Annotated in this window: 42 protein-coding genes and 1 tRNA gene; 5 read left to right on the top strand and 38 right to left on the bottom strand. The window is 68.1% G+C overall.

The features are described 5' to 3' along the window. Window positions 1–348 precede the first annotated feature (348 nt). Together disA and radA are read right to left on the bottom strand one after the other, a co-directional pair. Window positions 349–1,410 (bottom strand): DNA integrity scanning diadenylate cyclase DisA, encoded by a 1,062-nt coding sequence (gene disA / locus WEA29_00215; GenBank protein ID MEX2322189.1) that lies wholly within the window; start codon window positions 1,408–1,410, stop codon window positions 349–351. 120 nt (window positions 1,411–1,530) lie between these two features. Next, a complete protein-coding gene (gene radA, locus WEA29_00210; GenBank protein MEX2322188.1) occupies window positions 1,531–2,838 on the bottom strand; it encodes a DNA repair protein RadA in 1,308 nt (435 codons plus the stop codon). Window positions 2,839–2,984: 146 nt separating this feature from the next. Between radA and WEA29_00205 the strand changes: the two genes are divergently transcribed. After that, the gene (locus WEA29_00205; protein MEX2322187.1) at window positions 2,985–3,848 is read left to right on the top strand and encodes a hypothetical protein; all 864 of its coding nucleotides are present in this window, start codon (window positions 2,985–2,987) and stop codon (window positions 3,846–3,848) included. Between the two features lie 297 nt (window positions 3,849–4,145). Here WEA29_00205 and WEA29_00200 read toward each other — a convergent pair whose 3' ends face one another. The 5 genes from WEA29_00200 to WEA29_00180 all read right to left on the bottom strand — a co-directional run bounded on the left by WEA29_00200 (window position 4,146) and on the right by WEA29_00180 (window position 11,978). Continuing rightward, entirely contained in the window at window positions 4,146–5,417 is a 1,272-nt protein-coding gene (locus WEA29_00200) for an ABC transporter permease (protein ID MEX2322186.1), read from the bottom strand. Beyond that, window positions 5,414–6,592, bottom strand: a complete 1,179-nt coding sequence (locus WEA29_00195) for an ABC transporter permease (GenBank protein MEX2322185.1) — start codon at window positions 6,590–6,592, stop codon at window positions 5,414–5,416. The genes WEA29_00200 and WEA29_00195 overlap by 4 nt, the downstream gene beginning before the upstream one ends. Beyond that, window positions 6,589–8,097 carry an ABC transporter ATP-binding protein gene (locus WEA29_00190; protein ID MEX2322184.1) on the bottom strand — a complete coding sequence of 503 codons (1,509 nt, stop codon included), beginning with the start codon at window positions 8,095–8,097 and terminating at the stop codon, window positions 6,589–6,591. Before WEA29_00190 ends, WEA29_00195 begins: the two co-directional genes overlap by 4 nt. Before the next feature lie 133 nt (window positions 8,098–8,230). Next, the gene (locus WEA29_00185) at window positions 8,231–9,370 is read right to left on the bottom strand and encodes a BMP family ABC transporter substrate-binding protein (GenBank protein MEX2322183.1); all 1,140 of its coding nucleotides are present in this window, start codon (window positions 9,368–9,370) and stop codon (window positions 8,231–8,233) included. Between the two features lie 127 nt (window positions 9,371–9,497). Then, window positions 9,498–11,978: an ATP-dependent Clp protease ATP-binding subunit gene (locus WEA29_00180; GenBank protein MEX2322182.1), complete on the bottom strand. Its 2,481-nt coding sequence runs from the start codon at window positions 11,976–11,978 to the stop codon at window positions 9,498–9,500. Window positions 11,979–12,254: 276 nt separating this feature from the next. Between WEA29_00180 and WEA29_00175 the strand changes: the two genes are divergently transcribed. Beyond that, window positions 12,255–13,247, top strand: coding sequence for a polyprenyl synthetase family protein (locus WEA29_00175; protein MEX2322181.1), 993 nt, complete (start codon window positions 12,255–12,257; stop codon window positions 13,245–13,247). A 9-nt stretch (window positions 13,248–13,256) separates the two neighbouring features. Here WEA29_00175 and lysS read toward each other — a convergent pair whose 3' ends face one another. From lysS to WEA29_00100, 15 genes are all read right to left on the bottom strand, one after another. After that, window positions 13,257–14,768: a lysine--tRNA ligase gene (gene lysS / locus WEA29_00170; protein MEX2322180.1), complete on the bottom strand. Its 1,512-nt coding sequence runs from the start codon at window positions 14,766–14,768 to the stop codon at window positions 13,257–13,259. A 2-nt stretch (window positions 14,769–14,770) separates the two neighbouring features. Continuing rightward, complete coding sequence (locus tag WEA29_00165; GenBank protein ID MEX2322179.1) at window positions 14,771–15,544, bottom strand: type III pantothenate kinase; 774 nt, start codon at window positions 15,542–15,544, stop codon at window positions 14,771–14,773. After that, the gene (gene panC, locus WEA29_00160; GenBank protein ID MEX2322178.1) at window positions 15,545–16,423 is read right to left on the bottom strand and encodes a pantoate--beta-alanine ligase; all 879 of its coding nucleotides are present in this window, start codon (window positions 16,421–16,423) and stop codon (window positions 15,545–15,547) included. After that, the gene (locus WEA29_00155; GenBank protein ID MEX2322177.1) at window positions 16,420–17,229 is read right to left on the bottom strand and encodes a DUF2520 domain-containing protein; all 810 of its coding nucleotides are present in this window, start codon (window positions 17,227–17,229) and stop codon (window positions 16,420–16,422) included. Before WEA29_00155 ends, panC begins: the two co-directional genes overlap by 4 nt. A gap of 235 nt (window positions 17,230–17,464) precedes the next feature. Further along, window positions 17,465–17,932: a 2-amino-4-hydroxy-6-hydroxymethyldihydropteridine diphosphokinase gene (gene folK / locus WEA29_00150; protein ID MEX2322176.1), complete on the bottom strand. Its 468-nt coding sequence runs from the start codon at window positions 17,930–17,932 to the stop codon at window positions 17,465–17,467. A gap of 13 nt (window positions 17,933–17,945) precedes the next feature. Continuing rightward, window positions 17,946–18,422: a hypothetical protein gene (locus WEA29_00145; protein MEX2322175.1), complete on the bottom strand. Its 477-nt coding sequence runs from the start codon at window positions 18,420–18,422 to the stop codon at window positions 17,946–17,948. Then, window positions 18,422–19,213 carry a dihydropteroate synthase gene (gene folP / locus WEA29_00140; GenBank protein ID MEX2322174.1) on the bottom strand — a complete coding sequence of 264 codons (792 nt, stop codon included), beginning with the start codon at window positions 19,211–19,213 and terminating at the stop codon, window positions 18,422–18,424. Before folP ends, WEA29_00145 begins: the two co-directional genes overlap by 1 nt. A 71-nt stretch (window positions 19,214–19,284) precedes the next feature. Next, window positions 19,285–21,171 (bottom strand): ATP-dependent zinc metalloprotease FtsH, encoded by a 1,887-nt coding sequence (gene ftsH, locus WEA29_00135; protein ID MEX2322173.1) that lies wholly within the window; start codon window positions 21,169–21,171, stop codon window positions 19,285–19,287. A gap of 184 nt (window positions 21,172–21,355) precedes the next feature. Next, window positions 21,356–21,877, bottom strand: coding sequence for a hypoxanthine phosphoribosyltransferase (gene hpt / locus WEA29_00130; GenBank protein ID MEX2322172.1), 522 nt, complete (start codon window positions 21,875–21,877; stop codon window positions 21,356–21,358). Then, window positions 21,874–23,133 carry a tRNA lysidine(34) synthetase TilS gene (gene tilS, locus WEA29_00125; protein MEX2322171.1) on the bottom strand — a complete coding sequence of 420 codons (1,260 nt, stop codon included), beginning with the start codon at window positions 23,131–23,133 and terminating at the stop codon, window positions 21,874–21,876. Before tilS ends, hpt begins: the two co-directional genes overlap by 4 nt. Next, on the bottom strand, window positions 23,112–24,146 hold the full coding sequence (locus tag WEA29_00120) for a zinc-dependent metalloprotease (GenBank protein MEX2322170.1): 1,035 nt from the start codon (window positions 24,144–24,146) through the stop codon (window positions 23,112–23,114). Before WEA29_00120 ends, tilS begins: the two co-directional genes overlap by 22 nt. Further along, window positions 24,143–24,403 (bottom strand): hypothetical protein, encoded by a 261-nt coding sequence (locus tag WEA29_00115; protein MEX2322169.1) that lies wholly within the window; start codon window positions 24,401–24,403, stop codon window positions 24,143–24,145. The genes WEA29_00120 and WEA29_00115 overlap by 4 nt, the downstream gene beginning before the upstream one ends. Window positions 24,404–24,471: 68 nt before the next feature. Further along, on the bottom strand, window positions 24,472–24,666 hold the full coding sequence (locus WEA29_00110) for a hypothetical protein (protein MEX2322168.1): 195 nt from the start codon (window positions 24,664–24,666) through the stop codon (window positions 24,472–24,474). A gap of 2 nt (window positions 24,667–24,668) precedes the next feature. Next, on the bottom strand, window positions 24,669–24,944 hold the full coding sequence (locus WEA29_00105; protein MEX2322167.1) for a zf-HC2 domain-containing protein: 276 nt from the start codon (window positions 24,942–24,944) through the stop codon (window positions 24,669–24,671). After that, window positions 24,941–25,501, bottom strand: a complete 561-nt coding sequence (locus tag WEA29_00100) for a sigma-70 family RNA polymerase sigma factor (GenBank protein ID MEX2322166.1) — start codon at window positions 25,499–25,501, stop codon at window positions 24,941–24,943. Before WEA29_00100 ends, WEA29_00105 begins: the two co-directional genes overlap by 4 nt. A gap of 347 nt (window positions 25,502–25,848) precedes the next feature. On the opposite strand from WEA29_00100, the gene WEA29_00095 reads away from it, so the two are divergent. After that, on the top strand, window positions 25,849–26,178 hold the full coding sequence (locus tag WEA29_00095; protein MEX2322165.1) for a group I intron-associated PD-(D/E)XK endonuclease: 330 nt from the start codon (window positions 25,849–25,851) through the stop codon (window positions 26,176–26,178). A 38-nt stretch (window positions 26,179–26,216) separates the two neighbouring features. After that, window positions 26,217–26,291 (top strand) — tRNA-Thr (locus WEA29_00090). A 12-nt stretch (window positions 26,292–26,303) separates the two neighbouring features. On the opposite strand, the gene WEA29_00085 is transcribed toward WEA29_00090, so the two are convergent. The 16 genes from WEA29_00085 to trkA form a co-directional block, all read right to left on the bottom strand. Further along, a complete protein-coding gene (locus WEA29_00085) occupies window positions 26,304–27,131 on the bottom strand; it encodes a ceramidase domain-containing protein (GenBank protein MEX2322164.1) in 828 nt (275 codons plus the stop codon). 8 nt (window positions 27,132–27,139) lie between these two features. Then, the gene (locus WEA29_00080; GenBank protein MEX2322163.1) at window positions 27,140–27,592 is read right to left on the bottom strand and encodes a cytochrome c; all 453 of its coding nucleotides are present in this window, start codon (window positions 27,590–27,592) and stop codon (window positions 27,140–27,142) included. 44 nt (window positions 27,593–27,636) lie between these two features. Beyond that, complete coding sequence (locus tag WEA29_00075; GenBank protein ID MEX2322162.1) at window positions 27,637–27,936, bottom strand: hypothetical protein; 300 nt, start codon at window positions 27,934–27,936, stop codon at window positions 27,637–27,639. A 253-nt stretch (window positions 27,937–28,189) separates the two neighbouring features. Then, entirely contained in the window at window positions 28,190–29,374 is a 1,185-nt protein-coding gene (locus WEA29_00070) for an acyl-CoA dehydrogenase family protein (protein ID MEX2322161.1), read from the bottom strand. 86 nt (window positions 29,375–29,460) lie between these two features. Continuing rightward, window positions 29,461–30,381, bottom strand: a complete 921-nt coding sequence (locus tag WEA29_00065) for a TIGR01777 family oxidoreductase (GenBank protein MEX2322160.1) — start codon at window positions 30,379–30,381, stop codon at window positions 29,461–29,463. 387 nt (window positions 30,382–30,768) lie between these two features. Next, window positions 30,769–31,365, bottom strand: coding sequence for a lysophospholipid acyltransferase family protein (locus tag WEA29_00060; protein MEX2322159.1), 597 nt, complete (start codon window positions 31,363–31,365; stop codon window positions 30,769–30,771). A 25-nt stretch (window positions 31,366–31,390) separates the two neighbouring features. Then, a complete protein-coding gene (locus WEA29_00055; protein ID MEX2322158.1) occupies window positions 31,391–32,455 on the bottom strand; it encodes a hypothetical protein in 1,065 nt (354 codons plus the stop codon). Then, a complete protein-coding gene (gene tmk, locus WEA29_00050; protein ID MEX2322157.1) occupies window positions 32,449–33,054 on the bottom strand; it encodes a dTMP kinase in 606 nt (201 codons plus the stop codon). Before tmk ends, WEA29_00055 begins: the two co-directional genes overlap by 7 nt. Next, on the bottom strand, window positions 33,051–34,478 hold the full coding sequence (locus tag WEA29_00045) for an MFS transporter (GenBank protein MEX2322156.1): 1,428 nt from the start codon (window positions 34,476–34,478) through the stop codon (window positions 33,051–33,053). The genes tmk and WEA29_00045 overlap by 4 nt, the downstream gene beginning before the upstream one ends. Before the next feature lie 192 nt (window positions 34,479–34,670). Beyond that, on the bottom strand, window positions 34,671–37,244 hold the full coding sequence (gene topA, locus WEA29_00040) for a type I DNA topoisomerase (GenBank protein ID MEX2322155.1): 2,574 nt from the start codon (window positions 37,242–37,244) through the stop codon (window positions 34,671–34,673). A gap of 68 nt (window positions 37,245–37,312) precedes the next feature. Next, the gene (locus WEA29_00035) at window positions 37,313–38,383 is read right to left on the bottom strand and encodes a glycosyltransferase family 4 protein (protein ID MEX2322154.1); all 1,071 of its coding nucleotides are present in this window, start codon (window positions 38,381–38,383) and stop codon (window positions 37,313–37,315) included. 70 nt (window positions 38,384–38,453) lie between these two features. After that, window positions 38,454–39,653: a histidine phosphatase family protein gene (locus WEA29_00030; protein MEX2322153.1), complete on the bottom strand. Its 1,200-nt coding sequence runs from the start codon at window positions 39,651–39,653 to the stop codon at window positions 38,454–38,456. Window positions 39,654–39,678: 25 nt separating this feature from the next. After that, a complete protein-coding gene (locus WEA29_00025; GenBank protein MEX2322152.1) occupies window positions 39,679–39,897 on the bottom strand; it encodes a hypothetical protein in 219 nt (72 codons plus the stop codon). A gap of 38 nt (window positions 39,898–39,935) precedes the next feature. Further along, a complete protein-coding gene (locus tag WEA29_00020; GenBank protein MEX2322151.1) occupies window positions 39,936–41,996 on the bottom strand; it encodes a sodium/proton-translocating pyrophosphatase in 2,061 nt (686 codons plus the stop codon). A 2-nt stretch (window positions 41,997–41,998) separates the two neighbouring features. Continuing rightward, the gene (locus WEA29_00015; GenBank protein ID MEX2322150.1) at window positions 41,999–43,447 is read right to left on the bottom strand and encodes a TrkH family potassium uptake protein; all 1,449 of its coding nucleotides are present in this window, start codon (window positions 43,445–43,447) and stop codon (window positions 41,999–42,001) included. A gap of 16 nt (window positions 43,448–43,463) precedes the next feature. Beyond that, on the bottom strand, window positions 43,464–44,789 hold the full coding sequence (gene trkA, locus WEA29_00010; protein ID MEX2322149.1) for a Trk system potassium transporter TrkA: 1,326 nt from the start codon (window positions 44,787–44,789) through the stop codon (window positions 43,464–43,466). Between the two features lie 100 nt (window positions 44,790–44,889). Between trkA and WEA29_00005 the strand changes: the two genes are divergently transcribed. Continuing rightward, entirely contained in the window at window positions 44,890–46,113 is a 1,224-nt protein-coding gene (locus WEA29_00005) for an LCP family protein (protein MEX2322148.1), read from the top strand. Window positions 46,114–46,226 lie beyond the last annotated feature (113 nt).

The following is a 46,226-nucleotide window of genomic DNA, read 5'->3' as shown; positions in this document are numbered from 1 at the left end:
CCTTCTTCGCCGGAGCCTTCTTCGCCGGAGCCTTCTTCGCCGGAGCCTTCTTCGCCGGAGCCTTCTTCGCAGCGGGCTTCACGGGAGCGGGCTTCTTCGCAGATGCCTTCTTCGCGGATGCGGTCTTACCCGATGCGGGTTTCTTCGCGGTCATGCCTCGGCTCGGGGTGGGGAAGGGCGAAGTGTACAGCAGACGAGCAGACAGCCCACAGCCTGAGGAGCTACCAGCCAGAGGTCATCCCGCGCTATGGCCGGTCGGTCCTCCAAGTACCAAGTACCAAGTACCCGGCTCTGGCTGTTAGCTGTTAGCTGTTAGCTGTTAGCTGTTAGGCGGCGCCGAAGGCGCCATCAGTCCTCGTCGCTCTCCCACATGCGGGTTCTCTCGAGGAGACGATCGAAGTAGTGACGCAGCTGTCGAGCGCGAGCCCGGCCGACACCGTCGACCTGGTCCAGATCCCCAGTCTTGGCGTGCAGCAGGCCCTGCAGGTTTTCAAATCGGCCGATCAGCGAGTCCTCGACCGCGTCGGGGAGCCGCGGCACGCGGCTCAGCAGTCGGTACCCCCGCGGATGTGCCTGGGCATCCTGGGAGCCCAGGTTGATGGCGCTCGCCACCCGGCTCTCGTCGGAGAGTTGCTCAGTGGTGAGTGTGTTGAGCAGGTCGAGGGGCTGCTTGGTCTTGGACGGGTACTTGCGCACGTAGTCGCTGTACACCAGCGCGGCCATGTCGTCCACGCCGAGCAGCAGGTCTCCGATCTGGATCCCGATCAGCTGACCGTCACCGCCGAGCTCCACCGCGTATTGGTCGAGGTCGGCGCCTACGCGACGGACGAGCGCGGCCCGGTGCAACAGGCGAACCACGTCCCGGTAGGTAACGATGTCGTCCACTTCGAGCGTGGTCAGATGTTCCTCGTCGTCGTCGAGGCGGCGGCGTAGCCGCTCGAGGGTCAGCAGGTTCTGGTTCGCCTGGGCAAGCAGATTCGTCGGACTCCGCAGCTCGAACTGGGTGGTCCCCACGTACACGGTGACCGTCTGGCGCTCCTCACTCACCACCACGCACGGTCGGCCGGTCTGGACCGCCACCCGCTCGGCGGTCCGGTGCCGGGTTCCGGTCTCACTTGTGGCGATCTCCGAGTCGGGCACCAGCTGCACGTTGGCGCGATAGATCACCTCGGCGGCCGCGTCAGTGATCACCGCCCCGTCCATCTTGGCGAGCTCGGCGAGTCTCGCCGCGCCGAAGTCGGCACCGTCGAGGTGGAACCCGCCGTTACAGATGCTTTCGACGTCCCGACCGTACCCGAGCACGATGAGCGCACCCGTGCGCTGACGGAGAATGAGCTCCACCGCATTGCGCAGCGGCATGCCCGGGGCGAGCGCCCGGCGAATGTCGATGGTGGGATCGCGCTGAACCATTGGAAAGGGCGAGGGTAGTCGGGACACCCGTTATGGGACAGGCCGAGAGAGCCAACCGTCAACCGTCAACCGTCAACCGTCAACCGTCAACCGTCAACCGAGCGTCGTATCCCGCCCTCGCTACTCGCTACTCGCTACTCCCGCATCAGCGAGGACGTCGGCGAGCCGGGCCCGGCCCTTGCCGTTGGGACCATGGATGCGCTCGATGCCCAGTCGCTTCGCCTCGGCAGCGCGCACGTCTGCATGGGGTACCGCCCGTACCTCGCCGGTGAGGCCGACCTCCCCCCAGGCGGCGACAGGGCCCAGCGGACGGTCGAGCAAGGATGATGCGAGCGCCAACGCCATGGCCAGGTCTGCGCCCGGATCGCGGAGCCTGAGGCCCCCGACGACGCTCACGTACACGTCCGAACCGGCGAACGACAGCCGCCCGTGGCGCTCGAGCACCGCAATGATCTGATGGAGCCGAGCAGCCTCCAGTCCCTTGACCGAGCGGCGCGGCTGAGTCAGGGACGACCCCGCGACCAGCGCCTGTACCTCGACGAGCAGCGGCCGCCGCCCATCCATCGCCGGAAAGACAACGCTGCCGGCGGCGGCCCCCGCATCTCCGCTGAGCAGCACGCCCGCAGGGTCGGTGACCTCGATGAGGCCCGCGCTCGCCATCTCGAACAGTCCCACCTGGTTGGCCGGCCCGAACCGGTTCTTGAGGCTGCGCAGCACGCGCAGGCCGCGGTCGACGTCGCCCTCGAGATACAGGACCACGTCCACGGTGTGCTCCAACAGCTTCGGTCCGGCGATGCTCCCATCCTTGGTGACGTGGCCGACGATCACCACCGCCACGCCCGACTCCTTGGCGAAGTGAACCAGTCGCGCCGCAGCCTCCCTGACTTGAGCGACGCCTCCCGGTGCTCCGCTCACCTCCTTGGCGGCGATCGTCTGAATGGAATCGACGATGAGCAACTCGGGTCGTCGCTCGTCCCCTGCGGCGACGATGGCATCGACATCACGCTCGGAGGTGACGAGCACGGATCCGACGTCGATACCGAGTCGACCGGCCCGGAGCGCCAGCTGATCGAGCGACTCTTCGGAAGACGCCACCAGGACTCCCGCGCCGCCGGCGGCGAGACCTCCAGCGATCTGAAGCAGGAGCGTGGACTTCCCCACTCCCGGTTCCCCACCGAGCAGGATCGCCGCACCACGCACCAGCCCGCCCCCGAGGACGCGGTCCACCTCCGACAGGCCGGTGGAGCGTCGCTCGGCGGCCGAGGTGGCGACTTCTGAGACCGGGACCACCGTGCCGGCGGAGGCCGGTTTGCTCCGACCTCGCTTCGGATCGGGGACCCCGACCAGCTCACCGTCCGACCGACACTGGGGACAGAAGCCCATCCACTTGGGCGTCTCGAAGCCGCATTCGGTGCACCGGTAGCGCATGTAGGAAGGACCCTACCGGCCGACCATGACAGGTCCGGCGGGCTGCCCCGGCCCCTCCTGGCAGGGTTCGGACCGAGGAGACGATGCGTGGCTCCCGGCCCATGGCAGAATGGCCGAGCCCGCGCACTGTCAGATCGGGCAGAGGAATGGACGACCGACCCATCGACCCCTTCGACGATCTCTTCGAGCCCTTCGATCTCGAAGGAGAGCCCGATCAGGAGGACGCGCCACAGCCACGACAGCCGCGCACCGTGCCCGTAAGTGCCGACGACGCACCACTGTCGATCACGACGGCGGGACACTCGGCCATCCTGTGTCCTTCGTGCGGGACGGTGAATCACTCCGGCAACCGGCATTGCGACGAGTGCGGGGCACGCCTCACCCGCAGCCAGATGCCGGTGGCCCCGCAGCCGATGCTCCGCACCACCGCTGGAGCGCGGGCGCTGATCGTGCTCGCCGGCGTGGTCCTCGCCGTCGCCCTGCTCGCCCTCGTCTTCAACGTAGTCGGCGGGTCCCCGGAGGAGACCACCACCACCGTGACGACCGAAACCACGGTGGCCACCGAGCAGGTGCAGCTCACCCCGATCCGGGTCGAGTGCGACTCTGAGCTTCCCTCGTATCCGTGTGCAGCGCTCATAGACGGCAACGGCGAGACGTCATGGAATGCCGTCGACGGCGGGATCAACACCGAGGTCACCTTCTACTTCCAGCCAGCGGTGCAGATCACCCAGATGTGGATCGAGAATCTCCAAGACGAGTGCCGGTTCCTGCGCAACGCCCGGATCAGGGCCGTCGAGATCGAGATCAACGACCGGCCCCAGCTCCAGATCGCCAACCTCCTCGACACCCGTGAGATCCAGCGCATCGACCTCAACAGCCTCAACACCAGCCGGGTGGTGATGACCATCACCAGCGCCCATCCGGGGTCGAGCTGTGAAGGGCAGGAGCCGTTCACCGAGCTGGCTCTGCAGAGCGTCAGCTTCTTCGGACGGCCCGTTCCGACACCGTGAGGCAAAGCCGGTACTTAGTACTTGGTACTTAGTACTTGGACAGCGCGCGGAGAGGGTCCAGCCCGTTTTGACTCTCCTCCCCCGCAGGGGGAGGTGGCAGCGGCCGAAGGCCGATGACGGAGGGGGAGGCCAGACGCGTCGCGAGGCCCACGTAGCGTTCGCCCTCCCCCCTCCCCTCCGGTCGCTCCGCTCCCTGCGGGACTCCCCCCTTCCGGGGGGAGAGAGTTTCCAGTCGACACCTATCCGCTGATGTGCCAACTACCAAGTACCAAGTACCCGCGGGCCGAAGGCCCGCTCTTAAAGCTCCTGCCCCTTCTCATACCGTTTCCCGTCCGCTGCGGGCATGCGCAATCGCTGCCCGGCGAAGATGAGCACCAGGAGCACGGTGGCGAACGGCAGGGCATTGGGGAGGAAGGAGGGGGCGCTGTCGGTGAGCAGATACCAGACGAGGAAGGTGGCCGCGAGCACACCGGCGAGGACCGCGTCGAACGGCTTGGCCCGCCTGATCGACACCACGAGCATCACCGCCAGCCCCACCACGATGAGCAGCATCAGGGCGTGGGTGGACCGCCCGTCGAGATCGCGCAGGGCGGTCCCGAAGGGGTAACCGAACACGAACGCCGCCACCAGGATCCCCCCGGGCCGCCAGTTCCCGAAGATGAGGGCGGCGAGACCGATGAACCCGCGGCCCTGCACCTGACCCTCCCGGTAGAAGCCGGTGAGCTCCATGGCGATGAACGCCCCGCCCAGCCCGGACAGGGCACCGCTGATGATGACGCCCTTGTACTTCTGCCAGTAGATGTTGATGCCCAGCGATTCGCCGGCCGTCGGATGTTCACCGGCGATCCGCAGGCGCAGCCCGAATCTGGTCCGCCAGATCAACCAGGCGGAAGCCGGGACCACAGCGAGAGCGATCAGCGAGAAGATGTTGACGTTGGCGACGAAGCCCCGCAAGAACCCGGCCACGTCGGAGATGAAGAAGGCGTCCCATCGGTCGACAACACCGAGAATGTCCGGCGACTTCCAGCCGAAGATGTTGCCGCCCGCCAGGAACGGAAGGGTGATGTTGCCCAGGCCGGTGATCGACGGCGACTGTGTGATGGAACCGCCGGCGTACTCGGTGAACAACTCGGACGACAGATAGCGGACCACACCCGGGGCGAGGATGTTGATGGCAACCCCGGACACGATGTGATCCACTTTGAAGGTGACCGTGGCCACGGCGTGAACCAGGCCACCGAGGGCGCCGCCAGCGAGACCGTAGACCAGACCCATCCACGGTCCACCTTGGAGGACACCCCACGCACCGAACCACGTACCGAGGATCATCATGCCGTCGAGCCCGATGTTGACCACTCCGGCCCGTTCCGAGTAGAGGCCGCCGAGACCGGCGAGGAGGATCGGCATGCCCCAGCGCAGCATGGCTCCGGATGCGTTCTGCGACGTCAGCCGATCGAGGCCCCCCGGTTCGAGTGACTGCACGACGGTGAGTACCAACATGCCAACGGCGGCGGCGATGCCGTAGCGGGCCCAGGCAGGAAGCCGACCGAACTGGCGCGCCCAGGTCATATCCCGTCATCCCCGTGGGCCAGGGCGGCAGCGGCGCGGCGGACTTCGTCGCGCTCCCGGTAACGCCGCACCGACTCGTAGGCGACGACTGCGGCCAACAGGATGATCCCCTGCATGATGACCACGATCTCGCGGGTCGCCGATCCGGTGATCTGGAGGATCGGGGACGAGACGTCCATGAAGGCGAAGAGCATGGCGCCGATGGCGAGACCGACCGCATGGTTGCGCCCGAGGAGAGCAACGGCGATCCCGGCGAAGCCGAGGCCGGAAAAGAATTCGGCGTCGAACCGATGGTTGCGGCTCAGCACGTCGACCATACCGACGAGACCGGCCATCGCACCCGAATACACCATCGCCACGATGACCATCCGGTTGGCCGACACGCCGCCGGCGCGCGCCGCGTGAAAGTTGTAGCCGGTGGCCCGCAGGTCGAAGCCCAACCGGGTGCGGTTGACGAAGACGTGGAACACGATGCCGCCGATGATCGCCAGCAGGAGCACCGCCGACAGGTGACGGCCACCGGTGATCTCCCGGGTGAAGATCTCGAGCACCGCGTTGATGTCTGGCAGTCGGCCCGACTCGGGGATGAACTTGGTGCCTGAGTTCGGCGTCAGCGGGCCCTCGCGCCACTGGACGGCGAGCCAGGCCACGGCCCCGCCGATGGCGATGAAGTTGAGCATGATCGTCCCGATCACCTCGTTGACCCCGCGCGCCACCTTGAGCCATCCGGCGAGGCCGGACCACAGGGCGCCGACGATCATCGCCACCAGGACAATCACGGTGATGTGGAAGAAGGCCGGCAGGACGATGTGAGCGCCGACGACCGCGGCAAAGAAGGCGGCCAGCGTGTACTGCCCCTCCACCCCGATGTTGAACAGGTTCATCCTGAAGCCGATGGCCGCTGCGATGCCGGACAGGTACAGGGGTGTCGCCCGGTTGAGCATGTCGACGATGCTCTCCAGTCGGGTACCGGCGCGGATCATGTCGGCGTAGGCCGCGAGCGGACTACTGCCGGATACGAGGAGGACCACCGAGGAGAGCGCCAGGGCGAACACGATGGCGATCACCGGGGCTGACAGGGCGAGCACCGCACGACGGCCGGCACCGACCACGTGGCGCTGCTTGGGAATCCGCGGGGTCTCGTCGGGATCGGAGACCCGGGGCTTGTCGGTCATGCCACCGCGTCCCCGAGGGCGGCGCCGGTCATGTACGAACCGAGGTCGCGCGGCGTCACCGTCTCCGGGTCGAGCGTGGCGACGATCTGCCCGCGAAGCATGACGACGAGCGTGTCCGAGAGGCCGATCAACTCCTCGAGGTCGGCCGAGACGAGCACCGTGGCCATGCCTTCAGCACGCGCCCGCCGCAACTCCCGCCACACATCCGCCTGGGCGCCCACGTCGATACCCCGGGTCGGATGGGCGGCGATGAGTACCTTGGGGTCGGACACCATCTCCCGCCCGACGATCATCTTTTGCTGGTTGCCCCCGGATAGCGCATGCGCCGCCACCTCGATGCTCGGCGTCCGTACGTCGAAGGTCGCCACGATCTCGTCGGTGCGGCCCCGCGCCCCCTTGCGGTCGAACCAGATACCTCGGGAGAACGGCGGCAGCGTCTGATGACCCAAGGCGGCGTTCTCCCACAGCGGCGAGTGGAGCAGCAGACCCTCGCGGTGACGATCCTGTGGGATGTACGCCAACCCGTGCTCCCGGCGGCGGCGTACGTTCCACAGGGTCGCATCGGCACCGTTGAACTCGATGGTTCCCGACGCCAGGACCCGCGTGCCGACCAGGGCATCGATGAGTTCGGTCTGTCCGTTGCCCTCCACCCCGGCGATCCCGAAGATCTCTCCCCGGCGCACGTCGAAGGAGACGTCCCGCACCACCGCCCGCTCGTCTTCGTCGAGCACGGTTACCCCCCTCACCGACAGGGCGACAATGTCGGTCACGGTCGAGGTCGTCGTCGCCGGCGTCGGCAATTCGGAACCGACCATGAGTTCCGCCAGGTCCGAGGCGGTGACATCGGAGGGCTTGACCGTCGCCACCGTCTTGCCCTGGCGCAGCACGGTGATCGAGTCGGCGATTTCGAGCACCTCCTCGAGCTTGTGATCGATGAAGATGATCGTCGAGCCTGCTTCCTTCAGATCGCGCATGTTGCGAAACAGCTCTTCCACCTCGTGGGGCACCAACACCGAGGTCGGTTCGTCGAGAATGAGGATCCGGGCTCCCCGGAACAGCACTTTGATGATCTCGACGCGCTGCCGCTCCCCCACCTCCAGAGTCTCGACGAGCTCATCGGGGTCGACGCTCAGCCCGTAAGAGAGGCTGACATCGACGAAGTGCTGGCCTGCGGCCCGAAAGTCGATGCGCCCCAGCGACCTGGTCGGTTCGCTACCGAGGATGACGTTCTCGAGCACCGTGAGCTGATCGGCGAGCATGAAATGCTGGTGGACCATGCCGATGCCCTTGGCGATGGCGTCGCTCGGGGAACGGAAGTGCACCTCTTCGCCGTCGACCAGGATCCTGCCTGAGTCCGGCTGGAGCATCCCGTAGAGGATCTTCATCAGGGTCGACTTGCCAGCGCCGTTCTCGCCGCAGATGGCATGGATCTCGCCCTGTTCGACCTTCATTGAGACACGATCGTTGGCCACGACACCGGGAAAGGTCTTGGTGACCCCTTCCATCTCGATGGCGTACGACACCGGTGTGCCTCCCGTCGAATCGATCTTGGACGCGCAGAGCGGGACCGAGATTAGCCCGGTCCCGCCCTGCCTCGCCTTCTAACGGTTCGGGTGATCTCTCATCCGAACCGACGTCCTACGGTGCCGTCGGAACGACGATCTCACCCGACACGATGCGAGCCTTGAAGTCCTCCAACTGGTCGACGATGTCATCGACGAATCCACCGCTGGTGGCGTATCCAACGCCGTCGGCCGCGAGGTTGTACTCGGTCGGACCCCCGGTGAAGTTGCCCGTCAAGTGGTCGTAGATGGCGTAGAACACCGCCACGTCCACCCGCTTGAGCATCGAGGTCAGGACGTACTCCCGCTGGTCGGGATCGACAGTGTTGTACTGGTCGGAGTCGACTCCGATACCCCACACCTTCGAACCGTTGGCCTCGGTGTACTCCTTGGCGGCAGCGAACATGCCGGAGCCGGACAGACCGGCGGCGGCATACACGATGTCCGCACCTTCGCCGTACATGGCGAGGGCGATCTCACGGCCACGGTCCGGAGACTCGAAGCCGGCGAAGTCGGGGAACTCGCTGATGTACGAAGAGACGACCTCGATCGTCGGATCCACCGCGTGGACACCGGCGATGAAGCCGGCCTGGAACTTCTCGATGAGACCGATGCCGCTCACACCACCGATGAAGCCGACCGTGCCGGTCTCGGTCTTGAGGGCTGCGGCCACACCGACGAGGAACGATCCCTCGTGCTCGGCGAACACCATGCCGCGACCGTTGTCGCAGTAAGGCACAGGCGGGTCCTGCGAGAAGTCGAGCAGGCCGGTGTCGGTGATGGCGAAGTCCACCTCCGGGTTGTTGACACATACGTCCGGGAACGCGACATCAAACGAGAAGCCGTTGCCGATGACGATCGACGAGTTCTCCGCCTGCAGCTGCAGGTCGGTGGCTCGGGCGGCCGCATCGGTCGGCGTGATCTCCGAGACGGAGACGCCGAGGTAAAACCGCGCCCAGTCGGCGCCACACGCGGCGGCATCGTTGAACGACTGGTCACCACGGCCGAGCAGGTCGTACGTCAGGCCGACGTTGACGCCCGATCCGTCGGCGTCTGCCTCAGCAGCTCCGAGAATCTCGGGACAGAAGTCGGGTACGACAACGCCGTTGCCGGCTCCTGTGGTAGTCGTGCCATCGCCGCCGCTGTCACCGCAGGCCGCCGCCACGAGGGCGAAGGCCACGATGAGCGCGGCGAAAGCAAAGCGTTTTCTCAACATGGTTGTCTGACTCCTATGCATAGGTCCGAGTTGTTCGCCCAGGTAGGCATAAACGGAGTGTAACGGGGACGACAGACCACCGCCCCGAACCGCGAGAACCACCCTTGAAACGCGACGACCGGGGCGGTCAGTGGGAGACGGGAGACTCGATGGTCGAGTCCACCGACGTGAAAGCGAGCCGCCCCAGATCCTCGGGGTCGACGTCGACCAGCACCGTGGAACCCGCCGGGAACTCGCCGAACAGCATCTTCTCGGAGAGCGGGTCCTCGAGCATCCGCTGGATGGAGCGACGCAAGGGTCGGGCCCCGAGCTGCGGGTCGTAGCCCTGGCCGGCGAGGAACGCCTTGGCGTCGTCGCTGAGCACCAGTTCGACGGCCTGCGACTTCAGCTGCTCACGGATGCGAACGATCATCAGGTCCACGATCGCCTTGACCTCGTCCATGGTGAGCTCGTGGAAGACGATGACCTCGTCGATCCGGTTGAGGAACTCGGGCCGGAACTGCTTCTTGAGCGCCTCGGTGACCCGCTCCTTGATCTTCTCGTACGACGCCGCCTCGCTGTCGGTGGAGAACCCGACCGCCTTTCGCTTCAGGTCCTGAGTACCCAGGTTCGAGGTCATGATGATCACAGTGTTCTTGAAGTCGACCGTGCGGCCCTGCGCGTCGGTCAGGCGACCGTCCTCGAGGATCTGCAGCAGCGTGTTGAAAACGTCGGGGTGCGCCTTTTCGATCTCGTCGAACAGCACCACCGAGAACGGCTTGCGGCGCACGGCCTCGGTGAGCTGGCCACCCTCGTCATAGCCGACATACCCCGGCGGGGATCCGACGAGGCGACTCACCGTGTGCTTCTCCATGTACTCGGACATGTCGAGCTGTATGAGCGCCGACTCGGTGCCGAACAGGAAAGCGGCGAGGGCCTTGGCGGTCTCGGTCTTGCCGACCCCCGAGGGTCCGAGGAATATGAACGACCCGGAAGGCCGCCTCGGGTCCTTGAGCCCGGCACGGGTACGACGGATGGCCCGGCTGACCGCCTGGATCGCCTCGTGCTGGCCGACGATCCGCTCGTGGAGGTCCTCCTCCATGCGCAGGAGCTTGGCGGTCTCCTCCTCGGTGAGGCTCTGGACGGGGATCCCGGTCCACTGCGCCAGCACCTCGGCGATCTGCTCCTCGTCGATGATCGATCCGGTCACGTCCTCGGCCTCGCCGAGCGCTGCCTCGTGATCCGTGCGATCGGTGATGAGCTCGCGCTCCTGGTCGCGCAGCTGGGCGGCGCGTTCGAACTGCTGCGACTGGACGGCCTCCTCCTTCTGGCCGCGAACGTCGGAGAGCCGCTTCTCGATGTCCTCGAGCTCGGGCGTGGCGGCCTTGCGGCGCAGACGCATCCGGCTGCCGGCCTCGTCGATGAGATCGATGGCCTTGTCGGGGAGGAAGCGGTCGGCGACGTAGCGGTCGGCGAGGTTGGCAGCCGACACCAGAGCAGCATCGGTGTACGAGGCCCGATGGTGCGCTTCGTACTTGTCACGCAGGCCGGTCAGGATCTGAATGGTCTCGGCGACGTTGGGCTCATCGACCTGGATCGGCTGGAATCGGCGCTCCAGGGCCGCGTCCTTCTCCAGGTACTTGCGGTATTCCTCGAGCGTGGTGGCGCCGATCGTCTGCAGTTCTCCGCGGGCCAACATCGGCTTGAGGATGCTGGCGGCGTCGATGGCACCTTCGGCGGCGCCGGCGCCGACCAGGGTGTGGATCTCGTCGATGAACAGGATGATGTCGCCGCGGGTGCGGATCTCCTTCAGAACCTTCTTGAGTCGCTCTTCGAAGTCGCCGCGGTACCGTGATCCGGCGACGAGGGCACCCAGATCCAGCGTGTAGAGGTGCTTGCCGGCGAGCGTGTCGGGGACGTCCCCTTCGATGATCCGCTGGGCGAGGCCCTCGACGATGGCGGTCTTGCCCACGCCGGGCTCGCCGATGAGCACCGGGTTGTTCTTGGTGCGCCGCGAGAGGATCTGCATCACTCGCTCGATCTCACGCTGGCGGCCGATCACCGGATCCAGCTTGCGCTCGCGGGCGTACTGGGTCAGATTCCGACCGAACTGGTCGAGAACGGTCGAACCCGATGCCGACTCGCCCCTCCTGCCCGAGGAACCGGTGGGCGCCTCGCCGCTGTCTTCACCCTGGGCGCCGGAGAGCAGTTGGATGACCGTCTGGCGGACCTTGTGCAGTTCGGCGCCGAGCTTCTGCAGCACCTGAGCGGCGACACCCTCGCCCTCGCGAATGAGGCCGAGCAGGATGTGCTCGGTGCCGATGTAGTTGTGGCCGAGCTGGAGTGCCTCGCGCAGCGAGAGCTCCAACACCTTCTTGGCACGGGGCGTGAAAGGAATGTGGCCGCTCGGGGCCTGAGCACCCTGGCCGATGATCTCCACGACCTGGCTCCGGACCGACTCGAGCGAGATACCGAGACTCTCCAGACCGCGGGCGGCGACGCCCTCACCCTCATGGATGAGGCCGAGCAGGATGTGCTCGGTGCCGATGTAGTTGTGGTTCAGGAGCCGGGCTTCCTCTTGGGCGAGGACGACGACCCGTCGTGCCCGGTCGGTGAAACGCTCGAACAATGTGACTCCTCGGACCGTTCCTGGGGTACCGACGGGCTCGCCGGACCGCCCTAGCGACTATAGCGGCGGCCCCGATCAAGCCTCATGCGGCGCCTCGGGTACACCGGGTGTAACAGATCCGTCGGCCGAATGCTTCCCTAACTGAAGGAGCCATCGCTGCTACCGGCTACCGGCTACCGGCACGCATCGACAGGGTTCAGAGTCTGGCTGGTAGCTGGTAGCTGGTAGCTGGTAGCTGGAAGCTGGTAGCTGGTCGCGGCTCGGTACCCTTGACCCATGAACACCCCGCCGATACGGGACCTGGTCCCCATCGACCGCGTGTGGAAGAGGATGGCCTCCGTCGAACACCGGCTCCTCGAGGCCACCAGCTCGGAGGAGGACGGACTCACCGACATCCTCCAGCACCTCATGGGCGGCGGCAAGCGTTACCGGCCGCTGCTGGCTCTCGTCACCTCGGAGCTCGGCGCGGTCGCTGGCAACGACCCGGTAGAGGCGGCGGTGGCGGTGGAACTCATCCACGTGGGGAGCCTCTACCACGACGACGTGATCGACGAGGCCGACAGTCGCCGTGGAGTCGACTCGGTGAATGCCAACTGGTCGAACACGGTGGCGATCCTCGCTGGCGACTTCCTGCTCGCTCGCGCTTCGGAGGTCGCCGCACCCCTGGGCACCGAGGCGGTGGCCCTGCTGGCGCGCACCTACGCCTTGCTCTGTGAGGGCCAGATGCTCGAACTGACGCTGGCGAACCGCCTCGACACCGATCCCGACGACTACTTCCGGGTGATCGACAAAAAGACCGCCAGCCTCATCCGGACCTCGGCGCGCCTCGGCGCGATGGCCGGTGGGGCCTCCCCGGCCGAGATCGAGACCGCGACCTCCTGGGGCTACCAGGTCGGGATGGTGTTCCAGCTGGCCGACGACATCCTCGACCTCGTGGCCACCGAGGACTTCCTCGGCAAGCCAGCAGGCTCCGACATCTTCGAGGGAACCTTCACGCTGCCGGTGCTCCTGGCGGCGCAAGGTGACGACAGTGACCGCATCGAACGCCTCCTGTCGGGAGGCAAGCCGTACGACCCCGATGCCGTCGCCGAAGTGATCGACCTGGTGCGCAAGGGAGGGCATGTCGATATCGCCTTGAGCCACGTCGATGCCCACATCGCAAGGGCCGAGCGGGCCGTTGCCGCGCTACCTACCGGGCAGGTAAGAGACGTGCTCGGCGGACTCGGTCGTTACCTGGTCCAGCGAGTCGAAGCGGCCCGCAGCGCGTAGAAGACGTTTCTAGCTCTCCCTCCGGAGATGCGGGAACAGCAGTACGTCGCGGATCGCCGCCTGGTCGGTGAGGAGCATCACCAGGCGGTCGATGCCGAGCCCCATGCCGCCGGTGGGAGGGAGGCCGTATTCGAGGGCTCGCAGGTAGTCCTCGTCCATCGGGTGCGCCTCGGTATCGCCAGCGGCGCGGGCGGCGGCCTGTGCCTCGAAGCGACGGCGTTGATCCACCGGGTCGTTGAGTTCGGAGAAGGCGTTCGCCAGCTCGTGGCCGGCGACGATCACCTCGAATCGCTCGGTGAGCCCGGGCCGAGACCGGTGGAGGCGGGCAAGCGGGGAGATCTCCTCGGGGAAGTCGAGGACCACGGTCGGCTCCCAGAGGGTGGGCTCCACGAAGTGCTCGAACGCCTCGGCGATGATCCGCCCGGTGCCCCAGGACCCGTCGTACTCGATGCCAGCAGTATCGGCGGCCGCGCGGGCGTCCTCGACCAGCATGACCGGGTCCCACTCGACGCCGCTGATCTCGGTGGTGGCCCCGACGTAGTCGATGAGCTTCCAGGGAGCCGTGAGTGACAGCGGGCGGCCCTGATAGGTGAGCCTGGTGGTACCTGCCACCGCCTCGGCCGCTTCGACCACGATCGCCTCGGTGAGGTCGACCATGTCGCCGTAGTCGGCGAGAGCCTGATAGGCCTCGAGCATGGTGAACTCCGGGTTGTGACGGGGCGATAGGCCCTCGTTGCGAAAGACGCGGCCGATCTCGAACACCCGCTCCATGCCACCCACGACCAGCCGCTTGAGGTGGAGTTCCAGGGCGATCCGCAAGTACATCGTCTGGTCGAGCGCGGCATGGTGGGTGGTGAAAGGCGTGGCCAGCCCACCGGTCGGCAGGTCGTGGAGGACCGGCGTCTCGACCTCGATGAACCCACGGCTGATCAGGGAGTCCCGAACCGACGCGACTGTCGCCACCCGGGCGCGCGCCACCCGCATCGAGTCCGGATTGACCATCAGGTCGACGTACCGCCGGCGGTAGCGCTGCTCGGTGTCGGTGAGGCCATGCCACTTCTCCGGCAGAGGGCGCAGGGCCTTGGAGAGCAGGGTGAAGTCATCTACCCGCACCGACAGCTCCCCCGTGCGGGTGGTCACCACCTCACCCGAGGCACCCACCCAGTCCCCCACGTCGAGAGCGGCGAAGTCGGCCATGCGCTCCCCCAGTACCTTCTCCTCGGCGAACAGCTGGATGCGACCGGATCCGTCCTGGAGAACGGCGAACGCCACCGCGCCGAGCTCGCGCTTCGACATGACCCGTCCGGCCACCACCACGCTCGATCCGGTGTTGGTCTGAGGGTCGAGGCCGCCATGCTCTGCGTGGAGGTCGGCGGCGACGGCGGTCCGGTCGAACCTGACCGGGTACGGGTCGCCGCCAGCATCGCGGACGGCATCGACCCTGGCCTGACGATCGGCCATGATCCGATCGAGCGCCGACTCGTCGGCCTCCGCGCCGATCGCCGCCTCGTCGTCCGCCATGGTCACGCTCCGATGTTCATCTCGTAGATGATCCGCAGCCCGTCGAGGGTCAGGTCGTGGTCGACCGTCGACACGGTGCGGCAGTGGGGGACGATGGTAGAGGCGAGGCCGCCGGTGGCGATGACCGCCGGCGAGCCACCCAGCTCCCCGACGAAGCGCTCGACGAGCCCGTCGACCATGCCGGCGTGTCCGAACAAGAGCCCGCTCTGAATGGCTTCGACGGTGTTGCGTCCGATGGCGGCGGGTGGGGGCGTCAAGTCGACCCAACGCAGCGCCGCAGTCCCCGAGATGAGGGCGTTGAGCGACACCTCGAGACCGGGGGCGATGGAGGCACCGACGAGAGCACCCGTAGCGTCGACGGCGTCGACGTTCGTCGATGTGCCGAAGTCGACCGACACCACCGGAGCGCCGTACTTGGTGAGCGCCGCCACCGCGTTGGCCACCCGGTCGGCGCCGGCCTCACGGGGGTTGTCGATGTTGATCGGCATGCCGGTCTTGATCCCGGGACCGACCACCACCAGGGCGTCTTCGCCCACCAGCTCGGTAGCCACCTCGATCATCGCCGCCTTCGCCGACGGGACCACGCTGGCCAGCACCGCTCCCTCCAGGTCTTCGAGGCGATGGCCGTCCTGACGGAGCAGCCCGGTGAGGAACAGCCGGTACTCGTCTGCGGTCCGCTCGCGCACGGTCGACAGTCGCCACGAGTCGACCATCGTCTCACCGTCGTAGAGACCGACGACGGTCTGCGTGTTGCCGACATCCACCGCGATCAACATCTATCCACCTCCGGTGAGGGTCGAGGGCCGGGTCAGGAGACGGCCGCGGTCCACGGTCCCGTCGCCGTCGATGTGCACGTTGTCGATGAGTCGAACCTCGCCCACCTGGGCGGCCACGGCGAGAACGGTGCCATCACGAACCCGATCGACGGGTTCCAGCGTGGCGGCGTCGACGAGGCTGGCGTAGTGGAGCTGCGCCCCGGCGTCTGCGACCGCTTCGGCGACGATCGCTTCGGCAGCCGAGCCATCCTCGAGACCGCCCTCGATGGCGTCAGCCGCGGCAAACAGCCCACGCGACAGGCCCAGTGCCCCCTCGCGGTCGTCGAGGAACACATTGCGGCTCGACAGGGCGAGGCCGTCGGGCTCCCGCAGCGTCGGGGCTGGCAGCACCCGGACCGGGAACGACAGGTCGACGACGAGACGTCGGATCACCGCCACCTGCTGGGCGTCCTTGCGCCCGAAGACCGCCGCCGAGGGCTGTAGCCCAGCGAACAGCTTGGTCACCACGGTGGCGACCCCGTCGAAGTGCCCCTTGCGGCGGCCCTCCATCGGCTCACCCAACGGCCCGGCACTCACCCGGACCACCGGCTCCTGCGGGTACATCTCCTCGACGGATGGAGCGAAGAGAACACCCACCCCGGCCGCTTCGGCGAGGGCGGTGTCGCGCTCCAGGTCGCGGGGATAGCGTTCTAGGTCGGCGGGGTCGTCGAACTGGATCGGGTTGACGAAGACGCTCATCATCACCGTGTCCGGGTCGGCAGCGCGGGCGGTGTCGACCAGCGCCAGGTGCCCCTCGTGAAGGGCACCCATGGTGGGGATGAGAGCGACCCGGCCATCCGCGGTGGTGCGGGCCTCGCCAAACGTTCGAGCCACCCTCATCGCAGTGCCTCCCTCACCGTGTCGGTGGCATCGGCCACGATGCCGGTGGCGATCGCCATTGCCTCGAAGGCCCCGGCGACGTCGGGCGCGGCCGCGCGCACCGCTTCCACCTGAGCCCGAACCGTCTCGACGTCGTGGCGGGCGATCGGGCCGGTCAGGGCTTCCAGCGGGCCCATGGCGAGGGCGTTGTCGACGACGGCCCGCACCAGGGGCTCGGCCACCGCGGAGTCCACACCGGCGGCAGCAAACAGCCGGTGGGCCACGGCGAGGGCGGCGATCGTGTAGTTGGCGGAAGCGGCCGCAGCCGCGTGATAGACGGCCCGCGCCTCATTGGGCAACTCGAACGGCCGGGAACCGAACGAACGCGCCAGACCGAACAGACGGTCGCTGAGGAGGTCGTCGTCCGAAGTGATCCCGATGAAGGCGCCGGGAAGGCGCTCGGCGCCAGCCTCGGCCGTCGGGATCGTCTGGAGGGGATGGAAGGCAGCGACGGGAACACCGAGGGGGGACAGCGCGTCGGGCGGGACGAGGCCGGAGAGGTGCGTGGCTCCCTCGACGCTGGCCGCCCGGTCGGCGTACTCGTCGGCCACCTCGGCGATCGCCCCGTCGCGCACCGCGACCACCAGGAGGTCGGCGGTCGGAAGCCGGTCACCCCAGACGAGCGGCCGCGACCCGAGGCGCTCGGCGGCCGTTTCGGCGGCGTCGGTGTCGCGCGCGGCGACACCGACGATGCGGTGTCCGGAGGCAACGGCGACGAGGCCGATGGCAGTCCCGGCCCGTCCCGGGCCGAGCACGATGAGATCCATGGGTTCCAGTCCTCTATGGGTACCAGCCAAGTGAGAGGTTACCTGTTGCCGGTTGCCCGTTGAGCGTGTGGCCGTCGGCCGCCTAGCCCCCCTGCGGTTCCTCCCCCCGAAGGGGGGAGTACCGCCGGGAGCGGAGCGAGCGGCGGGGAGGGGGGAGGGCGATCACTACGTGAACCTCGCGACGCGCCAACCCTCCCCCTCCGTCAGCGACCTGCGGCCGCTGCCACCTCCCCCTTCAGGGGAGGGGACCGCGTGATGAGGCCCGCTGATCCTGAACACTCTCCAACAGTTCCTCCACGGTGCCGTGGCCAGGGATCACGACTCCGGGCCACGCCTCGGCGAGGGGTTCCAAGACGAAGCGTCGGGCGTGCATGCGGGGGTGGGGGACGGTGAGGCCGGGGGCGTCGATCTCGGCATCGCCGTACAGCAGCAGGTCGAGGTCGAGCGTGCGCGGCGCCGAGCGCTCGCCACGCTCTCTTCCCGCCGCGGCTTCGATGGCGAGCAGCCGTTGCATCAGCGGCACCGGGCCGAGCACGGTGCGCACCACGACCACCGCGTTCAGGTAGTCGTCCTGGGGCGGTCCGCCGATCGGCGCGGTCTCCCACACTCCCGACACCGCCACCACCTCACCCAGGCGTCGGAACTCTCCCACCGCGCCCGTCAGCACTGCCAGGCGATCACCGAGGTTCGACCCGAGGCCGATGGCGGCCCGCGTCTCAGGCCCCCGAAGGTTGCGGGATCAGCGCCCGAGCGTCGGGACCGAGCGGCCGGCCCAGGATCTCCTGGACCACGGCGGTGGCCATGATCGGATCGGTCACCTTCCCCGAGTACACGAGGTAGCCGGCCAGGACCCCGGCTACGGCGTCGTCGATGATGTCGCGGTGCACCAGGAGCACGATGCGGGGCTCGGCGAGCAGCTGGCCGATCGCCCTGTAGACGGGCTCGGCGGCCTCACGATCGACCTCGAGGAGCGGGACACTGTGAGCCCGCAGGCCGGCTTCTTCGTAGGCGGCGATGTTCTGATTTCCCTCGAGAAGCGACAGGACGGTGTTGACCCCGGCGCGTTTGATCCAGGTGATCTCCTCTTCACGGCGCACCCGCCGATGCTGAAAACCGTAGCCGCCGATGCGTTCTGACACGGCCAGCCGACCGGAGATCACCCATGTGAAGTCGCGGGGTTCGAGACCCGTCATCACTGCTCCACCACCCCGCGCACGATAGCGGTGGCCACGAGACTGGAACGCACCCCGAAGGCGACGTCATGGGTGCGGATGATGGAGGCGCCCGCAGCGATCGCCAGGGCATGCGCGGCGATCGTCTCCGGGGCACGTTCGGCGGCCTCCGCTTCCCCGGTGATGGCACCGAGGAACGACTTGCGTGAGGCGCCGACGAGTACCGGATGGCCAGTGGCGGCGAGCGTCCGAACGCCCTCCGAGAGCAACCGGAGGTTGTGGTCGACGGTCTTGCCGAACCCGATCCCCGGGTCGAGCGCGATGTGGAACGGATCGACCCCGGCGGCGATGACGTCGGCGGCTCGGCCCACCAGATGGTCGCGCACCTCCTGCACGACGTCCCCGTAGGTCGGTTCCTGCTGCATGGTGCGGGGCTCCCCCAGCATGTGCATCAAGACCACGCCGCACCCGCTCGAGGCCGCCACCTGAGCCATCGCCACGTCGGAAAAGGCGGTCACGTCGTTGACCACGACGGCACCGGCGTCGAGTGCCGCCGCGGCGACCTCGGGCTTGGAGGTGTCGATCGAGACGGCCACCCCGCCGGCAGCCAATGCCGACACGACCGGAAGCACCCGGTCGATCTCGGTGGCGGCATCGACGCCGTCGGATCCGGGTCGGGTGGACTCACCACCGACGTCGACGATGTCGGCTCCGTCGTCCCACATGGTGAGGCCGACAGCGATCGCCTGGTCGGGATCAGAGAACCTGCCGCCGTCGGAGAAGGAGTCGGGAGTGACGTTGAGTACCCCCATGAGCACGACCGCCGGTGTGCCGTTCCATCCGGTTCGGCGCGATCGCCAACCGTCGAATCGGGCTGTGGTCGTCAGCCCGAACCCTTGTCGGCAACGCGTTGCGCGGCGGTGGTGACCCGAGAACGCGACGACTTGCCGTTGGGCGCCTGGAGGCGCTTGGAGCCGTTGGCGGCGTGCACCCACTTGGGGACGTCGTGGAGCACCTCGGCGACCTGATCCCCGGAGAGCGTCTCTTTCTCGATGAGGGTGGCGGCGAGGCGGTCGAGTGCCTCCCGATGCTCGGTGAGGATCGCCCTCGCCTCATCGTGTGCCTGGGTGATCAGGTGACGGACCTCCTCGTCGATGGCGGAGGCCACCTCGTTGGAGTAGTCCTGGCCCCGGGCGAAGTCGCGACCGAGGAAGACCTCGGCCTCCGGCTGCCCGTACTTCATCGGCCCGAGCCGGTCACTCATCCCGTATTCCATCACCATGCGACGGGCGATCATCGTGGCCTGCTCGATGTCGTTGGAGGCGCCGGTCGTCGGATCGATGAAGATCAGCTCCTCGGCGGTGCGGCCGCCCATCAGCATGGCCAGCTTGTCGGTGAGCTCGCTGCGGCGCATGTAGTTCTTGTCCTCCATGGGCAGCGCCATGGTGTAGCCACCGGCACGACCCCTGGGGATGATCGTCACCTTGTGGATCGGGTCCGCCTTGGGCAGGGCGTACCCGACGAGGGCGTGGCCTCCCTCGTGGTAGGCAGTCACCTTCTTGTCCTCTTCGGTCATCACCCGGCTGCGGCGCTCGGGACCGGCGATCACCCGGTCGATCGCCTCTTCGAGTTCCGCCTGGCTGATCAGATCCTTCTCCCGGCGGGCGGCGAGCAGGGCAGCCTCGTTGATCGTGTTGGCCAGATCGGCCCCGGTGAACCCGGGCGTGGACCGGGCGATGGCGTCCATGTCGATGTCGTCGGAGAGCGGCTTACCCTTGGAGTGGACGTCGAGGATCTGCCGGCGGCCCTTGATGTCGGGGCGATCGACGACGATCTGACGGTCGAAGCGGCCCGGCCGCAGTAGCGCCGGATCGAGGATGTCGGGGCGGTTGGTGGCCGCGATCAGGATGACGCCGGTCTTCACGTCGAACCCGTCCATCTCGACGAGGAGCTGGTTGAGGGTTTGCTCGCGCTCGTCGTGACCGCCGCCGAGGCCGGCGCCACGGTGGCGGCCGACGGCGTCGATCTCGTCGACGAAGATGATCGCCGGCGCCTGGGCCTTCGCCTGCTCGAAGAGGTCCCTGACGCGCGATGCGCCGACGCCGACGAACATCTCGACGAAGTCAGAACCGGAGATGGAGAAGAAGGGCACGCCGGCCTCGCCGGCAACCGCCCGGGCGAGCAGGGTCTTGCCGGTACCGGGCGGCCCGTAGAGCAGCACGCCCTTGGGGATCTTGGCTCCCATCGCACGGAACTTCTGGGGCTTCTGGAGGAACTCCTTGATCTCTTCGAGCTCCTCCACCGCCTCCTCGGCACCGGCGACGTCCTTGAACGTGACCTTGGGCATGTCGCGGGTGACCTGCTTGGCCTTCGCCTTGCCGAACTGCATGACACGGCTCCCGCCACCCTGCATCTGCATCAGGATGAAGATGAAGATGCCGAAGATCAGCAGGTACGGGAGGATCGTCCCGACGAACCACTGGAGGACGCTCGGGTCTTCCGACTGAACCTCCACACTGACTCCACTGTCGAGGATCAGGACCGTCAGGTCGCCTTCATATCCGTCGGGGAACGAAGCCTTGAAGGTCCCGCCGCCGAGCGCCTCAGTGAACTCCCCCTCGACCGTGTTGGACCGCTGCCTGATGGTGACCGAAACGATGTCCCCGGCACTCAGGTGGCTCTGAAACCGATCGAGCGTGATGTCCTCGGGCGCGGTGGCCGAACCCACGAACGTATTGACCAGAGTGATCGCCACGGTCACGACGATCATGTAGACGAGGAGCGTCCTGATGGTTCGTTTCACGCTGGAATCTCCGCCCGGGAACTCGGCAGCGTAGGGCATGGTATCGGCGCCGACGGCCTATGGGCCGTCGAGCCAGGCCCCAGGCACCAGATATAGGACCGGGCGTCCGAGCGAAGCGAATGGCTGGAGCCCGGGGCCTGGAGCCTGGGGCCTACTCCTCCTCCATCACCGCCACATACGGGAGGTTCCGCATGGTTCCCTGGAGGTCGAGGCCGTAGCCGATGACGAAGTCCGGTGGGATCTCGAATCCGACGTACTTGACGTCGACCTGAGTGCGCTGGATGCCGCCCTTCACCAGCAGGGCCGCCACCTCGAGCGACGCCGGCTGGCGCACCTCCAGATTGCGGCGCAGGTAGTCGAGGGTGAGTCCGCTGTCGATGATGTCCTCGACGATCAGCACGTGGCGGCCGGTGATCTCCCGATCCAGGTCCTTGATGATGCGCACCACCCCGGACGTGGTGGTGGAATCCCCGTACGACGACACCGCCATGAAGTCGATGTCGACGGGCAGGTCGATCCGCCGTGACAGGTCGGCCATCACCATGAAGGCCCCCTTGAGCACGGCGACCAGGAGCAGGTCCTTGCCCTGGTAGTCGCGGGTGATCTCGGCTCCCATCTCGATGAGCCGCTGAGCGATCTGCTGCTCGTCGACGAGGACCCGCCCGACCTTCACCGCTCCTCCTTCGTCGCCGACAGCGTCCGATTCTCTCCATCGTCGGGAGCGGTCCGCACGCCGACGATCCAGGCGATTCTGTCACCGTCGACCACCAGCGGCCAACGGGGACGCAGCCGCACCGGCACACCGGCCTCCTGGAGAGCGTCGGACACCGTCTTGTGCCGCCCCCCGCCGATGGAGATCCGATCCCCGGCCACAGGCGCGCGCACCACAGCGCGGTCGCCCACCGGCACCCGAACACCGGTGGCGTCAGCCTGGATGGTCCACGGCCCGAACCGGGCGGCGCCGGCGGTCTCCAGCGAGACCGGTTCGGGGGGTGAGACCGGCCGGTTGGGGTGGATCACCACCAGAGCGCGCTCTCGAACCGCGAGGAGATCCCCCGAGAGCGAGGCGGACACCCCGGTGGCCGCCACCGACATGACCGCGTCCACATCGGCGGCCTCGCCGGCGTACGGGCCGTCGGCGGCGCGCAACATCCCCCGAACGACCCGAGTGGCGACGGGTGCGGCGAGGGTCGTCAGGACCGCCGCGGGCACCGTGATGGCCTCCTCGTCACGGCTCACGGACACGGCAGCGGCCAACGCCTCCAGGTAGGCGTCGTCGGCCTCCACGAGGCGGGCGCTCCTCGCGATCGCCTCGACGACCTGCGGGTTGTACTCGCCAAGATGCGGGAGCGTCTGCAGGCGGAGTCGGTTGCGCCTGATCGACAGGTCGGCATTGTCCGGGTCGTCCACGAAGGGCAGCCCGAGTTCGGCGGCGGCGGTGCGGGCGACCTGGCGACGGACACCGAGGAGCGGTCGGGCGAATGGGCCACGGCGTCGCGGGATGCCGGCGAGACCAGCGGCCCCGGCTCCTCGAATCAGGTTCCCCAGCACCGTCTCGGCTTGATCGTCGGCGGTGTGACCGGTGAGGATCGTCTCGTCGACACCGACCGCGGACTCGAGGGCGGCGAGCCGTGCGGTACGCAGGACCGTCTCGCCGGTGCCCTCGGTACGGACCGAGATCGTGTCGTGCTGAAGACCGAGCCTCGCCGCGATGGCCGACGCCGCGGTCATCAGCCGAGCCGATCCGGGGAGGCCGTGATCCACACTGACCGCCCTGACGGGAGCCCGGAGGGTCGCCACCGCCCAGGCCAGGGAGGCGCTGTCGGCGCCGCCACTCAGAGCCACCACGAGGTGACCGGCGGGCACCGCGGCGTCGACGGCCCGCAGCACCGTCTCCTGAGCGGCGGTCAGCCCACCCGTTCGAGCCACCGCTGCGGCTCCGAGATCTCGGCGAGAGTGGGGAGTGCGTCGGGCTCGGTCCACACGGCGTCGAGGGCCTGGAACCCGGCCCGGCGCTCCACGTCCAGGATGAACCGCTCCCCCATCTCGTACTGCTTCATCTTGAGTTCGAGGCCGGTGATCCTGAAGAACGCAGCGGTGCGAGGATCCTTGCGGCGCTGCTTGAGCACGCGCGACATCGTGTGCTGAGTCACCAGTTCACGGGCGCCGATCCGGTCCATCACCACGTGACCGTGACCCTCGAGCAGTGCCATCAGTGCTTGTACCTGATCCAGGACGCGACGCTGGTCGGGGGTGGCGAAGAGCCCCATCAGGCCGGCCTCGCCGACCATAGGGCGGCCCTCTCGCGCCGCGGCGCGCAGGTCGGCGACCCACCGGCGCGACCGCCCCGGCTGGGGCTTCGATGCCTCGATGAGGTCCTCGACGAGACCAAGGAAGTACCCACGGAGCCACGGCACACCCGTGAACTGCAGCCGATGGGTGCACTCGTGCAGGGCCACCCAGTAACGGAACTCGGAGGGGCGAAACTCGTTCTGACGCTCCATGAGCAGAGCGTTGGCCCCGACGAACAGGATCGTGTCACCGTCATCGCCCGACGGCAGTACCAGTTCGTACTGTCCGAGCACCCGCCGACCCAGGATCCCGACGAGGGCACCCACTTCGGCGGCGAGGAGTCGGCTGGCGAGGGCACGGCCGATGCCGAGCCCGCCCGGCTTGACGAGCAGCTCCTCTGCCGGGGCGAGTAGACGACTGAACCCGTCGATGTTGGCTTCGGCCCATTGCCGCCTGGTGACCACCCGTACGGTGGGGTCCGACGCCCATTCCATGCCCATCTCGGCCGCCACCGCCGGGGCGGCACGAGCGACCAGGTCGTCGGCGTCGGCGGCGAACCGGGAGAAGTGGTACGAGTCTTCGAAGGGATCCGATCCGGCCGCGCTCTGAGCGATTCGGGAGGCGAGCGGCCAGTGGATCGAACTGGTCACCGTGCCAGCCGATAGCGGCCCTTCACCCTGCGACCGTAGGCGAGGGCGGTCACGACGACAGCCAGGACGCCCATGGCGAGCAGTGTGGGCACGAGGTACCGAAACGTCCAGGCATCGTCTTCGGCGAGTGCCGGCGGCTCGACCTGCGTCACGGCGGGTCCGTCACCGGGCGGCACACCCTCTCCAGCGAAGGCGCTTCCGACCCCGAGGCTCAGGACGGCGACAGCGAGCATCGCGGTGATGGTGTATCGGCGCACGGCAGCCAGATTACCCGGACGACGGCCGAACCCGTCGGAGAGCGCCGGCAGGGAACGGGTCGGTCCGACTACTGACTCTCGGGAACGACACGACCGCGCAGGCGGGGGAACCGCGTGGGGGCGTGGGCGTAGCAGTAGGTCCGCTTGTTGTAGCGGGAGAGCAGCGTCTCGCACCCGTCGCTCTCGCACCGACGAATCTCGTCGAGAGCGCGCGGGGCGCGCAACTTGCCCTGGACCTTGTTGCCTTTCAGGATTTCGGACATGGTCAACCTCCCGGGCCGAGTCCGGCGGCGAGGCCACCGGTTTCGGTCCCATCGGTATCGGTATGGCGGATGAGCGACACGAGTCGTTCGTGCAGCTCCGTGGGATAGGGATCGACACAACCCTGCGCGATCCGAATTCTGAGTTTCTGTTCGAAGGCGAACCCGTCAGCGCAGGGCGGGCAGCGGCGCAGATGGAGGGTGAGGCGCAGACGCCGCACCACGGTCATCTCCTGGTCGAGGTATCGATAGCGGCGGTCGTAGGCCTCGTTGCAGTTCATGCGCCAGATGCCCTTCGCTGTTCGGTCTTGTCCCACAACGCTTTCTGCAGCGCATTTCTTCCACGGTGGAGGCGTGACATGACCGTGCCCATGGGGATGTCGACGATCTCGGCGATCTCCTTGTAGGAGAAGCCGTCGACATCGGCGAGGAGCACCGGGATGCGAAAGATCTCGGGCAGGTCCTCCAAGGCGGTCTTGATGTCCTCGTCGACGAAGCGCTCCAGGGCCTCGTCCTCGGCGCTGCGGGCGGCACCGCCGCCGGCATCACCGAGCCGATTGAACAGGTACATGTCCTCGAGCTCGCCCAGCTCGACTTCGGTGGGTCGACGAGTCCTCTTGCGGTACTCGTTGATGAAGGTGTTGGTGAGGATCCGGTACAGCCAGGCACGCAGGTTGGTGCCCTGCTTGAACGTGTGATACCCGCGGTACGCCTTGAGGAAGGTTTCCTGGAGGAGGTCCTCAGCGTCGGTCGGGTTGCGGGTCATGCGCAGCGCGGCCGAGTACAGCTGCGGCGCATACTGCATGGCGTCGTCGACGAACGTGGCCCTGTCGGCCATGAGACTCACGGTCCCCTCAGTTCGGGATCGGAGCGAAGACGATACCTGTGTGCCACTCCCCATCCGAGTTATGACGGCGAAAGGGGGTGTTTTGGTTCCCAAACTCACTTCGCTCGAGACGGCAGATGGCAGACGGCAGACGGCAGACGGCAGACGGTGGAGTCTTCGAGCACGGCATCGATGGCACCACGAGAAATGGCTGGCAGGTCGCACGTCGGTGATGGCGCGTCATACCCGCAACATAAGGTGGGAGGGAGTTGCAAGAGAGGCACCCGCACCTTGAATACACGACTCCAACTCGCCGCTACCGCTGAACACAAGGTCGCCGCTGACTATCAGCGCGCGGCTTGGGAGTCGCCTGGCCTACAGGCCATGCCCATCCCTTTGACCTGGTTCTGGTGCGCCAAGACGCGAGCCTCGAGCGGGTGCAGGTCAAGCACACGCGGTCGAACGGTCGCGTGTTGAAGATCCGCTGCGACTCCAGGTCGGAGTGGGTGCAGTACAGCTACGGGCCAGACATGGTCGAGTGGATTGCCGTCTGGGACGAAAGCACCGACTCCTGCTACTACCTACCGATTCAAGAGGCAAACGAGCATGAGGTGACGCTCCGCTTGGCAGAGCCGCTCAACAGGCAGCAGCTCGGCATCCGTTGGGCGGCCGACTACCGCACCATCTGAGCAAAGGTGTCAGTGGATGCCGTACTATGCCGGTCCTCGCCGGAGTAGCTCAGGGGTAGAGCAACGCCCTCGTAAGGCGTAGGTCCGGGGTTCAAATCCCCGCTCCGGCTCCAATCAGCCACCGGTCACGCGTCTCCAGCCAGCTGTTGCACTCGGGTCTCCGCGCGGAAGTAGCGGTAGAAGCACCACACCGATAGCGCGGTGAGCAGGTGCCACAGGGCATGGCCCTGGGCCAGGCTGTGAGGATCGCACCACGGACCGCCGGTACGAGACACGGTCCACACCCCGAAGGCGGCCGCGAAGGAGCCGAGTCCGGCCCAAAACCAGGGCATGCGACGCGGGTGGATCGGCCGTGGTGCCCACGGGCGCAGGCGTGGATACGACACCGCGGCCTCGAGGAGCAGGGTGAATCCGACCACCACGCCGAACATCGTCTTCCCGTGCTCGGGCGGCAGCAGGCCGATCAGCACCGAGAACACGGCGAGCAGTCCTACGAACCAACCGACGAACCGCCCCCACGACCAGTCGTGGATCCGGGCGAGGTCGTAGGCGATGACGAACCCGATGAAGGCGTGCATGGACTGGACGTCGATGTACCCACCCCACGCCTTCAACGACCCGTGGAAGGCGAACGAGCCGACACCGAGGAAGATGGCAACCGATCCGTAGAGGCGGGGATAGCGGAGGTCGGACTCCATACGAACCGCCGACGGGGTGCGGCGCCGGGCGGTGTCGGCCAGCACGAGGAGGCCGACCACGACGAAGCCGAGATTGGACCAGGCATTGGCCGGCTGTTCCGCCATGCCCCCGCGGGGTGCCTCGCAGTAACAATCGCCGAGCGCCAAACACTCGTCGGGACCGCCGGGATACCCACCCATCGACAGCGCGGCGAATCCGGCGAAGACGGCCGCGACCACCACCAGCCCGAGGATCAGATCACGGTGTCGACGCACGACCGGCCTCAGGGATGGCTCGGATCGCGCACGATGCCAGCTGCCTGCTGTTGGAGGCGCACGAAGGCGATGATCGACGCCACCTCATCACGGGGCAACCCGGGGATCGCCGGCATCGGTCCAAAGTTCCAGTGGTGCGGTATCACCCCGAAGGCGATGGCACGCTGGAATGCCTCATCGGAGTGATGGTTCGGCGCGTAGATGACGTCGAGAAATGGTGGACCCTGCACAGTCCCCAGAAGGTCGGCGCCGTGGCATGCCGCGCAGTTCTGGAGGAAAAGCACCTCGCCAACGGCGACGTCACCCTGACTCGCGCCCGAACCCGGCTCCTCACCGGCGAGCGTCACCGCCACAGCGACGATCCCACCGACCACGACAGCCAGCCCAACCCATATGACCCACGACGGGAACCGTCGAGGACCCCCGTCAGAGGGCGGTGGCGGTCGGCGTCGGCGCGACATCCTGGACTCAGCCTACCGGCGTGTCAGCGGTCCGAAACAACAGGTCACATGGCATGGCGACGGACATCCCATTCGTCGTCGTGGTCGTACCCGTCGTCATAGGCATAGGGAGCGTCGATGAGGCGCACCTCCATAAAGGTGTAGCCGGGGTAGGCCGGATCCTCGTAGAGCTCGGCGACCACGTCGCTGGGGAGCAGTCGGGCGATCCGGAGCATCTCGTCGCGGTCCTCGTAGCCCGACCCGGAGAAGAAGAGATCGCCTTCGTGGTCGAGTCGGTCGACCAGCTCGGCGGCGACGGCACGCCGCCACGATCGGCGCGAAAGGCGCTCTCCCAGAGTCGGCATCGATGCTCCTCGACGAGTGACAACCCTGTGATTGTATGGAGACCCGCGCGCCGGGCTGGGATTTGAGGCAGGGCGCAATTCGCGATTCGCAATTCGCGAGTCGCAAGAGTCGCGGGGCAGGGTATGCGTAGTGATCGCCCTCCCCCCTCCCCTGACGGCTACGCCGTCAGGTACTCCCCCCTTCGGGGGGAGAGAGTTCAGGGCCGGACTGTGCCGCCTGGCTCACGGATAGCGAATCGCGAATCGCGAATCGCTAGCGCGGTACCTCGCTCCAGGGGAGGTCTTTGTCGACTCGGGGCTCGCCGGGAAGGCCGAGGATCCGCTCGCCGACGATGTTCTTCATGATCTCCGAGGTTCCGCCCTCGATGGAGTTCGCCCGCGATCGGATGAACGCCTTCTGGGGAATGTGCTCGGGGAACTCACCCGGCCGCGCCATGTCGTAGGTGTCGTAGAGCATCCCGTCGGGGCCCATCAGGTCGACGACCATCTCAAAGATCCGCTTGTTGAGTTCGGCATAGACCAGCTTGGCCAGCGACCCCTCGGGACCTGGAGTGCCCTTCGACATCATCTGCGTTGCCCGCAGATTTGTGAGCCGGGCCGCCTCGGCCTCCACCCACAGGCGCATCAAGTCGTCGCGCAGAGCCGGGTCATCGTGGCCGTACTCCTTCCACACGTCGAGAGCCACGCCGATGGCTCCCGAATTCCGCGGGGAAACGCTCCCACCGATCGCCACCCGCTCGTTCATCAGCGTGGCCACCGCCACCCGCCACCCGTCGCCGACGCCGCCGATGCGGTTCTCGTCGGGGATGCGGACGTCAGTGAAGTACACCTCGTTGAACTCGGCCTCGCCGGTGGCCTGGCGTAGTGGCCGCACCTCCACACCCTCGGCCTTCATGTCGACGATGAAGTAGGTGAGGCCACGGTGTTTGGGAACGTCGGGGTCGGTGCGCACGATGAGCATCCCCCACTTGGAGAGGTGGGCGATGGTGGTCCACACCTTCTGGCCGTTGACCACCCACTCGTCACCGTCGCGGACGCCTCGTGCCGCCAGCCCGGCGACGTCGGAGCCGGCGCCCGGCTCGCTAAACATCTGACACCAGATCTCCTGCTCGGTGAACATCGGGCGTAGCCACCGCTCCTGCTGCTCACGGCTGCCGTATTCGGCGAGGACCGGGGCCCCCATGCCTACGCCGAGCAGGTTGCGCGAGGTCGGCGCGCCGACCTCGCCGAGGCGGGTCTCGATCATCGCCTGGGACGACCGCGGCGCCCCCATGCCACCGACGCCTTCGGGGAACCACGCCCAGGCGAGACCCAGGTCGAAGCGCTTACCGAGGAACTCGGACGGCTCGGCGGTGGCGGCGGCGGCGTCGAAGTCGGTCAACAACTCGTCGAGCGCGCTCTCGATCCTGGCCTTGAAGTCCACGTCAGTGGTCGTCATGTCCACGATTGTGGCACATGTGGGAGGCACTCCACCCAGGGCCGAACGACCCCGAACGAGACTACGGCGGTCACCCGCCCCACGCCTCAGCCGGCCAGCGCCTGCCGCAGCGCCGACTCCACATCGGTGTCGTGGAACTCGAAACCGTCTGCGGCCAGCCGTTCCGGCATCACGCGCTGCCCTTCGTGGACCAGCGCAGCGGCCAGCTCCCGACCGAGCACGGCATCGAGGACGAGCCGCGGGACCGGCATGACGGTGGGGCGGCGCAACACCCGGCCCAGGGCCCTGATGAAAGTCCGATGCATGACCGGGTTGGGAGCCACCACGTTGATGGGTCCGGCGATCTCGCCGTCGAGTGCGTGGAGGGTGGCGCGCGTGTGGTCGTCGAGCGACACCCACGACCAGTACTGCGTGCCCTTGCCCACCGGCCCGCCGAGTCCCCATCGGTAGGGGCTGAGCCAGCGCGGCCCGAACGGCGCCAGAAGACGCCCGAGAGCACCACCGTCGGCGCTCAACACGATGCCGTTGCGCATCAGGACCACCCGGACCCCTGCCTCAGCCGCCGGTGCCGTCGCCGCCTCCCACGACGCCGTCAGCTCGGCGAGGAAACCGCCCCCCTGTGGATCGTCCTCGGTGACGATGTCGTCGCCGCGGTCGCCGTAGAAGCCCACCGCCGATGCGTTGATCCACACCTTCGGCTTGGGTGACGCCGCGATGGCGCGGGCGAGACCAGCGCTGAAGTCGACCCGGCTGGCCCAGAGGGCTGCCTTTTCCCGATCGGACCAGCGCTTCTCGCCGATACTCCGACCGGCGAAGTTCACCACGGCATCGAAGCCGGTGAGGACGTCTGGATCCAACGGCTCCGGCGACGCCGGATCCCACAGGATCCCGGACGCGCCGGTGGTTTCCGGACGAGTGAGCCGCACTACCTCGTCGCCCCTCTCGATGAGGGCGCTGCGCAAAGCCGATCCCAGGAGACCCGTAGACCCAGCGAGCAGGATGCGCATGAGGGGAACGGTACCGTTACGGTGGAAGGAGAAGCGCGTCGCCGGGCCCACGAAGGGTTCGCCCTCCCCCCTCCCCGCCGCTCGCTCCGCTCCCGGCGGTACTACCCCCCTCGGGGGAGGAACCGCAAAGGGGCACCGTCACACGGTTCCCTCCCCTGTAGGGGGAGGTGGCAGCGACCGCAGGTCGCTGACGGAGGGGGAGGCCAAGCGCGTCGCGAGGCCCACGAAGGGTTCGCCCTCCCCCCTCCCCTGACGGCTACGCCGTCAGGTACTCCCCCCTTCGGGGGGAGAGAGTCTGGACCCCTGCCCGGCCACCCGCCCTCGCTCCTCGCCCCTCGCCCCTCGCCCCTCGCTCCTCGCCCCTCGCCCCTCGCCCCTCGCCCCTCGCTACTTCCTCAGCGCCTCCCCGATGCGCAGTGCCCACTCTTCGGTCATGGCGGCGACGGGATCGTCGAGGTTCCGGAACTCGTCGGGGTGGAGGGGCTCGCAGCGGACGACCGACACCGGGTGGCGCTGCAGCTTCTTGTCCTCGAGGCCCATGACGCCGCCGCTGCCGGTGATCGCCACCGGTGCCAGCGGCGTACCTGACCTCACGGACAACCAGGCGGCCCCGCGCCGCGGCCACTCGTCGCCCCAGGCAGCCACCCGGCGCCCCTCGGGGAACATCGCTACGGCTCCGCCCCCAGCGAGCTCACCGAGCGCGGTCCGCATCGCCGACAGGGGAATGCCGGTCCTCGTCAGCGGGATCGACCCGAGCCACAGGAGCAGGTCGTCGAAAGCTCGCTGGTGACCGAACAGCTCGTCGAGGGCGAGGAACCGGACCGGACGGTCGACGGCCATGGTGACCACGAGCGGATCCACGTGGGACAAATGATTGGCAGCGACGACCACCGGACCCGCCGGCAGCGGCGGGCCGGAGACCTCGAAGTCGGTCCACCACCGAGCCATCCTCCGAACGGCGGGGATCGCCTCTCGCAGTGTCACGAGCGCACCGGCCGGGAAGCCGGGGTTACGACGAGGTTCCAAGGTCCGAAAGGAGCGCGGTGAACGCCAACTCGGGACGCTGGTTGCGTTCCAAGGACTCGATCGCCTCGAGTACCCGCCCGGCGTCGGCGACGGCGCGCGCTGCCGACCTCCCGGCAAAGTCGGTGCCGGGAACGTCGGTGTTGCGCACCGGACCGCCGAACTGGGCCACCGCGGCATCGCGGTACCACGAGGCGAGGATCTCCAGACCCCCCCGGTGGAGGGCGATCACCGCCCTGCGCCGCTCCCGGTCATGCCGGTCCTGCATCGCCTTGGTGTCATAGCCCTCGGTACGGGCCTGCTCGACCTGCGCCTCCTGAGACTCGGTCAGGCCCTGGATCAGTGGTTCCACAGAAGCCACCAACTCCCCGGCCAGGCGCACCGCACCGCCCGCGGTCCCGTCGATCCGCTTGGGCACCCCCAACCAGGCCTCGCGGAACCGGGCCACCTCCGGTCGCGTAGCGAGCGTCAGCGCCAGCCCGGGCCGGCCCCCCGACGCGGTGGCGGCGCCTCGGGCCTGCGTCTCGGCGACACCGGTGGCTACCAAGCCGTCACCGATCTGGCCTTCGGGGACCCGGCCGAACACGACCACGCGGCAGCGGCTGGCCACCGTCAGTGGGAGGTCGGCCTCCGACTCGGCCACGAGGAGAAAGATGGTGGTGGCTGTCGGCTCCTCGAGAGTCTTGAGGAGTGCATTCGCCGCCTCGTCGTTCATGAGCCCGGCATCCTCGAAGAGGAACACTTTGCGGTCCGCCTCGACCGGCGTGCGTACCGCCCGGGCCACCGCCTCTCGGGCCCGATCCACCGTCAGGGCGGTCCGGCCGTCGGGCTCGACGACCTCCAGGTCCGGGTGATTGCCGTCCATGACCCGGCGGATGCCGGATGCATCGTCACCGCAGAGCAGCGCAGCGGCGAACCGTCGGGCCACGGTGGCCTTACCAACGCTGGCCGGGCCGAGGAACAGATAGGCGTGGGACGGCCGCTCCAGATCGGCGCGCAGGTTCGTCAGCACGGCCTCGTGGCCGATGACGTCGCCGAATGGCGTCACCACCGTCGCTCCAGTTCGGCGAGCACCGACCCGACCACCTCGTCGAGGGGATCACGCGCATCGACGATCACGAACCGCTCGCTCTCTTCTGCGGCGAGGGCATCGTACGCAGCGGCGACTCGCTGCTGGAGGGCGATGCCCGCACTCGAGATCCGGTCGGCACCGTCCTCGCGTTCCAGCCCGCTCTCGGGCTCCAGCCGCAGCAGCACCACGACCTCCGGCCACACGCCCCTCAGGCCCACCTCGTTCACCTGCCGCACCAGGTCCACGCCGAGGCCGCGGGCACCGCCCTGATAGGCGAGGGACGAGTACACCGACCGATCCGACAACACGGTCCGCCCTTCGGCGAGCGCCGGGCCGACCAGCTCGGTGACCAGTTGGGCACGAGCGGCGGCGAAGAGGAGCGCTTCGGCCCAGTCGTCGACGTGCCCGGGATGATCGAGCAGGACGCTTCTCAGGGCTTCCCCGACTTCGGTGCCCCCCGGCTCCCTCACCACCATCGTCCGCCAGCCGGCCGCCTCGAGCCCCTCGGCTACCCGGCGGCATACCGTCGACTTCCCCGCCCCGTCGATGCCCTCGAAGGCGACGTATCGGACCGTCATGGCTCGTCCTCGGAGTCGAACTCGTCGGGGCTGTCGATCCCGCTGACGGCACGCTGATGGGACTTCAGGGCGGTCGTCGCCGCCGACACCGTCGGACCCTCACCACCGATCTTGCCGAGGGCGATCAGATTGGCTCGGACCCGCCAGAGGGTGACGACGCCGCCGAACAGCATGGTGAGCCCGCCGACGAACAGGACCATGCGGCGACCATCGGCGAGGATCCCCGGCAGCCAACCCTGGAACAGACGAGCCAGGGGAAGGGCGAGCATCATCGCAGTCAGCAGCCCGATCCGCATGAGCGAGAACAGCGCGGCGAAAGCACGGCCGCGGACCTCGTCCTCCGCCTGCTCGTGAAGATGGGCGAACCCGAGGACATACGCCGCACCGGCACCGAACCCCATCGCCCCGATCCATCCGACGGCCCCGGACAGGGAGGTGACGAACGCCGCGGCGGCGAGCGAAGACCCGGAGAGGACCAGCGCGAGGGCGAACAGGATGTCCTTGAACTGGAACCGGGTGGCGAAGATCGTCACCATCACGATGCCGAGAGCCGCGCCGAGGCCGAAGGCAGTGAGCAGAGCGGGGAAGCCGACGGCGCCGGTCAGGAGCACGTCGCGGGAGAAGGGCTTGCCGAGCACGACGACGATCCCACCACCGGCGAGCGCCACCGTCATGGCGAGCACCACGTTGCGGACGCGCTTGTGTTTCGCCACGAAGGCGACGCCTTCCTTGAAGTCGAGGACCGCTGCCATCGGATGCCATCGCCCCCGCCCGTCCTTGGGCCGCCGCCTCCTGGCGGAGGGGAGGGACGGCAGGGTGGTGAGGATGGCGAACGACACCAGGTAGGTCACCGCATCGCAGAGGAAGGCGAGGCTCTGATGGGTGCCGGGCAGCAGCCCGCCCAGGGTCACGTTGTCCCCCCACGGAGCGATGGCGAGGAAGATGAGCGCACCGATGGGGAAGGTCCCGTAGGCGGCACTCAGCGACAGGCTGTTCGCCTGGACCAGCTCGTTTCGCTGCACCAGGCGCGGCACCGTCGCCTCCTTCGCCGGCTGGAACAGGAGCGTGAGCGCCTCGATCAGCAGGTTGACCAGGATGAGATGGGTGATCGAACTGGCGAAGGCCAGACTCAAGACCAGCCCGGCCCGACCGACCTCGGTGAACATCATCACGAACTTGCGGTTGAAGCGATCGGCGATGATCCCGCCGATGGCGGCGAAGAACAGCCCGGGGAGGATGCGCGAGGTGAGGGCGAGCACGATCCCGCTACCACCGGCGAGCTCCTCGGCGAGCGACAGCGTCGCCAGGATCGAGATCCAGTCGCCGGTGCTGCTCACCAGTCCGGCGCGCCACAGCCGTGAAAACGGCCCGGTCTTCAGCAGGCTCCACGCCGAGCGCGGGGGCGCCTCAGTCGAAGTAGGCACGGTGGGACAGCCGGAGCGGTGCGGGACACATTGAGCCTGACAGTATGCCGCCGTCAAGACCCGGTGCGCCAAATAGGCACTTCCCTAAGCGGACGTCCCCTTCAGTCGGGTTCGGGAGGCGAATCCCCTCGATTGCCTGGAGCCTGGAGCCTGGAGCCTGGAGCCTGGAGCCTGGAGCCTGGAGCCTGGAGGCTAGGCCATCGGCTTGCAGGGCTTGACGGTCTTGCCCTGCTCTTTCATCTTCGCCCGACGGGCGGCGAGCAGCTCGGAGGCCCGTGCGACGGCGAGCGTCTCAGGTGATTCGCCCTTGGGGAGTGATGCGTTCACCGATCCGTCAGTGACGTAGAGACCGAAGCGCCCGTCCTTCACCACCATCCGGCACCCGGTGGTGGGATCGGCGCCGAGGTCCCGCAACGGCGCCGCTGCCGTCTGACCGCGGCGACGCTTCGGCTCGGCGAACAGCGCGAGAGCCCCGTCGAGGTCGACGGTGAATAGGTCGCGTTCGTTCTCGAGGTTGCGGGTATCGTCACCCTTCTTGAGGTAGGGGCCGTAGCGACCGCTCTGAGCCGTGATCGACTCGCCCGACTCAGGGTCCTCACCGACGGTCCTCGGCAGAGACAGCAGCTGGATCGCATCCTCGAGGGTGACGGTGGCCGGGTCCATGTCCTTGAAGAGTGACGCCGTCGGCGGCTTCGCCCGACTCCCCTCCTCGTGCTCGCCGACCTGGACATAGGGCCCATATCGGCCCACCTTCACCTGAACCGTCTCACCCGACTCGGGATGCTCACCGAGCACGCGATCTCCGCTGGGTGCCTCCAGGAGCTCCTTCACCCTTTCGGGCGTGAGCTCATCGAGTGGGATGTCCTCCGGGATGGACACCCGGTCGTCACCGACCTGCAGGTAGGGGCCATATCGGCCGTTGCGCAGCACGACACCCTCACTCCCCCGGAGCGGGAGCGTGTTCACCTCACGCGCATCGGCGTTCTCCAGGGCCGCCTCAGCGATGGCGACCAGCCCCGGGTGGCCGTTACCGTGAAAGAAGGCGTGGAGGTACGGGACCATCTCACCCTCGCCGCGGGCGATCTTGTCGAGGTCCTCCTCCATCGACGCGGTAAACCCGTAGTCGACGAGGTCGGCGAAGTGCTGTTCGAGCAACTGCACGACGGCGAAGGCGGTCGAGGTCGGGACCAGCGCCGTGCCCTTCTTGACCACGTACCCTCGATCCTGGATGGTCTCCATGATCGATGCGTAGGTGGACGGTCGCCCGATGCCCAGCTCCTCCAGTCGTTTGACCAGGGAAGCCTCCGTGTACCGGGCGGGCGGCTTGGTCTCGCGGCCGACCGCCTCCAGGGACTCGACGCTCGTGGCCTGCTCCTCGGCGAGGGGCGGAAGCGGGCGCTCCTGGTCCTCCAACTGGGCATCCGGGTCGTCCGAACCCTCCACGTAGGCACGCAGGAATCCAGGGAAGGTGATCGTGCGCCCAGAGGTGGCGAACTCGCCGTAGCGCCCCGAGGCTCCTGCGCCGCTGAGGCGCACCTGCACGCTCTCACCGACGGCATCGGCCATCTGCGAGGCGATGGTGCGCTTCCAGATCAGCTCGTACACCTTCGCCTCGTCCGACCCCACACTGCGGGCGACCGCGTCGGGGAGCGGGAACGAGTCGCCGGCGGGGCGAATCGCCTCGTGCGCCTCCTGGGCGCTCTTGACGTTCGATCGGTAGCGCCGGGGCTGCTCGGGGAGGTACTCGGCACCGTACATCTCCTCCACCTGCCGGCGCGCCGCCGCTACCGCAGCCGAGGACAGCTCGGTGCTGTCGGTTCTCATGTAGGTGATGAGGCCGTTCTCGTACAGTTTCTGCGCGGCGCGCATGGTCCGCTGCGAGCCGAACCGCAGTTTGCGACCCGCTTCCTGCTGGAGCGTCGAGGTGCGAAACGGCGGGTAGGGCGACCGACGGAAGGGCTTGCTCTCCACCGACCTGATGGCGAAGTCGGCGTCGCCGAAGTCGGTGACGACTGCTTCGGCCCCCTCCCGATCGAGCACCACGACATCGCCCTTGGTGACGACGCCGGAGCGATCGAAGTCCTTGCCGGTGGCGATCCGCGTCCCGTCGAGGGCGACCAGCGTGGCGTCGAACGAGCCAGCGTCGACGGCGAACCGACCCTCCACATCCCAGTACGAGGCTGCGGTGAAGGCGATTCGCTCGCGCTCGCGCTCGACGACGAGCCGCACCGCCGGGCTCTGCACCCGCCCGGCCGACAATTTGGGCTTCACCCGCTTCCACACCACCGACGACACTTCGTAGCCGTAGAGGCGGTCCAGGATGCGACGGGTCTCCTGCGCGTCCACCAGCCGACGGTCGATGTCCCGGCGGTTGTCGATTGCGGCCTCGATCGCCGACCGGGTGATCTCGTGGAACACCATGCGGCTCACCGGTACCTTCGGCTGGAGGACCTCGACGAGGTGCCATGCGATGGCCTCACCCTCGCGGTCCTCGTCGGTGGCGAGCAGTACCTCGTCGGCATCCTTGAGAGCGCGCTTCAGCTGGGTGATCTGCCGCTTCCTCGAATCGGACACGACGTAATAGGGCTTGAAGCCGTTGTCGACGTCGACGCCGTAGCGTCGGTATTCCTCCGGAAGGTCTGAAGCACTGCGCGGCAGGTCGCGGATGTGGCCGATCGACGACTCCACGACGAAGTCCGGGCCGAGAAAGCCCGATATGGTGCGCGCCTTCGCAGGCGACTCGACGATGACGAGTTTGGTCGACATGACCTCAGGAGGGGACGGGACGGTTCAGGGTTTACGACGGGTCAGCGCGATTGTCAAGACATCGATCGTCAGTCGGACGGTGAGAGGACCGCCTCGAAGGATGCCACACAGCGCCCGGCGACCGCCGCCCATGAGTACTCCTCGGCCACCCAGCGGGTCCCGGCCTCGCCCATTTCCCGGGCGCGATCCGGATCGGATGTCAGGAGCCTGAGCGCGTCGAGCAGCGTTTCGTCGCTATCGGCGACGAAACCGGTGACCCCGGGAAGCACCGTCTCCGGCGCCCCACCGGAGTCGCCGGTGACCACGGGAACACCGGTGGCCGAAGCTTCCAGGTACACCAGACCGAGCCCCTCCACCTCCAGCCCGAACCACCGCGACCGCGATGGCATGGCGAACACCGACATCTGGCGATACATGCCGGGTAGGCGATCGTATGGGACCCCCACTTCGAACCGGGTCGGGACCCCCAGGCGGTCGGCGAGCCGGCGAAGCCGCTGCTCGTCGCGTCCCGTACCGACCAGCAGGAGCGACACGTCCGTGCCTTCCCGCCGAAGGCGGTCCACGGCGCGCAGCACCCTCGCCTGGCCCTTGCGCGGCACGAACCGGCTGACGCACCCGACCACATGCCCTGCCGGGCGGTCCTCCGTCGGGCTGAAGCGCGGGCCGATGCCGGCACCCATCCTTGGCACCGGCCTGCCCACCAGCCGCTCGACCCGCCAAGCCGTGTACGCCGACAGCCCCAACACGGCGTCGGCGCGACGCAGCGGCCAGGCGACCAGTTGCCGGGCGATCGGGAAAGCCGCGGGGAGCGTGACCTCGGCTCCGTAGCAGAGCACCGCGTAGGGCACACCGGTGCGCCGCCGGAGGCCCGGGCCGAGGTACGCCAGCGGGGTCGGTGCCCCGAACACGAGGATGTCCGGCGAGAACGCCTCGATCTCACGCTGGATCCAGCGGCGCACGCGGCGGGTCGGGAGCATCCAGCGCGCCCGCCCACGAACCACCCCGTTCTCGACAGCGGCGCCGTCCCGGGGAGCCATCACCCTGACCTCGCCGGGGAGAGAGCGAACCAACCCGGCCAGGTACTGCTGGATTCCCCCCGGCTTGGGCGGATAGTCGTTGGTGACGAGGAGGACTTTCACAGACTGCACCCCAGGGCACTTCGCGGTCGTCTAGCTGGTGACTGGCGACTGGCAACTGGCAACTGGCTCCTCATACGTTGTAGTCCACGAGCACCGGGCCCCTCGCGGCGAACCGGAGGTGGGTCACCGACGCGTTCGAGGGGATGGCGAGTGACTCGGAACCGGGCCAGCCGACTCCCAGCACGTCGCCCACCAGGGCCCTGATGAGCATGCCGTGGGTGACCACCGCTACGCGCTGTCCCTGATGTCGGCGGGCGATCTCGTCCACGGCGGCCCGGCCGCGTGCCGCGGTGGCGGCCATGGTCTCGCCGGTGTGCCCCCGCGGGAGGTCGACGAAGTCACGCCGGATGGTTCCCATCAACTCGGCGCACACCTCCAGGATCTCCTCGTAGGTCATGCCCTCCCATTCGCCGATGTCCATCTCGGCGAGCCCCGGGTGCGCTGCGATGTCCAGGCCCAGGGAGGCAGCGAGCGGGCCGGCGGTTCCCCGGGCACGGGCCAGCGGCGACGAGTAGACACCGTGCACCGGCGGTACCCGGGACACGAGGCCTTCTGCCTGACGGAGGCCCAGCTCGGAGAGCGGGCCGTCGGTACGGCCGTGCCACTCGCCGCGGAGGTTGGCTTCCGACTCGCCGTGCCTGATGAGGACGACGCTGGTGCGCTCCTCAGGCACCACGTCGGAGTCGCCGCCGGCGTTGAAGCGGTCCAGAACGATGCGCTCGTCGATCAGCAGATCGGTCATCGAGGCGTTGCGGACCCGATCGATCGGTGCCACTCCGGTGCCCACCGGCGTCCCGACGAGGGCGGCGACCAAGGTGTGGATCACCCCGCCATGGGTGATCACCACGGCGTGCTCACCGTCGAGCATCGAGTCGACCAGGTCGGTGAACACCGCTCGGACCCGCTCGGCGAGGTCGGACCAGGTCTCGCCGCCGCCCATCCGCACGTCCCCGCCACGACGCAGCGTGTCCATCTCCTCGGGGTAGCGGCGGGCGACCTCGTCGCGGGTGAGGCCCTCCCACCGACCGATGTCCATCTCGCGCCATCGCGGGTCGGGAGTCACCTCCAGACCGGCCACCTCGGCGGTCTCGAGGGTCCGGGACAGATCGGAGGCGACGGCCCGGGTCGGCTCGATCCGGGCCAAATCCTCGCGCAGACGTTTCGCTTGAAGACGGCCGGTCTCGCTCAGCGCCGTGGAACTCCGGCCCTGCCACACCCCGGCGGCGTTGGCGTCGGTCTCGGCGTGGCGGATGAGGGTGACGCGCCTCATCCACGCCCTCCTGCGGTGGCCAAGATCACCCCTCGTCTCTCGGATCTTCGGTCCGGTCCCGCGGCGAGTCGCGGCGAGCGATCCGCTCACGGAACGCCTCGTCGGCGCGCCGGCGTGTCCTCTTCACGAGCAGGTAGAGACCCACGATGACCGCCAGCGTGATTCCCCACACCGCGGCGGCACCGGGATCTGAAGGAAGCGTGAAGCCTCCGTCCTGCTGACCGGCCAGGATCGACAACTCCATGCCCACAGCCTACGGCTGCGTTCGGTGCTCGTGTTCGATCACCCGAGGAACGCGGGCAAGAAGGCGAGCGCCGCGATCGCCAAACCCTTGACCACCACCAGCACCGCCGGCATCGCGGCGTCCTTGAACGGATCCCCGACGGCGTCTCCCACGCTGGTGGCCAGGTCGGCGTCGGAGCCGCGCCCTCCGTAGGCGCCGGCCTCGACGAGCTTGCGAGCGTTGTCCCACGATCCTCCCGATGACGCCAAGAATGCGGCGAGCAACAGCCCGCTCACGAGGCCCCCGACGAGGAGGGCGGCGAGCGCAGCCACGTCGAATAAACCGAGCCCGATCGGCAGGACCACGGCCAGCGAGATCGGCAGCACCACCGCCCGGTGGGCGGCGGCGGCCGCCAGGTCGACGCACCACACCTCGTCGACCGGAGTACGGGTCTTCCGGCGACCGCGCTGCCCGGCGACCCGGCGTCCGGCTTCGTCCACGATCGATGCGGCGGTCGCGGTCACCGAACGCATCGCCGAGGCGGCGACCACCATCGGGACCGCGGCTCCGACGAGCAGGGACCCGAGGGCGAGCGGACGGAACAGGTCGACCGCGCCGATGTCCGCCGTCCGGTGCAATGCCAGGATCGCCGCCACCGCCGCCCAGCCTCCGGCGCCGAGGGAGAACCCCCGCACCATCCCGGCGACGGCGTTGCCTAGGGAGTCCAGGGCGGACGCCACCTCGCGGGCCTCCACCGGCATGCCGGTCATGTCAGCAATCCCGCGTGCGGTGTCGGCCACGGGCCCGAAGGCAGCGACCCGTGCGATCACCCCCAGCGACGCCGCCGCGGCCACCGCGCCCAGAGCCACCCCGTAGGCCCCGCCACCCTCCACCATGGCTTCCCCACCCCAGAAGGCGACGGCCACACCGCCACCGAGGACCGCCACCAGGATCACGGAGGTGCGCAGCCCGTCCACCACACCGGCGAGAACTACTGGAGCCGCCCCCCGGTCTGCCTCACGGGCGAGGTTCTTCACCTGCCGCCAGCGGTCGCTGGTGAACAGCTCCGAGAGGTGGCCGATGCCGATGCCGACTACCACGCCACACGCCGTGCTGGCGAAGGCGCCCCAGGGGTCGATCGTTCCCGGCGTATCGACCAGCGGCCATCGGAGGTAGGCGTACCCAACGACGAGCACGTAGGCACCACATACCGCCGGACCGAGTCGCAGCGTCGCCGACAGATGGCTCCCGCGAGTGCGGACGACGAGCGTCGCCAGGAACGACCCGACGATCCCAGAGCCGGCGACCACCAGCGGCAGCAGCACCGCCCACAGCGTGACTGACGGGCCTCCGGAGAGGTCCCAAGCCAGCACTGTCGTTGCCGCCACCGATATGAACAGGGTGTCGAGCAGATCGATGGCGGCGCCGTTCGTGCCCGCCAGCGAGTCCCCCACGAGATCGGCGATCGTGACCGGGTTGCGCCCGTAGCGGTCGGCGCCTCTCGCCTCGAGCCGACTCGTCGTGTGGGACGCCACATCGGTGCTCTTGGCGAAGACGCCGCTGCCGACTCGGGCGACGATGGCCACCGTCGACACCCCGAGCCCTGCGGGCACCAGCAGACGCCACACCTCCGGCAGCGACAGGGCGGCGTCAGCGATCAGGTAGCCGCCGGCCAGCATGGTGGAGGCGACGCCAACGAGGATCAGAGCGGCGCCCGTACCTCCCCCTGCCGCGACCGCCATCGCCGCTACCGACCCGCGGTCGCGGGCCGCGTCCGCAGTGCGGCGGGGACTGTGCGCGGTCACGGCGACGACACCGCCGCCGACACCGAGCGCGGCCCCGGCTCCCGCCAGGTAGGAACCCAGGGACCACCAAGGGGCGGTACCGCCAGCGAGCAGGATCAGCGCCGCGACCACGGCGGCGCCGATCGCCAGCGCGAGCACCCGTTGTCGGCCGACCACTCGAGCGACGCCGTGACGCACCGCGGCGTCAGGTGTCGTCGTGTCCCGGTCGGCTCCCGTGCCCAGCCGAACGGCGTGGACGAGCGCGGCACCGACGGCGAGGATGCCGACGGCGACCAGCACCCACAGGAAGGGCACGGCGGTGGCGAGATCGGCCATCCCTATCGCCGCCACATCTCCCTGGTGAACAGCAACACGATCGGGAAGATCTCGAGGCGCCCCACGATCATCAGGAATGAGAGGAGCCACTTGCCGGCGGTCGGGACGCTGGCGAAGGTATCAGTAGGCCCCACCGCGGCAAGGCCCGGGCCGATGTTCCCAATCGAAGTGGCGACTGCCGACACCGACGTCGCCAAGTCCACCTGCACGCCTGCCAAAGACTCGATGGCCGCGAACAACAACGTCCCGGTCATGAACAGGAACATGTAGAGGATGAAGAACGACTGGACGCTCTCGGCGACCCTGTCGGGAACCTGCTGATGGCCGAGCCGCGTGACGAAGACGCCCCGAGGATGGATCAGTCGCCGCATATCCGCCCGCGAACTCTGATAGAGGATGCCCAGTCGGTACACCTTGATCGACCCCGCCGTGGACCCGGCCATTCCCCCCACGAACATGAGGCCCACCACGAGGACCTGAAGACCCCCGCTCCACAGGTTCCAGTCGGCCACGCCGTACCCGGTCGTGGTGACCAGGGACACAACGCTGAAGAGGCCGCTCCTGATGGTGTCGACCGGCGCACCACCCCAGGTGCCGACGATGACCAACGCCGCCGCCGCCGCCGTGACCATGCCGTACAGCCGGAGCTCGGCGCTTCGGAGGTACTCGGTAGGCCGCTTCAGCGCCCGCAGGTGAAGCGCGAACGACGCGCCACTCATCGTCATGAACACGATCGCCACCCACTGCACCGACACGCTGAATCCGGCGAGTGACGAGCTGCTCGTGCTGAACCCACCGGTCGACAAGGTCGTGAAAGAATGGGTGAGCGCGTCGAACACTCCCATCCCGGCGACGGCATAGGCCACGGCCGCTGCCGCGGTCAACGCGGCGTAAACCAGCCACAGGCGCTTCGCCGTCTCCCTAAATCGAGGAGTCAAGCGGTCGGGCTGACCTCCCGGATACTCGGCCCTGGCCAACTGCATGCCACCGACACCGAGCAGCGGGAGGATGGCGATGGACAGGACGATGATGCCCATGCCTCCAATCCATTGCGTGAGGGCCCGCCACCACAGGACCGAGCGCGACAGAACTTCGGGGGTCGCAATCACCGAAGCCCCGGTCGTGGTGAACCCCGACGCGGTCTCGAAGAAGATCTCGGTGAACCCGCCGACGGTGCCGGTCACGAGAAACGGGATAGTCCCCACGGCCACCATGGCACACCAGGACAACCCAACGGCGGCGAACCCCTCGCGCATGGTGAGCTCCCCGGTACGCGCCGCGCCCCTCCGGACCAGGTCGGCGAGGACCAGCACCACGACGGCACCCACTGTGATCGACAGCGCCTCGTCCCACTCCCGGTAGACGATGGCGACGACCGAAGCGGTGAGCATGGCGGCGGCCGTTCCCTCGACGACGGCGGCGACGATGAACACGAGGCGCCGCAGTGACATCAGGTCTCCGCCGCGGTCACCCGAACAGCCTCTCGACGGCGGGGATCGCCTTGGGGAGGGCGACGGCTATGAGTCGGTCGCCCGCTTCGACCACCGTGTCGCCGTGCGGGATGAAGGCGCGTTTACCGCGCACGATCCCCCCGATGATCGCCGCCTTCGGGAGTCCGACGTCGCTCAGCATCTTGCCCACGGCGTCGCTCGACGGTCCGACCTGGAGTTCGATGGCTTCGGCATCTGTGTCTTGAAAGGTGATCACCGAGTGGATCGTTCCACGCCGCACCAGCCGCAGGATCTCATTGGCGGCGGCGAGTCGAGTCGAGACGCCGGCGTCGATGCCGTGCCCGGCGAGCAGACCGACGTAGGCGAGGTTGTGGAATCGTGAGACGACCGTGTGCACACCGAGCGCCTTGGCCACCATGCAGCCGAGGATGTTCACCTCGTCCCAGCCCGACAGCCCGAAGACGACGTCGGCGTTGGCGATGCCCTCGGATGCCAGCACCTCCGGGTCGGTCGGGTCCCCCTTGACCACCACCAGGCGGTCGTACTTGGCGGCCAGGTCCCCGAACCGCTCCGCCTCGCTGTCGACGAGCACCGTGTGGACCCCCGCCTGCACCAGCGCCTCTGCGGTCATTGTGGCCAGACGGGTGGCCCCGAGCACGAAGACCTTCTTCGCCCGATGCTCCTCCACCCCCATGAGGGTGAGCGCCTCCTCGGCGCCCTGGCTGGTCACCACCAACACGTGGTCGCCGGACTGCAAGGCCGAGTCACCCCGAGCGATGATCGTCTTGTCGTCGCGGACGAGGGCGGCCACGATCCAGTCCCACCCCTTCACCCTGGTGCGGAGCTCGGCCAGGCTGCTCCCGTCGAGCGGGGCACCCGGCTGGACGTACCCGCCGTACAGGCCGATCTGCCCGTCGGCGAACTCGACCACCTCGGAGACCCCACCGCGCCGGGCGAGCAGCAGCAGCTCGCGGGTGAGGGCCTCGACCGGGTCGATGACCACGCTGACGCCGTGCAATTCCAGGTCCTCACGCAGGGTGGGATCCTCGACCCGAGCAACCCTCGTGCGGACGCCGATCCGCGCCGCTGCCTGGCAGGCGAGGATGTTGACCGCATCCGACGAGGTGACCGCGATCAGCAGGTCGGCGCCCGACAAGCCGGCATCCTCGAGCGCCTGCGAGCTGGCACCGTTGGCGGTGACCACCATGCAGTCGACCGACGCCTGGAGTTCCTCCGCCCGAGCGGGATTCGACTCGACGACGACCACGTCCTGGCCTTCGGTGGCAAGGCGTTCGGCGAGATACGAGCCGACGGCTCCGGCCCCGACGATGACGATCCTCATATGACCTCACGCAGCGGGCGCTGACCGACCGAGCCTAGCCCTGCCCCGCCGACGCCCTGTGGCTCGTAGCGGTTCCGGGCCGGTAGGGTTCCGTCCGCTCATGAGCACCTTTCGCCGCGCCCTGACTGCCGTCCTCGCTCTCGCCGTGGTCGCCGCGTGCAACAGCCCGGCCGCCGAGGACCCGGTGACAACCACCACCGCGACCGCGGCGTCGTCCACGACGACGTCGCTGCCGCCGCAGCGAGAGGCGTACATCATCGACGTCGCCCTCGACGGAGATCCGAACGCCCGCCCGGCCCTGGCCGCCTTCTACGGCTGGCTCGGCGATCGGACCCTCGCCGAGCCCGACATCCCGAGTGGCCTGCTGGAGGCGGTCGGTGCCCTGGAACCCGACCGACACCTCGCCGTCGAGGCCACCCTCGTGACGGCCGAGCTCGAGAAAGAGCTGGGCCGGGTCGGGGTCGCCACGGCCGACGACGACATCGTCCTGCTCGCCGACGATGGGAGCGGATGGAAGGTGGTCGGGGCACACCTGCCCCGGTTCGACATGGACGCCTGGTACGGAGAGCCGGTGCGCCATCTACTGGTCGTCGGTACCGACGCCCGGCCCGGCCAGTCCCAGGAGCTGTTCCGAGCCGACAGCATCCACATCCTCTCCGCGAATCTCTCCGAGGCACGCGGGGCGGTCCTCGGCTTTCCCCGCGATGCCTATGTGCAGGCGTCGTACGGCACGGACAAGTTCACCCACGTCAACGCCCTCTCCGACCGCCACACCGAGGAGATGGTGGACATCGCCGCCGAACTGAGTGGTCTCCCCATCGACGGCTACCTGCTGACCGGGTTCCTCGGGTTCATCCGGCTTGTAAACGACTTCGGTGGCGTCGTGGTGGACGTGCCCTACCGGATGAACGACTGGCGAGCCGAAGCCAACCTGTTCTCCGGCACCCAGCGGCTGTGGGGGGAGGCGGCGCTGGCCTTCAGCCGAATCCGCAGCATTCCCGGCGGCGACTTCACCCGATCCGGCCATCAGGGTGTGGTGATGCTCGCCGCTCTCGGCGAGATCGCCGGTGGGGACATCACCCGACTCCCCGAGCTGTTGTCGATCCTCACCCGTCACACCTGGACCAACCTGAGCCCCGGCAACCTGCTCACCCTCGGCGCCGCCGGATTCGTCGTGGATCCGGCCACGGTCGAGAACAAGGTCCTGCTCGGAACGGTCACCACCCGGGGAGGCGCCTCGGTCGTGGTCCTCGACGAGACCCGCTCCGAGGAGATGTTCAGGGACTTGGATGATGGGTTCTTCGATCAGCCGCCCGGCGGCTGATCGAGCCGCCAGCTACCAGCTACCAGCGACCCGCCACACAGAGAGAGAAGCCGCAATTCGCAATTCGCAATTCGCAATTCGCAATTCGCAATTCGCAATTCGCAATTCGCAAT

It is taken from the genome of Acidimicrobiia bacterium (assembly GCA_040902765.1).
GTDB lineage: Bacteria > Actinomycetota > Acidimicrobiia > Spongiisociales > UBA11373 > DATKBG01.
This window is presented reverse-complemented; position numbering and strand designations above follow the sequence as displayed.

Coding starts and splice junctions, on each gene's coding strand:
- disA (MEX2322189.1), bottom strand. CDS start 1,410: ATGGTTCAGCGCGATCCCACCATCGACATTCGCCGGGCGCTCGCCCCG.
- radA (MEX2322188.1), bottom strand. CDS start 2,838: ATGCGCTACCGGTGCACCGAATGCGGCTTCGAGACGCCCAAGTGGATG.
- WEA29_00205 (MEX2322187.1), top strand. CDS start 2,985: ATGGACGACCGACCCATCGACCCCTTCGACGATCTCTTCGAGCCCTTC.
- WEA29_00200 (MEX2322186.1), bottom strand. CDS start 5,417: ATGACCTGGGCGCGCCAGTTCGGTCGGCTTCCTGCCTGGGCCCGCTAC.
- WEA29_00195 (MEX2322185.1), bottom strand. CDS start 6,592: ATGACCGACAAGCCCCGGGTCTCCGATCCCGACGAGACCCCGCGGATT.
- WEA29_00190 (MEX2322184.1), bottom strand. CDS start 8,097: ATGGAAGGGGTCACCAAGACCTTTCCCGGTGTCGTGGCCAACGATCGT.
- WEA29_00185 (MEX2322183.1), bottom strand. CDS start 9,370: ATGTTGAGAAAACGCTTTGCTTTCGCCGCGCTCATCGTGGCCTTCGCC.
- WEA29_00175 (MEX2322181.1), top strand. CDS start 12,255: ATGAACACCCCGCCGATACGGGACCTGGTCCCCATCGACCGCGTGTGG.
- lysS (MEX2322180.1), bottom strand. CDS start 14,768: ATGGCGGACGACGAGGCGGCGATCGGCGCGGAGGCCGACGAGTCGGCG.
- WEA29_00165 (MEX2322179.1), bottom strand. CDS start 15,544: ATGTTGATCGCGGTGGATGTCGGCAACACGCAGACCGTCGTCGGTCTC.
- panC (MEX2322178.1), bottom strand. CDS start 16,423: ATGAGGGTGGCTCGAACGTTTGGCGAGGCCCGCACCACCGCGGATGGC.
- WEA29_00155 (MEX2322177.1), bottom strand. CDS start 17,229: ATGGATCTCATCGTGCTCGGCCCGGGACGGGCCGGGACTGCCATCGGC.
- WEA29_00145 (MEX2322175.1), bottom strand. CDS start 18,422: ATGACGGGTCTCGAACCCCGCGACTTCACATGGGTGATCTCCGGTCGG.
- folP (MEX2322174.1), bottom strand. CDS start 19,213: ATGGGGGTACTCAACGTCACTCCCGACTCCTTCTCCGACGGCGGCAGG.
- ftsH (MEX2322173.1), bottom strand. CDS start 21,171: ATGATCGTCGTGACCGTGGCGATCACTCTGGTCAATACGTTCGTGGGT.
- WEA29_00110 (MEX2322168.1), bottom strand. CDS start 24,666: ATGTCCGAAATCCTGAAAGGCAACAAGGTCCAGGGCAAGTTGCGCGCC.
- WEA29_00105 (MEX2322167.1), bottom strand. CDS start 24,944: ATGAACTGCAACGAGGCCTACGACCGCCGCTATCGATACCTCGACCAG.
- WEA29_00100 (MEX2322166.1), bottom strand. CDS start 25,501: ATGGCCGACAGGGCCACGTTCGTCGACGACGCCATGCAGTATGCGCCG.
- WEA29_00080 (MEX2322163.1), bottom strand. CDS start 27,592: ATGTCGCGCCGACGCCGACCGCCACCGCCCTCTGACGGGGGTCCTCGA.
- WEA29_00075 (MEX2322162.1), bottom strand. CDS start 27,936: ATGCCGACTCTGGGAGAGCGCCTTTCGCGCCGATCGTGGCGGCGTGCC.
- WEA29_00070 (MEX2322161.1), bottom strand. CDS start 29,374: ATGACGACCACTGACGTGGACTTCAAGGCCAGGATCGAGAGCGCGCTC.
- WEA29_00065 (MEX2322160.1), bottom strand. CDS start 30,381: ATGCGCATCCTGCTCGCTGGGTCTACGGGTCTCCTGGGATCGGCTTTG.
- tmk (MEX2322157.1), bottom strand. CDS start 33,054: ATGACGGTCCGATACGTCGCCTTCGAGGGCATCGACGGGGCGGGGAAG.
- topA (MEX2322155.1), bottom strand. CDS start 37,244: ATGTCGACCAAACTCGTCATCGTCGAGTCGCCTGCGAAGGCGCGCACC.
- WEA29_00030 (MEX2322153.1), bottom strand. CDS start 39,653: ATGAGGCGCGTCACCCTCATCCGCCACGCCGAGACCGACGCCAACGCC.
- WEA29_00025 (MEX2322152.1), bottom strand. CDS start 39,897: ATGGAGTTGTCGATCCTGGCCGGTCAGCAGGACGGAGGCTTCACGCTT.
- WEA29_00020 (MEX2322151.1), bottom strand. CDS start 41,996: ATGGCCGATCTCGCCACCGCCGTGCCCTTCCTGTGGGTGCTGGTCGCC.
- WEA29_00015 (MEX2322150.1), bottom strand. CDS start 43,447: ATGTCACTGCGGCGCCTCGTGTTCATCGTCGCCGCCGTCGTCGAGGGA.
- trkA (MEX2322149.1), bottom strand. CDS start 44,789: ATGAGGATCGTCATCGTCGGGGCCGGAGCCGTCGGCTCGTATCTCGCC.
- WEA29_00005 (MEX2322148.1), top strand. CDS start 44,890: ATGAGCACCTTTCGCCGCGCCCTGACTGCCGTCCTCGCTCTCGCCGTG.